The organism is Cupriavidus sp. 86D6 (assembly GCF_057815095.1).
Window position 1 is genome coordinate 110,974 of record NZ_JBYPSB010000009.1, and the last position, 57,671, is coordinate 168,644.

A 57,671-nucleotide genomic window follows, 5' to 3' on the forward strand; every position below is an offset into this window, starting at 1 on the left:
CGGATACCGGACATCCACCTTTCTGACCTGAAAGGTCGATGCTGCATCGCAAAATCCCTGTTTCCCCCTGATGAACACCGGCCCTCGGGCTATCGGCAATGGGTCATGTTGCGCTGCGCCGCAGCATCGAATTGTTGCGCGCAACGGAATGAATGGGCCGATTCGTTGCCTTGACATTGCTCGATACAAAGTCTTACGCTCCCGGGCACGACTAAAAGACGTTCGCATGTAGAACGCTGGTTCGACATGCGGTCATTTCGACTCTCAGGAGACAAGCCTTGAACAAGGTTGCCGGGTTCTTTACGGAACTGATGCGCCGGTATCTGCCGGACCCCTTCGTGTTTGCCATCGGCCTGACGCTGCTCAGCATGGTCATGGCGATGCTGGTGGAGGGGCAGGGCGCCAGCGCCATCATCACCAACTGGGGCAAGGGCTTCTGGAACCTGCTCTCGTTCACCACACAGATGGCCGTGATCCTGGCCATGGGCTACGTGCTGGCCACCGCGCCGCTGGTGGACCGCTTCCTGAACGGCATCGTGGCCCGGGTGGCCACGCCGCGTGGCGCGATCATCGTGGCGACGCTGGTGGGCGGCATCGGCAGCTACCTGAACTGGGGCTTCGGCCTGGTGATCGGCGGCATCATCGCGCGCAAGCTGGCTGTGAAGGTCAAGGGCGTGCATTACCCGCTGATCATTGCCTCGGCCTATAGCGGCTTCACGATGTACGGCCTGGGCCTGTCGGCCAGTATCCCGGTGCTGATCTCCACGCCGGGACACCCGATGGAAAAGCTGATGGGCGTCATCGCGCTCAAGGACACCATTTTTTCGGTGCCGATGCTGCTGACCAGCCTGGCCGTGATCGTCACGCTGCCGCTGCTCAACGCCATGCTGCATCCGCGCGATGCCAGGGACGTGGTCGAGATCCAGGAAGAACCGGAGGCACGGGAACCGGTAGCCGGCGGCCATAGCATGGGCATCGAGAACACGCTGGCCGCGCGCATGAACAACAGCCGCCTGCTGAGCCTGCTGATCGGGCTGTGCGGCATGGCCTATGCGGTGCTGTACTTCATGCAGGGCGGTACGCTGGACCTGAACCTGATCAACTTCCTGATCCTGTTCATCGGCGTGCTGCTGCTGGGCACGCCGGCCAACTACGTGGCCAAGCTCAACGAAGGCATCAAGACGATTTCGGGCATCATCCTGCAATATCCGTTCTACGCGGGCATCATGGCGGTGATGGCGGGCTCGGGGCTGGTGGATACCATCTCGCGCGTGTTCGTCGATATCGCCACGCCGCAGACCCTGCCGTTCTGGGGCCTGGTCAGCAGCTTCGTGATCAACTTCTTTGCCCCGTCCGGCGGCGGCCACTGGGTGATCCAGGGCCCGTTCATGGTCGATGCGGCCAAGGCCATCGGCAGTTCGGTGGCGCAGACGTCAATGTCGGTGATGCTGGGCAACGCGTGGAACGACCTGGTGCAACCGTTCTGGATCCTGCCGGCGCTGGCGCTCTCGAAGCTCAAACTCAAGGACGTGATGGGCTACACCGTGATCATGATGTTCTGGGTCGGTGCCATCTACATCGTGGCGATGCTGGCCTGGGGCATGGCCACCCACTGAAGTCCTTGCGCAGTACGTACAACCTGGAGACCTTGCATGCCGTACCTGATCGAAACCTTCGACAAGCCCAATCACCAGCACGTGCGCCAGGCCAACCGGCCCACGCACCTGGATTACCTGGAAGCCAACAAGCAGCTGCTGCTGGCTTGCGGCGCGAAGCTGAACGACGACGGCAGCGATGGCGGCGGCGGGATCTACATCCTCGACGTCGATACGCGCGAGGCGGCCCAGGCCTTTATCGAGGCCGATCCGTTCCACCAGGCGGACCTGTTTGCCGAGGTCAGGATCGTGCGCTGGCGCAAGGCTTACCTGGACGGCGTGCGCCATCTCTGAGCTGATATCTGAGCCGTTCTCATGAAACGATGGAAGCAACGACCCGAAGGCGCCAACTGGGGCGATTTCGGCGATGACGACCAGCTTGGCCGCCTGAACCTGATCACGGCGGACTGCGTGCGGGCCGCCGCCCAGGAAATCCGCAGCGGCCGTACGTTCTGCCTGTCGCTGCCGCTGGACCTGCCCGGCGGCAACGTGCTGAACCCGCGCCGGCATCCGCCGGTGCTGCGGCCCACGTTCCGCGGCGACGTCGCGTACGTCAACTTCCCGCTGGCCAAGGTGGACCCGCGCGCGCTGGATGTGCTCAGCGACGACCAGGTGCTGCTGTCGATGCAGTACTCCACGCAATGGGATTCGCTGGCGCACGTGGGCGCGTTGTTCGATGCCGACGGCGACGGCGTGGCCGAGCGCGTGTACTACAACGGGTTCCGGCCCAATACCGATATCGTCGGGCCGGTGGACTACGCCGAAGCCGACCACTTCGCGGCGCACGCCTGCGGCCACGATCATAGCCACGCCGAGGCGCTGGGCATCGAGACCTTCGCCACGCACGGCATCCAGGCGCGCGGCGTGCTGGTTGACCTGGCGCACCACTACGGCCGCGAATGCCGCACGGTGGGCTACGACGACCTGATGCGCGTGATCGACGCCGACCGCGTGGAGGTAGGCCGCGGCGACATCCTGGTGCTGCGCACCGGGTTTGCCGAGATGCTCGTGGAAATGGCGGGCCAGCCCGACGCCGCGCTGCTGCACAACAGCTGTTGTGCGCTGGACGGGCGCGACGAGCGCCTGCTGCAGTGGATCACGGACACCGACATCGCCGCGATCGCGGCAGACAACTACGCGGTGGAACGCTATCCGGCGCGGCCGGTGCCCGACAGCGCCGGGCCGGTGCCGATGCTGCCGCTGCATCACCACTGCCTGTTCAAGCTGGGTTTGCCGCTGGGCGAACTCTGGCACCTGCGCGACCTGGCGGCTTATCTGCGTGCCGAGGGCCGCCACCGTTTTTTCCTGTCGGCGCCGCCGTTGCGGCTGCCCGGCGCGATGGGATCTCCTGTGACGCCGGTTGCCACCGTCTGATGCCGCCACGCGCCTGTCACCCCCATTAATCAAGAAGGAGCCGCCATGCTGTTCATGGTCGAAATGACTGTCCGTATCCCCCATTCGCTCGATCCGCAGGTGGCGGACAAGATCAAGGCCGACGAAAAGGCCTACTCGCAGCAACTGCAGCGCGACGGCAAGTGGCGTCACCTGTGGCGCGTGGCTGGCCAGTACGCCAACGTGAGCATCTTCGACGTCAAGGACGCCGACGAGCTGCACGCGATCCTGACGGCGCTGCCGCTGTATCCGTACATGGAAATGAAGGTCACCGCGCTGGCGCAGCACGGTTCGGCCATCGCCCAGAACTGAGCCGGAGCCCGATCATGCCCTTCGCCGAACTGTCCGCCCCGTCCAGCGTCAAGCTCCACTACCAGCTCGATGGCGATGCCAGCCTGCCGGTGCTGGTGCTGTCCAACTCGCTGGGCACCAGCTTCGAGATGTGGCAGCCGCAGATGGCTGCACTGACGAAGCATTTCCGAGTGTTGCGCTACGACACGCGCGGCCATGGCCAGTCGGCCGTGACCGAGGGCCCGTACCGCATCGCCCAGCTGGGCGGCGATGTGATCGCGCTGCTCGATCACCTGGGCCTGCAGCGCGTGCATTTCTGCGGCCTGTCGATGGGCGGCATCACGGGCATGTGGCTGGCGCTGCACCACGCCGACCGCCTGCAGAAGCTGGTGCTCTGCAATACGGCTGCCTATATCGGCCCGCCCGAGAACTGGACCAACCGCGCCGCCGCCGTGGAGCGCGATGGTGTAGCGTCGATCGCCGCCGCCGTGGTCGACAAATGGCTGACCCCCGATTTCGCCGCGCAGCAGCCGGAACTGGTCCAGCACCTGCGCGCCATGCTCGGCGCCACCGATGCGCGTGGCTACGCCGCCAATTGCCTGGCCGTGCGCGATTCCGACCTGCGTGCCGACATTGGCCGCATCACCACGCCCACGCTGGTCATTGCCGGCTCGGGCGATATCCCGACACCGCCCGCCGATGGCCGCTATCTGGCCGATACCATCCCCGGCGCGCAGTACGTCGAACTGTACGCCGCGCACCTTTCCAACCTGCAGCAGGTGGACGGGTTCAACCAGGCGGTGGTGAAGTTTCTTGCCAGCTGACAATCGCCAGGCCGCCATTCGGTTGTAGCATCGCCGCCTGACACAGCTTGTGGACGCGGGAATGGCGAATCGATCGAAAGGGTGGCGAATAGCGATGGCGTTGCTGGGCAGCGTGCTGCTTGGCGATGCCCTGATGCTGGCGCTGCGGGGCGTGATGAATTTTGGCGTGGTCGTGCCGGGCGTGCTCGGACTGGCCGCGCTTGCCCTGGCGGCGCGCTGGCACACGGTGGCGCGCTGGCGCCGCACGTATCCGGGCGCGGCGTGGCTATGGCGCGCCGGCTGGGCAATCCTGATCGTCTGGCTGCTCAGCGTCGCCGTCTTCTTCCGCTTCCTGAGCCATGGCGCCCATGCGCCGACCACGCTCACCGCGCCTGACGCAGCCATGCAGCCGCCGGCGGCCATCCTCGTACTGGGGTCCGGATCGCCCAACTGCGAGGTATCCCCCACGCTGAAGTCTCGCCTCGACACGGGGCTGGCGCTGGCCCGCCAGTGGCCGGCGGTGCCGGTCGTGGTGACCGGCGGCCGCGATTTCGGGGGGCTCGACTGCACCGAAGCCGGCTTGATGGCCGACTATCTGGTGCGCCATGGCCTGGCGCCGCAACGCGTGCTGCGCGAGGACCGCAGCACCAGCACCGAGGAGAACATGCGTTTCTCGCGCCAGGTGCTGGCACAGCATGGCATCGGCGCCGACGCGCCACTGGCGATGGTGACCAGCGACTTTCACCTGCTGCGCGCCGAGCGCATTGCGCGCAAGGCCGGCTTCGGCGCGGTGTCGGGCGTGGCTGCGCCGACGCCGCTGTACGTGCGCTACAACGCCTGGCTGCGCGAATACTTCGCCTATATCAGCGGCTGGGCGCTGGGCGAGTACTGATCAGACCGGGATGCCGAAATGGTCCGCGCGGGCCATCGGCCAGTACTTTTCCCACAGGCTGAAACGCAGGTTGCCGTTGATCAGGTCGCCCGGCTGCAGGAAATCGAACAGCTCGGACATCGGCTTGACCTCGCTGGGCGACAGACGCCGCACGATATGGTGCGGGGTCAGTTCGCCGGGCGAATGCAGCCCGGCCGCCTGCAGCAGTTCCTGCAGCGCATGCACCGTATGACGATGGAAATTGGCCACGCGCTCGGCCTTGTCCGGCACCACGATGGCGCGCTGGCGGACCGGGTCCTGCGTGGCCACGCCCACGGGGCAGCGGTCGGTGTGGCACTTCTGCGCCTGCACGCAACCCAGCGCGAACATGAAGCCGCGGGCCGCATTGCACCAGTCCGCCCCCATCGCCAGCGTGCGGGCAATATCGAACGCGCTGATCAGCTTGCCGCTGGCGCCCACGCGAATCTTGCCGCGCAGGTTGGCGCCGACCAGCGTGTTGTGGACCAGCAGCAGCCCTTCCTGCAGCGGCACGCCGATATGGTCGACAAACTCCAGCGGGGCCGCACCGGTGCCGCCTTCGGCGCCATCGACCACGATGAAATCCGGCAGGATTCCCGATGCCAGCATCGCCTTGACCACGCCAAAGAAATCCCACGGATGGCCGATGCACAGCTTGAAGCCGGTGGGCTTGCCGCCCGACAGGTTACGTAGCCGATCGACGAATTGCAGCAGTTCCAGCGGCGTGGAGAATTCGCTATGGGCGGCGGGCGACACGCAATCGACACCCATCGGCACGCCGCGCGTGGCCGCGATTTCGGGCGTGATCTTGGCGGCTGGCAGCACCCCGCCATGGCCCGGCTTGGCGCCTTGCGACAGCTTGACCTCGATCATCTTGACTTGCGGGTCGGCTGCCTGCCTGGCGAACAGCTCGGGGTCGAAACTGCCATCCGCGCGGCGGCAGCCGAAGTAGCCCGAGCCCAGTTCCCAGATCAGGTCGCCGCCCTCGGCGCGGTGATAGGGCGAAATCGAGCCCTCGCCAGTGTCGTGGGCGAACCCGCCAATCTTGGCGCCGCGGTTGAGCGAGCGGATGGCGTTGGCCGACAGCGCGCCGAAGCTCATCGCAGAAACATTAAAGGCCGAGATGTCGTAGGGCTGGGCGCGGTCGGCCCCCACCGTGACGCGGAAATCGGCCGACGGGATTTTGGTCGGGGCAAGCGAGTGGCTGATCCATTCGTAGCCCGGGCGCTTGACGTCAGATTCGGTGCCGAACGGACGGCTATCCACCTCGTTCTTGGCGCGCTGGTACACCAGGCTGCGCTGGGCGCGCGAGAAGGGCGCCTCGGACGTATCGTCCTCGATGAAGTACTGGCGGATTTCCGGGCGGATGAATTCCAGGAAAAAACGCGCGTGACCCCAGATGGGGTAGTTGCGCAGGATGGCGTGGCGGCGCTGGAGCAGGTCGTGGGCGCCCACCAGGCATAGCGCCAGCGGCAGCGCCACCCACCACCACGACACGGCACGCGTGGCCGCCAGGGCGGTCAGGACGATCAGGCCGCAGGCTGACAGGGCCACGGCCCCATAACGACGCTCGAACATGTGAGGGACTCTTCCGGTTTTTGGCAACCCTGGATGATCCCGCGTATAGGGCGGCAAGTGAAGTGCCGTCACGGGAAACGCTGTTTTGAGAATCGGACAACAAAATGCGATTAACCGCCGAATGATCGCGCTGCACCCGGTGGGTTGGACGGCGGCAAGCGGGACGGACAGCGAGTTAATAACGCCATTAACCGCCAATAAGTGATCGCCAGCGCATTTCGCGGCGCGATGGTGCAGCGCCGCGTTTGCGCCGGCAGGGCGGTGGGATACAGTACCCCGCAGACCGATAAGGAGACAGCGATGGACCTGCGGCAACGCGAGCACATCGAAACCGTGGTGCATGCCACCACCTGGCTGCCCCTGCCTGCCGAATCCGCCGCGCCAATCGGGCACGACGCGATGATCCAGAACTCGTGGCGGCGCTGCGTCCATCAGTACGGCCTGGACCCGTCACGCATGCAAGAGGCGCGGATCGTGGAGCCGTCGTGCCTGCGCGAGCACCAGCAGCGGATCGACGACTTCGCACGCATCGCCCGGCACGGGCTGGAATCGCTATATGGTCACGTCGCCGGCCTTGGGTATGTGGTGCTCCTGACCGATGCCCAGGGGGTGACCGTCGACTATATCGGCGATGCCAATACCGACGCCGCGCTGCGTCACGCGGGCCTCTACCTGGGGTCGGAATGGAGCGAAGCCGGCGCGGGCACCTGTGCCGTCGGAACGGCGTTGGTCACGGGCGAGGCGCTGACCGTCCATCAGGCCGATCACTTCGATGCCACGCATATCCCGCTGACCTGTACCGCCGCGCCGCTGTTCGACACGCAGGGCCGGCTCAACGCGATTCTGGACATCTCGGCGCTGACGTCGCCCGAGGCCAAGGCCAGCCAGGGCCTGGCGCTGCAGATGGTGCGCATCTACGCCGCCCATATCGAAAACGCCAACTTCCTGCGCGTCCATCACCGGGACTGGATCCTGAAGCTCAATGTCGCGCCGGAGTTCGTCGATGTCAGCCCCGAATACCTGCTGGCGCTCGACGCCGCAGGCCGCATTGTCGGCTGCAACAACCGCGCCAGACGCATGCTGGAGGGCGAAAGCCCCGGCACGCCCGTGCTGGGGCAGTCGTTCGAGGCGCTGTTCGATGCCCGGATCGACGATCTGGGGCGCTTTGTCTATTCCCGGCCCAGCGAACAGCGGCTGGTGGCATTGCACCGTAGCGGCGGCCTGCTGTACCTGAGCGTGATGCCGCCCGCGCTGCGCTGGCAGTCGCGACCTGATGCGCAACCCGTGGCGGCACTGCCGGCCGCGCTGGCGGCCCTGAGCGGCGGCGACTCTGCCATGCAACAGCAGCTGCAACGCGCGGCACGGCTGGTCGATGCGCGCATCCACCTGCTGATTCACGGCGAGACCGGCAGCGGCAAGGAATACTTCGCCAAGGCGCTGCACCAGGCCAGCGCGCGTCGGGCCCAGCCATTCGTGGCGTTCAATTGCGCGGCGATTCCCGAAACGCTGATCGAAAGCGAACTGTTCGGCCACCTGCCCAACAGCTTTTCCGGGGCCGGGGCGCGCGGCAAGCGCGGCCTGATCCAGGAGGCCGATGGCGGCACGCTGTTCCTCGACGAGATTGGCGACATGCCGCGCGACCTGCAATCGCGGCTGCTGCGCGTGCTGGCCGAAGGCGAGGTCCTGCCCATCGGCGCCACGCGGCCGGTGCCCGTCAATGTGCGCGTGATCTCGGCCACGCACCACCGGCTGGACCAACTGGTGGAAACCGGCCAGTTCCGCGAGGATCTCTATTACCGCCTGAACGGCGCGCGCTTCGAGCTGCCCCCGCTGCGCGAGCGGCAGGACCTGGACTGGCTGATCGACAAGATGCTGGCCGGCGGCGATGCCGGGCAGCGGGCCGCGCCAGGGCCGCGCAATCCGCGAACCGTGACGCTGGCCGACACCGCGCGCCAGCGGCTGCATGCCCACCGCTGGCCCGGCAATCTGCGCGAGCTGCGCAATGTCATCGAATACGCCTGCGCGATCTGCCACGGTGGCGTGGTCACGCCCGATGACCTGCCCGACGGATTCGGTGCCAGCGCCCCGGCAGGCGCCGCGTTGCGTTCGGCCGATGCGGAAGCCGAGGCCCGGGCGGTGCCGCCCGAAGCTACACCCGAGGCCATGCTGCTGATGCAGTACCTGCGCGCGTCGGGCTGGAACCTGAGCGCGGTGGCGCGGCAGATCGGCATCAGCCGCATGACGCTATACCGGCGCATGGAGCGGTACGGCATCGCGTCGCCCAACCGGCGCGATGGCAGCCAGCCGTGACGACTGTCCAGCCCAGGACACCTGTACTGTGACACCTGTCACACCCTGACCCGGCGCAATGGCGTGCGGCCTCCGGGTTATCCCGTGGGGCCGCACACCATTTCCCGCGATTTCCGCCCCTGGCATCGCCGCCAAGTCCCTGGCACACCCATTGCAAAGACCCTGTCACGACAAGAGCGACAGGAGACAGGACATGGGCGTACCGCTGGTCGGCATCATCGCCAATCCCGTATCGGCGCGCGATATCCGCCGCGTGATCGCCAACGCCAACAGCCTTCAGCTGGCCGACCGCGTCAATATCGTGCTGCGCCTGCTGGCCGCGCTGGCGGCCAGCGGCATCGACCGCGTGATGATGATGCCGGACCGCGAGGGCCTGCGCGTCATGCTGAACCGGCACCTGACGCGCCACCAGGGGCCCGATGCCCGCCTGCCGGCGGTGGACTTCATCGACATGCCGGTGACCGCGCGCGTCGACGATACGCTGCACGCCGCCCGTCATATGGCCGAAGCCGGCGTGTCCGTGATCATCGTGCTGGGTGGCGACGGTACGCACCGCGCCGTGGTGCGCGAATGCGGCGCAGTGCCGATTGCCGGGCTTTCCACCGGCACCAACAACGCCTTCCCCGAAATGCGCGAGCCGACCATCACCGGGCTGGCCGCGGGGCTGTACGCCACCGGGCAGATTCCCGCGGGCCGCGCGCTGGCGTCGAACAAGCGGCTCGATATCGTGATTCGCGATGCCGATGGCGGCTTCCGGCGCGATATTGCCCTGGTCGATGCCGTGATCGCGCACGAGCAGTTCATCGGCGCCCGTGCGCTCTGGCGGGCCGACACGCTGGCCGCCGTCTACGTGGCCTATGCCGATCCGCAGGCAATTGGCCTGTCGGCCATCGCCGGGCTGCTGGAGCCGATTGGGCGGCGTGAGCCGGGCGGCCTGGCCATCGAGCTGGCACCGGCCGGCGAGGGCGCCTTCGATCTGCTGGCGCCGATTGCGCCGGGCCTGCTCTGCACCGTGCCGATTGCCGGCTGGCACCGCATTGCGCACGCGCGGCCGCACCGTGTGCGCCAGCGCGCCGGCATCGTCGCGCTGGACGGCGAACGCGAGCTGGCGTTCGGGCCGCACGACGAGGTAACCGTCACGTTGCACGACCACGCGTTCCGCAGCATCGACGTGGCGGCCTGCATGCGCTACGCCGCGTGCGAGCAGCTGATGCGCAGCGTGCCGGCGCTGACCTGAGCCGGCCCCCCTTCATCCCACCATCACAAGGCAGTACCACCACCAAAGGAGACGACCATGAGCGCCAGCACTTCGCAGTCAGCGCAGCTGCCCCTCGACAAGGAGACATTGCTGACCGTGTACCGCAAGATGCGGACGATCCGCGATTTCGAGGAACGCCTGCATGTGGATTTCGGCCGGGGGGATATTCCCGGCTTCGTGCACCTCTACGCCGGCGAGGAGGCGGCGGGCGTGGGCATTCTTCACCATCTGCACGATGGCGACCGCATCGCCAGTACGCACCGGGGCCACGGCCACTGCATCGCCAAGGGGGTGGACCCGGTGGCGATGATGAAGGAGATCTACGGCAAGAAGGGCGGTTCGTGCAACGGCAAGGGCGGGTCGATGCATATCGCCGACCTGTCCAAGGGGATGATGGGCGCCAACGGCATCCTGGGCGCTGGCGCACCGCTGGTCTGCGGCGCGGCGCTGGCGGCCAAGTTTCGCGGCAAGGGCGAGGTCGGCATCACGTTCTGCGGCGACGGGGCGTCGAACCAGGGCACTTTCCTGGAAAGCCTGAACCTGGCGGCGGTGTGGAACCTGCCGGTGATCTTCGTCATCGAGAACAACGGCTACGCGGAATCGACGTCGCGCGACTATGGCACGGCCGTCGACAGCTATGTCGATCGCGCGGCCGGCTTCGGCATTCCGGGCGTGACCGTGGACGGCACCGACTTCTTTGCCGTGCACGAGGCGGCCGGCGAGGTCATCCGGCGTGCGCGCGAAGGGGGCGGCCCGTCGCTGCTGGAATGCAAGATGGTCCGCTTCTACGGTCACTTCGAGGGCGACGCCCAGACCTATCGCGGCGCGGGCGAGCTGGACGATATCCGGGCCAACAAGGACTGCCTGAAGCTGTTCACGCGGGCCGTGACCCAGGCCGGCGTGGTGACGCGCGACGAGTTCGATGCCATCGACCGCGAGGTGGCCGCGCTGATCGACCACGCCGTGCAGGAGGCCAAGGCGGCGCCGCTGCCGGGGCCCGAAGACCTGCTGACCGATGTCTACGTGAGCTACTAAGCCATTCCAAAACAAAGGAGACAGCATCATGGCCCGCAAACTCAGTATGAAGCTGGCGATCAACGAGGCGATCGACCAGGAAATGACCCGCGATCCGAGTGTGATCATGCTCGGCGAGGATATTGTCGGCGGCGCAGGGGCCGACGGCGAGAAAGACGCCTGGGGCGGTGTGCTCGGCGTGACCAAGGGGCTCTATGCCAGGCACGGCGACCGCCTGCTTGACACGCCGCTGTCCGAATCGGCCTACGTGGGCGCCGCCATCGGCGCCGCTGCCTGTGGCATGCGCCCGATCGCCGAGCTGATGTTCATCGACTTCATGGGCGTCTGCTTCGACCAGATCTTCAACCAGGCCGCCAAGTTCCGCTACATGTTCGGCGGCAAGGCCGAAACGCCGGTGGTGATCCGCGCCATGGTCGGCGCCGGTTTCCGCGCGGCCGCGCAGCACAGCCAGATGCTGACGCCGATCTTCACGCATATCCCGGGGCTGAAGGTGGTGTGCCCTTCCACGCCGTACGACACCAAGGGCTTGCTGATCCAGGCCATCCGCGACAACGACCCCGTGATCTTCTGCGAGCACAAGAACCTGTACGGGCTGGAGGGCGACGTGCCCGAGGGCGCCTACGCGATCCCGTTCGGCGAGGCCAATATCGCGCGCGACGGCAAGGACGTGACCATCGTCAGCTATGGCCTGATGGTGCATCGCGCGCTGGAGGCGGCGGCCACGCTGGCCAGGGACGGCATCGAGGCCGAAGTGATCGACCTGCGCACGCTGTCGCCGCTGGACATGGACACCGTGCTCGAATCGGTGGAAAACACCGGCCGCCTGGTGGTGGTGGACGAAGCCAGCCCGCGCTGCAATATCGCCACCGACATCGCCGCCCAGACCGTGCAGCAGGCGTTTGGCGCGCTCAAGGCCGGCATCGAGATGGTCTGCCCGCCGCATACGCCGGTGCCGTTCTCGCCGACGCTCGAAGACCTGTATATCCCCAGCGCAGCCCGCATCGTGGAAGCCGCGCGCAAGACCATGAAGGGAGGCAAGCACTGATGGCCGCAGCAATCACCCCGATCGTGATGCCCAAGTGGGGCCTGTCGATGAAGGAAGGCACCATCAATGCCTGGCTGGTCGACACCGGCGCAGAGATTACCGTGGGCATGCCGATCCTCGATGTGGAAACCGACAAGATCGCCAACGCCGTGGAAGCCCCCGACGCCGGCACGCTGCGGCGCAAGGTGGCCGAGGCGGGCGACGTGCTGCCTGTGAAGGCGCTGCTTGGCGTACTCGCACCCGATGAGGTCAGCGATGCGGAAATCGACGCGTATGTCGCCAGCTACGAGACGCCGGCCGACGACGAAGATGAAGACGAAGCCGGCCCCGCCTATCAGTTCGTGGAGGTCGACGGCCTGCGCGTCCGCTACGCCCGCAGGGGCCACGGCGCGGAGGCGGTGCTCTTCCTCCACGGCTTTGGCGGAGATCTGGACAACTGGCTGTTCAACCTCGATCCGCTGGCGGACACGTACACCGTGGTGGCGCTGGATCTCCCGGGGCACGGACAGACCACGCCCCGCCTGGCTGGCACGACGCTGGCGGAGATGGCCGGCTTCGTGACCCGCTTTCTTGACGCGCTGGACATCGGCCAGGCGCACCTGGTGGGCCATTCGATGGGCGGCGGCATTGCCGCGCAACTGGCCGTGGACGCCCCGCACCGCGTGCTGTCCGTCGCGCTGGTGTCCCCGGTGGGCTTTGGCGACGAGATCAACAACGGCTACACGGAAGGCTTTGTCAACGCGCAGTCGCGCCGCGACCTGAAGCCGGTCATCGAACTGCTGTTCGCCAACCCCGATCTGGTCAGCCGGCAGATGCTGGACGACCTGCTGCGGTACAAGCGGCTTGACGGCGTGCCCGAGGCACTGGCGGCACTGGGCGCCAGCCTGTTCGCCGATGGCCGCCAGCGCGAGCAACCGGGCCGGCGCCTGGCCGAGGCGGGCAAACGCACGCTGGTGATCTGGGGCGCCCGGGACCAGGTCGTCCCGCCCGCCCACGCGGAAAACGCCCCGGCTGGCGCCACCGTGACGGTGTTCGACGATGCCGGCCACATGAGCCAGATGGAAAAGGCCGGCGAGGTGAACGGGCTGCTGAGAGGGCACCTGGCGGGGTAGGGCGGGGCGGACAACAGCTGGCTTCGCCAGAGATGGTCGCCCCTCTCCCATTTATGGGAGAGGGGCGGGGGAGAGGGCGAGCCTCTCGGGATGCGAGGGTCTCGATTTGGACCGCCGCGCCCTCTCCTCCGACCCCTCTCCCGCGCTGCGGGAGAGGGGAGCAAACCGACAGCAACAACCCGCAGACCGACCTCAAATCACCCCCCCATTGACCCGCAGCGTCTGCCCGTTGACCCACGCCCCGTCTGCACCGGCAAAGAACGCCACGGCGTTGGCGATATCCTCCGGCGTGCCCAGGCGTTCGAGCGGCGCCATCCTTGCCATGCGGTCGATCAGTTCCGGCGACTTGCCGTCGAGGAACAGCTCGGTGGCGGTCGGCCCCGGGGCTACGGAATTGACGGTGATATTGCGGCCGCGCACCTCCTTCATCAGCACGGCGGTCAGGGCTTCCACGGCCGCTTTCGAGGCCGCGTAGACGCCGTAGGTTGGCATCAGCAGGCCCACCAGGCTGGACGACAGATTGATGACACGGCCGCCGTCGCGCAGGCGCCGTGCCGCCTCGCGCAACGTGTTGAACGTGCCCTTTACGTTGATATGCATGACGCTGTCGAACAGCGCGTCGTCGGTCTCGGCCAGCGTGGCGAGCTTCATGATGCCGGCGTTGTTGACCAGCACATCGACGCCACCAAACGCCGCCTCGGCTGCGGCGAACATGCGGGCCACGGCAGCCGGGTCACTGACGTCGGCCTGATGGGTGAGGGCGCGGCCGCCGGCGGCCTCGATGTCCGCGGCCACGGCTTCGGCTTCGCGGGCACTGCCGGCGTAGTTGACGACAATCGTGAGGCCGTCGGCCGCCAGGCGTCGGGCGATGGCGGCGCCGATGCCGCGCGAGGCACCTGTCACGATGGCGACGCGAGTCGGCTGGGAGGGGGTTGAAAGGGCGGCGGTCATGGCTGGGCTCCGGTCGGTCATGGGTGGTGGGCAACCGCGTCTGGCTGCGGTGTCACTGCACTATGCGCGAGAGTCTGGTTTGGATAATCGGTCTAGAATTGCCAGCACTTGTTCTGTCGTGGAAACAATGTGTTCATAAGCGTATTAAAAGGCACAAAAAGGGGCGCGGATGGACCGATTCGACGCAATGCGGCTTTACACACGGGTGGTGGAGCGCCGCAGTTTCACGCTGGCTGCCAGCGACATGGAGGTGCCCCGTTCCACGGTGACCAAGGTGATCGCCGACCTGGAAAAGCGCCTGGGCGTGCGGCTGCTACAGCGCACCACGCGCGTGGTGCGGCCCACGCTGGACGGCGAGGCGTATTACCGCCGATGCCTGCGCATCCTTGACGACATCGAGGACGCCGAGGGCGGCTTCAGCGGCGCCGAGCCGCGCGGCATGCTGCGGATCGAGGTCCAGGGCACGCTGGCTCGCCATTTCCTGATGCCCGGCTTTCCGGATTTCCTGAGCCGCTACCCCGACCTGCAGATCACGATGAGCGAAGGTGACCGCTGGGTCGACCTGGTGCAGGAGGGCGTGGACTGCGTGCTGCGCTACGGCAGGCTGCCCGACAGCGAACTGGTGGCCCGCCAGGTGGCCATGCTGGATCGTTTGACCTGCGCCACGCCCGCCTACCTGGAACGCTTCGGCACGCCGTCCGATCTCGCATCGCTGGCGGGCCACCGGATGGTGGGTATCCGCCAGATGAGCACGGGCAATGTCACGCCGCTGGAGTTCGAGGTTGGCGACGACCTGAAGCGCCTGTCGCTGCCGTGCCCGCTGGCCGTCACCGGCACCGAGAGCTATCTGGCCGGTATCGAACTGGGCCTTGGCATCGCCCAGGTGCCGCGCTTCCATATCGTCGAGCAGCTCCGGCGCGGCTCGCTGGTGGAGATCCTGCGCGACACGCCGCCGCCGTCGCAGCCCGTGTCGCTGCTCTATCCGCGCTCGCGCCAGCTATCGCCCCGTGTGCGGGCGTTCCTGGACTGGGCGGCGGGGGAGTTTGCGCGGAGCCGGTTGCTGGCCTGAACGTTCCGCAGCGCACGCATGCTCAGCCCAACACCGCCCGCACGCTGCTCAACTGATCCAATGTCTCGCGCAGTTCGCGCTCCAGCACGGCGACCAGCTCGGCCGAGGGCATCGAGCGCGCCAGCGGCACGGCCTGGCCGGCCCATTGGGCGGCAAATTCGCTGACGCCCTTGGCCTTTGCCGCCGCGTGCAGCGCCTTGCCGGCGTCGTACGTCACGGGATAGTCGGGGATTGCCGGGGCGCCCGCGGCGGTGCCCAGGCGCGTGAAGCGGCTGGTGAAGCCGCGTGCCGCGCGGCCCGAGATGGCGCGGGTCAGCGTGGTCGGGCGGGTTTCGTCGGCGGTCAGCGCGGCGCGGTAGGCGGCATCGGCGGCCGATTCACTGGTGGCGACAAACGCCGTGCCAAGCTGCGCCGCGGCGGCGCCCAGCGCCAGCACGGCCGCGATGCCGGCGCCGTCCATGATGCCGCCAGCCGCGACGACGGGCAGGTTCGTGCGGGCCACCAGCACGCGGGTCAGCGCGAACGTGCCAAGCCCTTCGTCCTCGGCCTCGGTATCGAAGGCGCCGCGATGGCCGCCGGCCTCGAAGCCCTGCGCGACAATGGCGTCGATACCGGCCGCCTGGATCTGCCGCGCTTCCTGCAGCGACGTGGCGCTGGCCAGCAGCACGATGCCGGCCGCCTTCAGCGCATCGATCCATGCCTGCGCGGGCAGGCCGAAATGGAAGCTCACCACGGCCGGCTTCTCTTCCAGCAGCATCTGGTACATCGCGTCATCGACCACAAAGCTCTTGTAGATCTCGCGCAGCGCGCCGGGCGGCGTGGCGCCGAATTCGGCAAAGGCAGAGCCCAGGTATTTCAGCCAGGCCGATTCGCGCTCGGCGTCGGGCTTGGCCGGCACATGGCAGAACACGTTGATGTTGAAGGGCTTCGATGTCAGCGCGCGGGTTTCGCGAATCACCTTGCGTGCGCCCTCGGCGTCCATGGCGCCCACGCCAAGCGAGCCCAGGCCGCCGGCTTCGGACACGGCCGCCGCCATGGCCGGAGTGCTGACGCCCGCCATCGGCGCCTGAATGATGGGCAGGCGGATGCCCAGGCGCGACAACAGGTTGCGGGACGGGTTCTGACGATTGGCTTCCATGGCGGCGTTCCTTGTCATGCGGGCTGGCTACGGCGCAGTTCCTGCTCGAATGCGGCGTAGGCGGAGGTGGTGAAAGCGGCGCGGCGAATCAGGTACGTATGCACCTTGCGGACCGGCACGGTCTGCAGGGCCCCCGTATTGGCCTGCATCGCCAGCAGCGAGCGCGGCACGATGGCCACGGCGGAGCCTGCCGTGACCTGCGCCAGGATGGCGTGGTACGAGGGGAGTTCGATAACGGTGAGATGGCGGCGCACATCGTCGCCAGCCTGTTCGAGCCAGTCCTCGGCGCACCGGCGATAGGTACAGCCGCGCGAGAACGCGGCCAGCTGGCGCAGCGTCACGTCTTCGGGGCGCCGCACCTTTGGATGGGTCGCCGGCAGCACCAGCACCAGGTCCTCGGTGGTCAGGAACACCCCTTCCAGGCCCGCGCCCATTTCCGATAGGTCGATGTCCCCGGGATTGCCCGTGCCGGGGTGCGCCACGATGGCGCAGTCCAGCCGGCGTTCCAGCACCCCGTCCGCCAGCGCCTGCGAGGTGCCCGTGCTCAGATCCAGTTCGACGTCGGGCCAGGCGGCGTGGAAGCGGCCCAGCGGCCGGGGCAGCAGCGTGGCCGCGGTGCTTTCCATCGACCCCACGCGCAGGCGGCCGCTCGGCGCATCGGCGCGCATGGACTGCCGTGCCTCTTCGGCCAGCGCCAGCAGCTGGTCTGCATAGCCCAGCAGGCGCTGTCCGGCCGGGGTCAGGATCATCTGCTTGTTCGCGCGCTGGAACAGGTCCACGCCGAGGCTTTCCTCCAGCTGCTTCACGCGTGTCGTCACGTTCGACTGCACGCGGTCCAGCGATTTGGCGGCCCGGGTGACGCTCTGTTCGCGCGCTACCGCCCGGAAAATCTCGAGTTCTGCCAGTTCCACACTGTGCGACGACACAATTGTGTCGTTCTCCGTTAGAGAATGAAAGTCTAGTTAGTATTGTGACTGGAGAATGCGTTGTCAAGCGGACGGCGCTGTCCGATTCCGTCATGGTGTGATTTATAGTGATGTATCAACCATTCACCGGGAGACAGCAGCAATGAAGAAGGCAGAACCGCAGGCCGGCGTACCGGCCGCCGAGCTGATCGATGCCAGGATTGCGGAGCTTGGCGCTGGCGCGGCGAGATGCTGGCGCAATTGCGGGCCATCGTCCGGGAAGCCGATCCCGACGGGATCGAGGAGTGGAAATGGAGCGTGCCGGTGTGGTCGCACGACGGCATCCTCTGCACGGGCGAGGTCTACAAGGCCACCGTGAAAATGACGTTCGCCAAGGGCGCGTCGCTGGACGATCCCAAGGGGCTGTTCAATTCGAGCCTGGACGGCAACGTGCGCCGAGCGATCGACTTCCGCGAGGGCGACACCATCAACAAAACCGCCCTGAAGGCCCTGATCCGCGCGGCGGTGGCGCTGAACCAGGCCGCGGCCAAGCCGAAAGCCAGGTCCAGGGCCTGACGCGGCAAGGCCTGGGGCGGCCCGCCCCGGCCGATGTCGGCGTGACACCGACAGCCATTTCCGTTGGCGCGGGGTAGCATAAGTCGCTTCGGCTGGTTGTTGCGCGCCATGCGGTCGTTGGCGCGTGCACAGCCGCGATTTCCTTCTATCCCGCCGGTATGCAACCGTCTTCCCTGCAACGCTTCCTGTTCGGCGCGATCCTTGTTCCGGTCTCGATGGCCGTGGTGTTCGGCATGGATGCGTTCACCCCGCTTGGGGTGGCGGCGTGGCTGTTCTACCTGGTGCCGGTCTGCCTGACCCTGTACGGCAATGACCCGAGGCTGCCGCTGATCGTCGCCGCCGTGGGCACGGTGCTGATCGGCATCGGCTACGCGGTGTCGCCTGCCAGCAGCATCCGGCCGATCTATGCCATCGCGAACCGCGGCGCGGGCGTGGTCGTGCTGTGGTTTCTGGCGGGGGTGGTGTATCGCTACATCCTGTCCCAGGCGGCCATGCAGCGCGTGGCGTGGCTGCAGCAGACGCAGGTGCGGGTGCACCAGGCGGTGCGCAATCCGCAGTCGGCGGGCAATGTGGCCGATGCGCTGGTGCGCGTGCTGGCGCAGGCCTTCCAGGCGCACGTGGGCGTGGTGTACCAGGTGGATGGCGACCAGATGCGCCGCGTGGCCACCTGGGCGCTGGCCAATGCCGACGAGCTGCCCCAGACGCTGACGGCGGGGCAGACGCTGGCCGGCCAGGCGGCGGCGGAAAACCGCGTGATCGCGGTGGGCGGCCTGCCGGCCGACTATCTGCAGGTGTCCTCGGCCCTGGGCCGGACGACGCCCAACGAGATCGTGGCGGCGCCGCTGACGGCCGAAGGCGACGTGGTGGGCGTGGTGGAACTGGGCTTTGTCGCCATGCAGCGCGATACGGCCGACATCGTGGAACTGCTGGAACGCATTGGCGACCCGATCGGCATGACCCTGCGTGCGGCCGCCTACCGGGGCCGCCTGGAAAAGCTGCTCGGCGAAACCCAGCGCCAGAGCGAGGAACTGCAGGTCCAGCAGGAAGAACTGCGCGTATCGAACGAGGAACTGGAAGAGCGCGGCCGCGCGCTGATGGATTCGCAGGCGCGGCTCGAGGCCCAGCAGGCGGAGCTGGAACAGACCAACGTCCAGCTGGAAGAACACGCGCAACGGCTGGAAGGCCAGAAGCGGGAGATGCTGGCCTTCCAGGCCGAACTGGCCGCCAACGCCCGGGCGCTGGAGCGGTCCAACCAGTACAAGAGCGAATTCCTGGCCAATATGTCGCACGAACTGCGCACGCCGCTCAACAGTGCGCTGATCCTGGCCAAGCTGCTGCAGGAGAACAAGGAAGGCACGCTGACCGCCGAGCAGGTGCGCTATGCATCCACCATCCACGCGGCCAACACCGACCTGCTGAACCTGATCAACGATATCCTCGACCTGTCCAAGATCGAGGCCGGCCATTTGGTGATCGAGCATGAAACGGTCGAACTGAAGGCGCTGACCGAGGCGCTGCAGGGCATGTTCGGGCCGATCGCCGAGCAGAAGGGCGTGCCGTTCCGCGTCGAATTCCTGCCCGGCGTGCCCGATGCCATCGTGTCCGACAACCAGCGTCTGCAGCAGGTGCTGAAGAACCTGCTGTCGAATGCGTTCAAGTTCACGGAATCGGGCGCGGTCACGCTGGCGCTGGCCGCGCACGGTGACGACGCGGTGCGCTTCGAGGTGCGCGACACCGGCATCGGCATTCCGAAAGACAAGCAGCAGGTCATTTTCGAGGCGTTCCAGCAGGCCGACGGCACCACCAGCCGCCGCTATGGCGGCACGGGCCTGGGCCTGTCGATCTCGCGCGAGCTGGGCCGCCTGCTGGGCGGCGTGATCTCGGTGGCCAGCGAACCGGGCCAGGGCAGCGTGTTTGCATTGACCGTGCCGCGCCTGCTCGGCGCAGACTCCGCCACGCAGGCTGGCCTGATGACGCAGCCGGCCAGCGCGCCGGCACCGCTGGTGATGGCCCCGCCATCGCGCGCGGTGCCGCCTGCCCCGGCGCCTGCGCAAGAGCCCATGGAGCGCGTGCAGCCGGGCTATCCGGCACCGATTCCCGACGACCGCGACCATCGCACGCGCGGCAACCGGCTGATCCTGGTGGTCGAGGACGATATCGATTTCGCCGGCATTCTCTACGACCTGGCCCACGAGCTCGATTTCGACTGCATCCACGCCACCACGTCGGCGCAGGGCCTCGAACTGGCGCGCCAGCACCAGCCGTGCGGCATCCTGCTGGACGTGGCGCTGCCCGACCAGTCGGGGCTGACGCTGCTCGACTGGCTCAAGCGCGACCCCGCCACGCGGCATATCCCGACGCATCTGGTATCGGTCAGCGATCACGCCGAAGCGGCACTGCACCTGGGCGCGGTGGGCTACACGTTCAAGCCCAGCGAGCGCGACAAGCTGGCGGCGGCGATCCGGGGCCTGGAGGCACGCATGGCGGCGGGCCAGCGCCGGGTGCTGGTGATCGAGGACGACCCGGCGCTGCGCGAGAGCATTCGCGCGCTGCTGAAATCGCTGGAGGCCGAGATCGTGACGACCGACAGCGTGGCAGCGGCCAAGACGGCGCTGGAGGGCACGCCGTTCGACTGTGTGGTGATGGACATGGTATTGCCCGACGGCACCGGCCACGACCTGCTGGCCCATATGGCGCAGCGGGCGCAGGCCAATGCCGGCGCCATGCCGCCCGTGATCATCTATACGGGCCGGCAGCTGTCGGCCGAGGACGAACAGAAGCTGCGCCGGTACTCGAAGTCGATCATCATCAAGGGGGCCCGTTCGCCCGACCGGCTGCTCGACGAAGTGACGCTGTTCCTGCACAGCGTGGAGTCGTCGCTGCCGCCGGAACACCAGCGCATGCTGCGGGCGGCCCGCAACCGCGACGACACGTTCGACGGCCGCAAGCTGCTGCTGGTGGAAGACGACGCGCGCAATATCTTCGCGCTGTCGAAGGTCATCGAACCGCTGGGCGCCACCGTGGAGATCGCCCGCAGCGGGCGCGAGGCCCTTGACCTGCTGAACAGGATGGACGGCATCGACCTGGTGCTGATGGACATCATGATGCCCGAGATGGATGGCATCACGGCCATGCGGCACATCCGCCAGATGCCGCAGTACGCGCGCCTGCCGATCATCGCGCTCACCGCCAAGGCCATGCAGTCCGACCGCGAGGCCTGCCTGCAGGCCGGTGCCAACGACTACATCGCCAAGCCGATCGATGTGGACAAACTGCTTTCGCTGTGTCGCGTATGGCTACACGCAAACTGAAATCCAAGGACGCGGAACCGCTGGCCGACGCCGCGTGGGAAGACGGCACGGTGCTGCTCGACGCCAACTTCGACATCGAGCTGGAGCTGCTGCTGGAGGCCATCTTCCGCAAATACCAGCATGACTTCCGGCGCTATGCGCGGGCGTCGCTACGGCGCCGGCTGGAGCAGGCGTTGCGGGACCTGAACCTGACCACGCTGTCGCAACTGCAGGACCGCATGCTGCGCGATGCCGTGCTGTTCGGCCGGCTGCTGCAGTACCTGACGGTGCAGGTCAGCGAGATGTTCCGCGATCCGTCCTACTTCCGCGCGATTCGCGAGCACGTGGTGCCGGTGCTGCAGACCTATCCGTCGGTCAACGTGTGGGTGGCCGGCTGCAGCAGCGGGGAGGAACTGTGGTCGCTGGCCATCCTGTTCGAGGAAGAGGGCCTGGCGGAGCGCACCGTCTTCTATGCCACCGATATCAACCCCGAGGCCTTGGCCATCGCGCGCGCGGGCGTGTACGACGCCGGCCGGCTGCGCAGCTTCGGCGCCAACTATCTGGCGGCCGGCGGGCGGGCGTCGCTGTCGGACTACTATCACGCCGCCTATGGCAAGGCCAAGTTCAACGGGCAGCTGATCCGCCAGTCGGTGTTTGCGGATCACAGCCTGGCGACCGACAGCGTGTTCCAGGAAGCCCAGCTGATCTCGTGCCGCAATGTGCTGATCTATTTCGACCGGCCGCTGCAGGACCGCGCCATCGGCCTGTTTCGCGATGCGCTGGCGCGGCGCGGGTTCCTGGGGCTGGGCAGCAAGGAAAGCCTGCTGTTCAGCGCCCATGTGCAGGATTTCGAGGCGGTGTCGTCGCGCGAGCGGCTGTACCGCAAGCTCTGAGGCGCCATCATGCAGACCGCGACGCAACCGTGCAGGGGAGTAGTGATCGGTGGCTCGGCCGGCGCGCTGGAGGCACTGAACGCCGTATTGCCGATGCTGCCCGCGCGCTTCATGCCGCCGGTCGTGGTCGTCATGCACCAGCTGGCGTCGAGCCCGAGCCTGCTGCCGGGACTGTTCGCCGTGCGTTGCGCAATGCCCGTGCACGAGGCGGAAGACAAGCTGACGGTCGAGCCGGGCCATCTCTATCTGGCGCCACCGGACTATCACCTGCTGCTGGAACGGGACCCCGACACGCCGGACAGCGTGCGGCTGGCCCTGTCGGTGGCGCCGCCCGTGCGGTTTTCGCGGCCGTCGATCGACGTGCTGTTCGAGTCGGCCGCCGTCGCGTGGCGGGAGGGCGCGCTGGGCGTGCTGCTGTCGGGCGCCAACGACGATGGTGCGCGCGGCCTGGCCGTGATTCGCGCGGCGGGCGGCCGCACCTGGGTGCAGTCGCCGGAATCGGCCATGGTGGAGACCATGCCGCAAGAGGCGATCGCGCGCGGCGCGGCCGACCACATACTGACCCTGGAAGCGATCGGCCACGGGTTGGCCCGCCTGACTGAATGACGCCTACCATGCAAGCTCCCGTGAAGATCCTCGCCGTCGACGACATTGCGGCCAACCTGACCGCGCTGGACGCCGTACTGGCCAAGCCGGGTATAGAGATCGTCCATGCCAATTCCGGCGCGCAGGCGCTGGAACTGCTGCTCGACCACGAATTCGGGCTGGCCATCCTGGACGTGCACATGCCCGAGATGGACGGCTTCGAACTGGCCGAACTGATGCGCGGCAGCAAGCGCACGAGCCAGATCCCGATCCTGTTCCTGACGGCCGCCGGGCATGACAGCCAGCGCGCGTTTCGCGGCTATGCGTCGGGCGCGGTGGATTTCCTGTTCAAGCCCGTGGATGCGCGTGTGCTGTCGGCCAAGGTCGATGTGTTTGTGCAACTGGCCCAGCAAAAGCAGCTACTGGCCGAGCAGCTGGAAACCGCCCAGCAGCTGCTGAAGACCAATGAAATGCTGATGGCCGTGCTGGCGCACGATCTGCGCACGCCGCTATCGGCCATCATCGCCTCGGCGTCGTTCCTGGGCCGCTTCGGGGGCGAGGAAAAGCTGAAGCCGGCCACGGACCGGATTGCCCGCAGCAGCCAGCGCATGGCGCGCATGGTGGACCAGCTGCTGCATGTGGCGCGCCTGCATGGCGGACGGGTCAGCCTGATGCCGCAGGCGGCGGATCTGGGCGCGATCTGCGCAGCCATCGTCGATGAATGCCAGGCGTCGCGCGGCGAGCTGCAGCTGGTGCTGGAGCAACTCGGCGATACCCGGGCCACGATCGATCCCGACCTGATTGCCCAGGTGGTGCAGAACCTGGTGGGCAATGCGCTGCAGCACGGCGATGCCGGCACGCCGGTGACCGTGCGCGTGGACGGCACGGCCCCGGACCGCGTGACGGTGGCGGTGTCCAACGGCGGCACCATCGATGCCCGCGTGCTGCCGCATATCTTCGACGCCTTCCATTCGGGGATGGGCGCGACGGTCGCCGCCACTGGCGGCAGCCATTCCGAAGGGCTGGGGCTCGGGCTCTATATCGCCCGCGAGCTGGCCATGCTGCACGGCGGCACCGTGGTGGCCGAATCGTCGCCCGAGCTTCGCACCACGGTATTTACCGTGACGCTGCCACGGGAATGCTGCCAGGCGCAGCGCGCCATCCAGCCCTGACGCCGCCGGATTCGAACCCCGGGCCGGGACCCGCCGTGGCATCCAATCGCGATGCCACTGACCGCATCTGTCGGCGCAGGCCGCCTGCCAGTCAGCGGCTCCAGGGCGCCGCCCCGGCAGCCAGCCCGTAACGCGCCAGCGCTTGGGCGTGCAGCGCGGCGTCGATGGCATGCAGCGCGCTGGCGACGATATGGTGCCGGTCGATCTCGAAGAAGCGCCGCAGCGCGCCGCGTGTGTCGCTGCGGCCGAAGCCGTCGGTGCCCAGGGCGATATAGCGGGCCGGCACGTACGGCGCGATCAGCTGGGCGTAGGCGCGCACGTAATCGGTGGCGGCAATGACCGGAACCGTGCCGGCCAGGCAGCGCGCGACATGGCTGGTGATGTCGGCAGGGTCCGCGCCGGTGCCGAACATCTGCTGGCGTTCGCATTCGCGCGCATCGCGGGCCAGTTCCGGAAAGCTCGTGACGCTCCAGATTTCGCTGGCAATGTTCCAGTCCTGCGCCAGCAGGTCGGCGGCGGCGATGACCTCGCGCAGGATGGGGCCCGATCCCAGCAGCCGCACGCGCGCGGCGCCGTCGCCGCGCGTGCCGAAGCGGTACATGCCGCGCACCACGTCGGCGTGTGCCGAGGCGGGCAGGGGCGGATGCGCGTAGTTCTCGTTGTTGACTGTGATGTAGTAGAACTCGTCGCGCTGCTGCTCCAGCATCGCGCGTGCGCCGTGGTCGATGATGATTGCGGCCTCGCCAATAAATGCCGGGTCATAGGCGCGGCAGTTCGGCACCGTGGCGGCTACCAGCTGGCTGCTGCCGTCCTGGTGCTGCAGGCCCTCGCCGGAAAGCGTGGTGCGGCCGGCCGTGGCACCGATCAGGAAACCGCGGGCGCGTTGGTCGGCGGCGGCCCAGATCATGTCGCCCACGCGCTGAAAGCCGAACATCGAGTAGTAGATATAGAACGGCAGCATCGGCTCGCCGCTGACGCTGTACGACGTGGCCGCCGCCGTCCACGACGCCATCGCACCGGCCTCGGTAATGCCTTCCTCCAGTAGCTGGCCGTCGCGGCTTTCCTTGTAGTAGAGCATCGAGCCGGCGTCCTCCGGCTCGTAGAGCTGGCCCTGCGGCGCGTAGATGCCGATCTGCCGGAACAGGTTGGCCATGCCGAAGGTGCGCGCTTCATCGGCCACGATCGGCACGATGCGCGGGCCGAGCGTGCGGTCCTTTATCAGGTTGGTGAACAGACGCACCACGCCCGTGGTGGTCGATACCTCGCGCCCGTCCGGCGTCAGGGCGAAGCCGGCGCAGCTGTCGAGCGGCGGCACCGGCAAGGCCGGCGCGGTGGCGGTGCGCCGGGGCAGGTGCCCGCCCAGAGCAGCCCGACGCTCGCGCAGGTACGCCATTTCGGGGCTGTTGTCGGCTGGCTTGTAGAACTGCATCGATTCCAGCGCGGCGTCGTCGATGGGCAGCGCAAAACGGTGGCGAAACGCGCGCAGCGCTTCGATGTCGAGCTTCTTCTGCTGGTGGGCGGTCATGCGCGATTCGCCGGCATTGCCCATGCCGTAGCCCTTCTTGGTCTTGGCCAGGATCACGGTAGGCTGGCCGGGATGATGGGCGGCGGCATGATAGGCCGCATGCAGCTTGCGCACGTCGTGGCCGCCACGACGCAGGCCGTCGATGTCGGCCGCGCTCATGCCCGCCACCAGCGCCTTCAGTTCCGGGTCCTGGTGGAAGAAGTGCGACAGGTTGTAGTCGCCGTCCTTGGCGCCCAGGTTCTGGTACTCGCCGTCGACCATGGCCGCAAAACGCTTGAGCAGCGCGTGCCTGGTATCGCGGGCAAACAGGGCGTCCCATTCCGAGCCCCATATCACCTTGATGACGTTCCAGCCCGCGCCGCTGAACAGGGATTCCAGCTCGTTGATGACCTGGCCGTTGCCACGCACCGGGCCATCGAGCCGTTGCAGGTTGCAGTTGATCACGAACGTCAGGTTGTCCAGGCCTTCGCGGGCGGCCAGCGACAAGGCGGCCAGCGATTCGGGCTCGTCCATCTCGCCATCGCCAAACACGCCCCAGACGCGCCGGCCGGCCGTGGCGGCAATGCCGCGATGCGCAAGGTAGCGCAGGAATCGCGCCTGGTAGATGGCGCTGATCGGGCCGATGCCCATCGAGCCGGTGGGAAACTGCCAGAAATCGGGCATCAGCCACGGATGCGGGTACGAGCACAGGCCGCCGCCATCGACTTCCTGCCGGTAGCGGCTCAGCTGCGCCTCGGAAAGGCGGCCCTCCAGGAACGCACGCGCATAGACGCCGGGGGCCGAATGCGGCTGGAAGAAGACCAGATCGCCCTTGCGCTCCGGCGTATCGGCGCGAAAGAAATGCTGGAAGCCCACTTCGAAGATCTCGGCGGCCGACGCGTAGCTGGCCAGGTGGCCGCCCAGTTCGCCGTACGCCTTGTTGGCGCGGACCACCATCGCCAGCGCATTCCAGCGCAGGATGGCCGTCAGCCGCTGTTCGATGGCCAGGTTGCCGGGGTAGGGCGGCTGCGCCTGCGGCGCAATGGTGTTCTGGTAGGCGGAGTAGGGGTGCGGGCGTGTGTCCAGGCCCAGATGGGCGGCATGCTCGCCAAGCCGTTCCAGCAGGAAGCCCGCGCGCCGGGGCCCCGCCGCCGACACGATGCCGCTCAGGGCGTCCATCCATTCCTGTGTTTCCAGCGGATCGATATCGCCATCGATCTGCAGTGGCTGAAGTGGTTCGGCGCGGCCCATGATCGGTCTCCGGATGCGAATGCCCTTGTGGTGACATCGATTTTAGGGGCCGGACCGGAACAGAACCTCCCGGATTGCGCGGTGCAAACGGAGCGCGACGGCATGATGTGCTGCCATCCCGACCATCTCCAACATAATCATCTGGGGAATGGAAAAGTGGCAGGCCAGGCGGCCAAGGGATGGGTATCCGTCGAAGATTGCGATTGCGTTCGTCATGACGGCGACCTATAGTTATCCGTCCGGCTAACTATTTAGGAGACGCAACAATGAAGCTCACCGTACAAACCACCGTCGCCGCCCCGATCGACAACGTGTGGCGCGCCTACACCACGCCCGAGGACATCAAGCAGTGGAATGCTGCGTCCGATGACTGGCACACCACGGCCGCGTCGGTCGATCTGCGCGTTGGCGGCGCGTTCTCGTCGCGGATGGAGGCCAAGGACGGCAGCATGGGCTTTGATTTCGCGGGCACCTACACCGAGATCGTGCCGAACCGGCGCATCGTGTACGCCTTTGGCGACCGGAACGCCGAGGTCGATTTTGCCGATAGCCCGCAAGGCGTGACGGTGCGCGTGAGCTTCGACCCGGAGTCGGAATACCCGGTGGAACAACAGCAACAGGGCTGGCAGAGCATTCTCGACAATTTCAAACGGTACGTCGAAGCCAGGTAGTCGGCGGCCTCCGGTCCGGTCCGATGCGCGTAGAAGCATGGTGTGCGCCCCCGTGTCGCCGGACCGGCTGCGCGATCTGTATCCGCTTGTATCGCCGTGGCCAGGCGATACATGACGATCCAAAAAGGTGCATGGATCGACATTTAACGCGAGCATTCCGTTTCTAGACTGCGATGGTTCATTCACGCCCGCTACGGTTTCCTGCCGTCAGGAAACAGGCGGCGCCAACCAGGAGAACCATTGATGTCGCATGCTCTGACCCAAGATTTCCCGACGGCTCGCCGGACCGTTGCCGCCGCGGCCACACTGGCGGCCATCGCTTTCGCCGGATACCTGCAGCCCGCCAGCGCCGCGGACGCTGCCCCCAAGGCGAAGGCCGCCGCCACCCAGGCCAACGCCGACGAAAGCATCCGCCCTTTCCACGTACACGTGCCGCAGGCCCAGCTGGACGACCTGCGCCGCCGCATCGCGGCCACGCGCTGGCCAGACAAGGAAACCGTCAGCGACGATTCCCAGGGCATCCAGACCGCCCGTGTGCAGGAACTGGTCAAGTATTGGGGCACCCAGTACGACTGGCGCAAGGCCGAGGCGCAGCTCAATGCGCTGCCACAGTTCGTGACGAAGATCGATGGGCTGGACATCCATTTCATCCACGTGAAGTCGCGCCATCCGAACGCGCTGCCGCTGATCCTGACGCACGGCTGGCCGGGCTCGGTGTTCGAGTTCACAAAGACCATCGGGCCGCTGACCGACCCCACCGCGTATGGTGGCCGCGCCGAAGATGCGTTCGACGTGATCATTCCGTCGATTCCCGGCTACGGGTTCTCCGCGCGGCCTGCTGAACTGGGCTGGGGCCCGGATCGCACGGCGCGTGCCTGGGACACCCTGATGAAGCGGCTGGGCTATACGCACTACGTGTCGCAAGGCGGTGACCATGGATCGGTCATTTCCGACGCGCTCGCCCGCCAGGCGCCGCCGGGACTCAAGGCCATCCACCTGAACATGCCCGCCACGGTGCCGGGCCCGCTGATGAAGTCGATCCTGGCCGGCGAGGCGGGGCCCTCCGAGCTGACCGATCCGGAGCGCAAGGCCTACCAGTCCCTGAGCCGCTTCTTCGGCCGCAATGCCGCCTATGGCGCGATGATGGTGACGCGTCCGCAAACCATCGGCTATTCGCTGTCGGACTCCCCTGTGGGCCTGGCGTCGTTCACGTACGAGAAGATCACCGAATGGAGCGACAGTGGCGGCGTGCCCGAGCGCGTGCTGTCGCGCGATGCCATCCTGAACGACATCACGCTCTACTGGCTGACCAATACCGGCGCATCGTCGTCGCGCTTCTACTGGGAGAACAACAACAACAACTTCAGCGCCGAGACGCAGAAGACGCGCGATATCAAGGTGCCGGTGGCCATCAGCGTGTTCCCGCACGAGATCTACCAGGCGCCGGAAAGCTGGAGCAAGCAGGCATACCCGTCGCTGTACTACTACCACGCGGTGGCCAAGGGTGGTCATTTCGCGGCGTGGGAACAGCCGCAGCTGTTTGCGGAGGAACTGCGGGCGGCGTTCAGATCGGTGCGGTAAAGCGATCTGGCGCCGGGCTTGACCCGCTTTTGGCCCGGCCTTCTGGCCGGGCTTCCTTGGCCGCGTGGCCTAGCGGCGCTGGGCCAGCCAGATGCCGGCGCCAATGCAGACCAGGCCGGCGGCGTGATACCAATGCGGGGAATCGCCCAGCAGCACGGTCGACAGCACGGCGGCAAACAGCGGTGTCAGCGTGATGAAGAACACCGGCAGCTGGGCACCGGCGCGCGCAATGGCGCGATCCCACGCAAAGTACGCCAGCAACGACGGCACGGTGCCCACATAGAGCAGGATCCAGCCGACCTTGCTGCTCCATTGCAACGGCTGGCTCAGGGTGCCGACCTCCCACGCGGCCAACGGGATGCTCGCGATCACGCCGGCTACGATCTGCGCGAACAGCAACACCTGCAGCGGCAGATCCGGTCGATGTTTGCGCAGCAGCCAGGTATAGACGCTCCAGGCAATCGTTGCAGCCAGCATGAACAGATCGCCCGCGACGAATGCCATCTGGGCCAGCCGGGCCGGCTCGCCACGCATCAATACGAACGACACGCCCACCAGGCACAGCAGGGCGCCTGCCACGTGCCACGTCCGCAGTCGTTCCCGGAAGAAGCAGGCCCCGATAATCAGCAGGAAGAGCGGCGTCGATGCGCCGATCAGCGTGACGTTGATTGGCGTGGAGGTGGTCAGCGCCAGGTACTGGAACGCGTTGTAGCTGGCGATCGACAGTACGCCCATGGCGACCAGCATGCCCGTGTGCCGCCACAGCGCCGCCCGATGGGCAACCACGCCTGGCCACGCGTAGGGCGCCAGCAGCAGGCCCGCGATAAGCCAGCGCACAAGATTCAGCGTGATCGGCGGCACGCTGCCCGCTGCCAGTCGCCCGACAATCGCATTCCCGGCCCAGGCCAGTGGCGGAAACGTCAGCAGGAACAGCGTGGTGGAATCGATGCGGGTTGTTTTCATGGGAGTACTGGCGCGGCGGCACGATGCGGGCCGCGTTGCCAGCCGGGCAGGCGATGGATCTTGTTGGGTGGGGAGCGTGTGCTGCGATGGCCGCCGGGCGATTGTACCGGCTGGCGGTACCTCGGCGCATCGACACGTTGGCGCGAAGGAGGGCGGGGACGTCGCTGGCGGGTCCGGCCGAACCTACACAGGGCTTCGGCTCAGATCGTCGCGGATGGGCATGGCGTCAAGGACGATGCCCTGCGCGGTGTGGGGCGCGCCGTCCGGAAATCGGGCGCGCCGCCATGGATGTGGCTACGACTTCTTCTGATTCGCCGTGGCGCGCGCGGCGGCAATCGCCGTATCACGTTCCTTGGCTGCCGCAGCCTTTGCCTCGTTGTAGACCTTCTTCGCCTCGGCGACCTTGGTGTCGTATGTCTTGCGTGCGGCGGCGATTTCCTGCCGCATATGGACAATCTCGTCGCTGGGTGGCTGGGCTTTGGCCCCGCTTGCCGATTGCGCCATGGCGGGCAAGGCGGACAGGGCAAGGATGGCGCTGGTCAGAATGACGATGGGCTTCATGCTTGGGCTCCAGGGTAAGGTCTGCTCACGGTAGTCCGATCAAGCCGCGTGTTCCATTGGACCAAGGTCCTATGATCGCCGGGCCGGGGTTGCCCGCTCGTCAAGACAATCAGGGCGCGCCTTGCCTGCATCGCTGGCGTTTCCCGTGGACATCTGCCAAGATTGCGGCCCCCTGACCACCGCCGCCGACAACGCATCGCTTCACCATGGCTTCCAACAAGGCACATCACGCCACCGGATGGGCGGCGGCCGTTATCGCCGTTGCCGTCATTGCCAGGCACGGCGGGGACGGGTGGTATTGGGCGGGCGTGCTCGGTTTCGTGGCCGCGTTGTGCGGCAGCACCGCGCCCGACTGGCTGGAAGTGGCCTGGTGGTCAAGGTCGCGGCGCCTTTGGATTACCCACCGGTCCTGGACGCACTGGGGCGTCGCATGGGTCGGTCTTCTGGTGTGGTCCTGGCACGCGCTGGGCACACATGCGCTGGCTGCGCCGGCATTTGGCTTCGCATGCGGCGGTGTCATGCACCTGCTGGCCGACTGGCCAAATCCGCTGGGCGTGCCGTGGATCGCCGGGCGCCATTCGCTGAACTGGTGGAAAAGCGGGCGCTGCGACCTGTTTGTCGTCGCGGCCTCATGGCTGATCGCCTTTCTTGTTTCCGATGATCTGTGGTTTTACGGGCAGCATAGCGTGGCGCTGCTCCACCATTTGCGCACGGCGACGATGCGCTTTTGACGGCGTTTGGGTTCCGGACAAGGCGCATGGCATGATCACGGCTTTCTTGGAGGAACTACGATAATGCTGGTCGACGTCTCCAGCTTCACCCCGTGGGCTTCGCTTGCGGGCGGCGTCATGATTGGTATCGCCGCCACGGTCCTGCTGCTTTTTAACGGCCGCATCGCCGGCATCAGCGGGATATTGGGCGGCTTGCTCGGATTGCCGCGCAAAGACATGGCGTGGCGCGTCGCTTTTCTCATGGGGCTGATTGGCGCACCGGTTATGGCGGCGGCATTTGGTCTGCCGGCAATGTCCCGTATCGATGCAGGCTGGCCCGAAATTATGGTGGCCGGCTTTCTGGTCGGACTGGGCACGCGCTACGCCAGTGGGTGCACCAGCGGACATGGCGTTTGCGGAATGTCTCGCGGCTCGGTCCGGTCCATCGTGGCGACTTTGACCTTTATGGCGGCCGGATTTCTGACAGTCTTCGTGCAGCGGCACATTTTGGGAGCCTGAGCATGCCATTCCTGTTTGCGCTGCTGGCCGGCCTGGTATTCGGCATCGGGCTGATCGTGTCCGGCATGGCCAATCCGGCCAAGGTGCTTGGCTTTCTCGATCTGGCTGGTTCCTGGGACCCTTCACTGGCGTTCGTCATGATCGGCGCCATCGCGCTGACCTTGCTCGGCGTATTTGTCGCCCGGCGCCGCGGACGAACGTTTCTGGGGTTGCCGCTGCAGTGGCCGGCGAATACCGGCGTCACGGCGCGGCTGGTGCTGGGCAGTGCGTGCTTTGGTATCGGCTGGGGGCTGGCAGGATTTTGTCCGGGCCCGGCACTGGTTGCGCTGGGTGCGGGGTATCCCAAGGCCGTCGGTTTTGTCGCGGCCATGCTGGCCGGCATGGGGGTATTCGAGGTTGTGGAGCGGGCTCGCGCGCGAAGGTAGCGGTGCGCGAAATATCCGTGCATCACGAAACCGAATATTCTGAATAATCAGAATCTGTTTGATATTCCCGTGTCGCGGGTGGATAGCGAAAATATCTGCAGTTGGGAATGGATGTGCGTAAGTGACAAGAAGATGTTTATCTGACGTTTAAAAACGATTCACTTCACCTGGTGATCTGCCAATCTTATTCTCCACGAAGCCCCAATATCCGTGCGGCGAGTGATGGAATTCTGGACAGAAACCAAAATGAAAATCCTGCGTGATTCCCGTCGCCGCGCAATGCGGCGGAGCCTGCTTTTCGCAGCGATGGCCGGCGATGCAATATCGCTGGGTCTACCGGGAACTGCGGCGGCGGCTCAGCTCATCGTCAATGGCGTTACGCCGGTCACGGCGAACAACACCACATACGCCAGCGCCACCAGTTCGGGCCGTGACAGTTCCGCGATCTACGTGACGGGGACGGGACGCCTGACCGGCACGAATCTGACCGCGACAACCAATACATCGAGCGCATCGGCGATTGCCGCGGACACTGGCGGAATTGCTACGCTATCTGGTGGATTGCTGGGATCTAGCTTTCCAGGCGCGCTTTCCTATACGGTGTTGGCGCGCGCAACCGGTTCATCGATCACGCTCAACGACGTCGCGGTGATCAGCACGGCCTCGTCGGCCGTAGTCGGCAACAATGCCGGCCGCATCGCGGTGAATGGGGGCAGCGTGACACTGAACCGCGTCAGCGGCTCCGATCCCGCGATGGCCGTGCTGGCGCAAGGCGGCGCGACGATTACCACGCAGGACACGAACATTGCTGTCACCGGCGACCAGCTGCGCGGTGCTTCATCGCTGAGTTCAACGGTGAACCTGACCGGCGGCACGGTGGCGGTGAATGGCGCCAACTCGTTCGGCCTGTATGCAGACAGATTGAGTGCCGGTGGCCCTACCGGCGACGTGCTGACCGCCAGCGGTGTCAGGATCACCACGGCCGGCGCAGGCTCGACGGCCGTCCAGGTGCTGACCGGCGCCGGCGTCACGCTGCGCGACATGGATATCGCCACGACGGGCGCCGACGCCATTGGCATCCACGCGGGCCTTGGCGCGGCCGTCAATGTCAATGGCACGCTGAAGATATCGACCCAGGGTGACCGCGCGTACGGCGCCGACGCGGGCGGGTTGTTGAACGGCAAGCCGTCGACCCTGACCCTGGGCATCACAGGCACGATCGATACCGCTGGCGTCCAGGCGCACGGCCTGCTGGCCCGTGAGGGCGGTGTGGTGTCCCTGAACGGCGGCAGCGTCACCACGCGCGGCGCCGATGCCGCTGCCATCGCCGCGCGGGCTTCGACTGTCAGCGTCACGGGGGCCAGCCTGGCGAGCAATGCGGGCGTCGGGGCGCTGGTCGTGGGAAACAGCACGGTCGGACTCACAAATACCGCGCTCACGGCGGCGCAGCACGGTGTCAGCATCGTGGCGCAATCGGGACTGATTGCCGCGCTGCCGCCGGAAGTGCCCGACGGTGCGACGACGGCCGTGACGGCGGAGCCGCCCGCGGCGCCGGCTTCCAATGTCGTGACCGTCCAGGGCGGCAGCATTCGCGCAGGCGGCGACCTGTTTCGTGTCGAGGGGACGTCGGCCAGTATCACGCTGTCCGGAGGCGTGCAGGCCAGCACCGGCAGCGGCCTGTTGCTGAACGCGCTGAGATCGGGCACGAGCGGCAGCCGGGTCAGCTTCGTCATGGATGGCACCAGCCTGACCGGCGACATCACCGCCGACGCCGCGAGCGTCGTCACGGCCAACCTGCAGAACAGCGCGGTGCTGACCGGCAAGATCGATCCAGTCAGCGTGACCATCGACGGCACCAGCCGCTGGAACATGACCGCAAATTCCCAGCTCACCAACCTTGGCATGGCAAGCGGCGCGCTGGTGCAGTTTCAGCCGCCCGCTGGCGGCGCGTTCAAGACGCTGACCATCCAGGGGGCGCTGAGCGGCAACGGCACCATTGGACTGAATACGGTGCTGGCTGGCGATGGCGCCGCCAGCGACAGGATCGTGATCAACGGCGGCACCGCGGCAGGCACCACTGGCCTGCGGATTGCCAACGCGGGTGGCGCTGGCGCTGTGACCACCGCCAATGGCATACAGGTGGTGGACGCCGTGAACGGGGGCACCACCGCCGCGACCGCCTTCGCGCTGGACGGCCGTGCCGTGGCTGGCGCCTACGAATACCGCCTGTTCCGTGGCGCGGCCGACGGGTCGAGTGCCGATGCGTGGTATCTGCGTTCGGAGCAGACATCGCCCAATCCGCCCACGCCACCGGACCCGCCCGCGCCGCCTGGCCCGCCGACGCCGCTTTACCGGCCGGAAGTTTCAGCCTATCTGGCCAATCAGCACCTTGCAGGCCAGATGTTCGTCCATAGCCTGCACGATCGGCTCGGTGAGCCGCAGTATGTGGAAGGGCAGGGCTTCGATCCCGGCCAGGACAAGCCGCGTGCTGGATGGCTGCGGGTGGTGGGTAACTGGCAGGGCAGCAAAAGCGCCAATGGCATCTTCAAGGCCAGCACCAACTCCTTCCTGATGCACGGGGGCGCCGAGCTTGCAAAATGGCAGGTCTTCAGTGGCGCCGACCGCGCTCACGTCGGGCTGATGGGCAGCTACGGCTATGCCAACACCAACGCGACGGCCCAGGGCAATCCGTTCAGCGCCAAGGGAACCGTCGAAGGGTGGGGCGTGGGCGGCTACGGCACCTGGTACCAGAACGACGAACACAAGCTTGGCGCCTATGTCGACACGTGGTTCCAGTACGGCTGGTTCACCAACCACGTCGATGGCCAGCAATTGCCATCGGTGCGGTACAACGCCCAGGGCTGGGCGGTCTCCGGCGAAACGGGCTACGCCATGCCGTTGCGCAACGACTGGGTGATCGAGCCGCAAGGCCAGGTCGTCTATGTCGGCTATAGCGAATCGGACATCACCGAGCCCGGCGGCACGCGCGTGACGGGCGCCAACTCCCACGGCTGGATCACACGCCTCGGCGCCCGCCTGCATCGCACGTTCCTGCGCCCGGACGACCGCAAGCTTCAACCATATCTGACGCTGAACTGGTGGCATACCAGTGTGACCAGCAGCATATCGTTCAACGACTTGCCATTGGGCAGCATGTACCCGTCGAATCGCTACGAGGTCAAGCTCGGCCTCAATGCCGATCTGGGCAAACGCTGGACGGGCTGGACCAACGTGTCAGGTGCGTGGGGTGCACAGAGCTTTTACCAGTATGCGGTACGGGTAGGGATCAAGTATGCGTGGTAAGGCAAGTCTGGCCCCGATGTCGGCCAACCATCAGTTTGTGGTGGTGACGACCACATTTCCGCGCCGGCCCAGGACACTGACCATGACGCTTCGGGCGGCACGCTTGAGCAGAACATCTGCCGATTCGCTGCCAAGCGTCAGTCCATACAGCGCCACTTCGTCCATGAAATCGGGAAGACGCGGATGACGAAACTTGATCTCGCCGGCGGCCAGGTCGAAATCGAGTCCCAGGCAGGACTGCAACAACGACAGCGGCGTCGCGGCGGCCCAGGCTTGTGGACTGCATGCCACCGGATATAGGGTCGGCCCGCGATTGCGCCGACGCGCGAAACCACAAAAGAGCTCGGGCAACCGGCGCAGGTCAATATGCGTCGCGGCCGAAAATAGACCGTCGAAGATGCCCAGGGCCGCGTCATGTATGCCGTAGCGCGCGAACCCGGCGGCGACGATAGCGTTGTCGTGGGGCCATACCGATCCATTGTGGTAGCTCATGGGGTTGTAGCGCGTCTCTGTCGCGGCGACGGTGCGCACACCCCAGCCGGAGAACGACGCGCTTCCCATCAGTGCGGCCGCAACGGTCTCGGCGCGTTCCGGCAAGGCAATGCCGGTGTATAGCGCGTGGCCCGCGTTGGAGCTCTGCACGCGGCAAGGCTGCTTGTCACCATCGAGCGCCAGTGCGTAGGTGCCCAGTTCGGGATCGAAGAACGCCTGGTCGAATCTCGCGCGCAGATCGTGTGCTTTCGCCTCCAGCGCCGCGGCGCGCTCGCCATGCCCCAGGCGGCGCGCGATGCCGGCGGCGGCCTTCCACGCCCCATAGACATACGCCTGGACTTCCACAAGGGCAATGGGCCCTTGTGCGAGCGTGCCGTCTTTGTGAAAGATCGAATCGCGGCTGTCCTTCCACCCTTGATTCAGCAGCCCATCGGACGAATACCGGCCGTACTCCACAAAGCCGTCGCCGTCCCGGTCGCCGTAGTCTTCGATCCACTGAAGCGCCGCTTCAATATGCGGCCAAAGCTCCCTTATCGTTGCCTGATCGTGGGTGCGGTCCATATAGGCACCGGCCAGCATGACGAACAGCGGCGTGGAATCGATACTGCCGTAGTAGCGCCGGAACGGCACTTCACCGAGATTGGCCATTTCGCCCTGGCGGCTTTCATGCAGGATCTTCCCGGGCTCCGCATCGGCCGCCGGGTCCAGGGTTGTGGCTTGGTTTGCGGCCAGATAGCACAGCACACCGCGAGAAATGGCGGGGTCCAGCCAGAGTGTTTCCAGTGCCGTGATCAGTGCGTCGCGGCCGAAGAAGGTGCTGAACCAGGGAATGCCGGCATACGGATACGGGCCGTATGACGTGCGGGTGCTCAGCATATAGAGGTCGGAAATGCTGCGGCCCGTCGCCTCGTTGAATATGTCATTCGATGTGACGATGCGTGCCGCACGGCTGGATAGCGTCTGCAGGGAACGACGCGCGGCGCGCAATGCCGTCGGAAACGCCCGACGCGGCGAACTGTCGTCCTGCCGGGTGCTGTCGCAGCAGATTTCGATATACAGCAACTGGGTTTTCAGCGGGGGCAACTCCAGATCGAACACGGCCTCGTTCTCGCTCAGGCGCGTGGGAGGCGGGTCGAAGCGAAGGTGTGTGGTGCGCTCGTATCCGTCCAGACCGGTGTAGGCCAGCGTTGCCCCATTCGTGCACATTTCCGTTGCCTGCATCTTGCCTCGCCTGACGCGGCGGGCGCCTCGCACCTCGAACAGGTCGGCGAAGTCCGCGGCAAAGGCCAATTCGATCGCAATCCGCCGGGGTCGTTCGTCATAGTTTCTCAGGGCCAGACGTTCATAACATGTGCCGTCCCACAGGAATCTTGATCGACGCAAATGGATCAGATCGTGCGCCATCGCGAGCCGTCCATCGGCATCGAAGAGATCAGGATTCGTCAGATCGCAGGTGAGTGCGGCATTGTCGTCGCGCAGCACGGAACTGAGCAGTATCGGACACCAGCCGCCAAAGGTAAGGTGGAAGTGGGAGAGGTGACGGGTGTCCCGGTAGTACAGGCCGTCCGATCCGCCTCCGCCCGAAACGGCATCGCCGCGCTGGTCGAATACCGCAAAGATGTCGCCATGCTTGAGCGTACGCGTGTGGCCTTCCCGCAGAGAGCGTGAGGCCGCGACGATGATCGGTGCGGCAGGGGCGGCGTCAGGAGTCTGATTGCCGGCGTCTTCCGGAGTATCTAGCATCGTTCGCCCTCCAAGATCAGGCCGCCAGGCCAGCGATTGCAGGTGAGGCCGGGAACGCCACCTGCCTGGCAGGTTCCGAGGCGTATCTGGTGCCGTTATAGAGCGCAATGTAATCGTGCGCCATGCGCGTCGCGCTGAATCGCCGGACGAACCTGCGGCGGACACCAGCGCGATCGATATCGCCGATGTGGCGGACAGCATCCACCGCTGCATCCATGGAATCGACGATGAAGCCCGTCACGCCATCCTCCACCACTTCCGGCACCGAACCGCAACGGAACGCGATGACCGGCGTGCCGCATGCCATGGATTCGATCATGGCCAAGCCGAAAGGCTCCGGCCAATCGATGGGAAACAGCAATGCGCTGGCGTCACCCAGAAACCGGGCTTTCTCGCGTTCCCCAATCTCGCCCAGGTATTCGACGTTCCGGTGGCGCCTGATCAACGGTGCGATCGTGGTGTCCCAATAAGCGCGGTCAACCGCGTCAACCTTTGCGGCGATCTTGAGCGCCATGCCCGAGCGTACTGCAATCTCGATGGCGCGGTCCGGGCGTTTTTCCGGGGAAATCCGGCCCAGGAAAGCAAGGTAGCTTCCGCGTGCTATGGAATGAAATGCCAGCAAGCCTTCCGGTAACCCATGATAGACATTCCCGGCCCAAGAGACCGGCGGCATGGGCAGGCGCTGGGCCAGCGAGATGGACACTAGCGGCACATCGGAGAACGTCTCGTAGAACGGCTTCAGGTCAGGCAGATCTAGCCGGCCGTGAAGCGTGGTGACGGTGCGCTGGGATATGCGCCGAATGAGCGGGAAATGCAGCATCTCGGTGTGGAAGTGCAGCACGTCGAATTCATCTGCCCGCCGGCACACCTCGTCGAGCATCATGATGTGATACGGCAACGGGTCCCTGACGGCGGGGTTGGATCGAAGGGCCTGGTCAACACAACTGACCAGGCGGGCGGGTGTCGAGGAATCGCCACAGGCGAACAGGGTGACGTCGTGACCCTGACGGACAAGTTCATCGGTGAGGTAGGCGACGACTCGCTCGGTGCCACCGTACTGCTTGGGAGGGCAACATTCGTGCAGGGGGGCGATTTGTGCAATTCTCATTTCCGATGCGTCTCCCCATGCCTGCCGTCCAACTCACTGGGGTAAGGTCAGCAAACGGCATGCCGGCCCTGACCGCGACACGTCCCGGCCACACGCACCTCCAAAAAAGCAATCCCGACCAAGACAGAACTTCCTGTTTTGTAAAGCTGCCGAGACTCGCCATACGCGGAGCCATTTGCCTCACGAAGAACGTCCGGTTGTCGGGTGTGGATCGCCAGTCATGCAGGACGCCGGCACCTGGCTACCGGGCGAACCGGTAATCGTGCGTGGGGTAAAGCTGCCAGTCGCCATTGCCGCACAACTCCAGCACCTCGTTGTGATACGGCAGCAGGGTGGGGCGGTGACTGACGCTGACGATCGTGGTGGGGCCGGCGACCAGCTGGCTGTAGAGGCGGGTCTCATTGCCGATGTCCAGCGCGCTGGTCGCTTCGTCAAGCAAGGCATAGCGGGGACGCGCCAGCAGCAGCCGGGCGAATGCCAGGCGTTGCTGCTCGCCGAGCGACAGGACCTTGCCCCAATCCAGTTCCGCATCGAGCCCGCCGAACCGTTGCACCATGTCGGGCAGGTTGACCATATCGAGCAGCTTCAGAAGCTCGACGTCCGGTATGTGCCGCCCCGCGCAGGCGGGATAGAGCAACTGACAGCGAAGGTTGCCGACCGCCATGTAGGGACGCTGCGGCACGATCACCATCTGGTCCGCCTCAGGGCGCACGATTCGGCCGCTGCCGCAATTCCACAGGCCGCTAATGGCGCGCAATATCGAACTCTTGCCACCGCCGCTGGGCCCCACGATGAGCAGGTTCCTGCCTGGCGCCACCGTTACGGTGAGGTCATTGAGCAAGGTGCGCTGGTAGTCGGGCGTATGCAGCGTCAGGTGCTCCAGCGACAGCGTGTTGCCCCGACGATGCTCGATGTGGCTGCCAGGTTTGCGGCGAACGATGCGCGTGGAGGCCAGCGAAGAGGCGAAAGTGGTCAGCCGGTCCACCCCCGCGAGGAACCGGCTCAGGCTCTCGAAGTTATCGACGATGACCGTCAGTGCCGCCAGCACGGCCGCGAAGGCACCGGCGGCCTGGATCGCACTGCCAACTTCGAGTTCGCCATCCAGTACGCGATGAGCGACGATAACGCTGGGCAGCATCAGGGTCAGGAACGCATAGGCATACTGGAACAGGTAGAGATTCAGCTCCCAGCGGATCAGCTTGTTGAAATTGGCGAACACATGCTGAAACCGGCTGCGCACATGATCGGATTCGTGCTGCTCGCCGCGATGGAAAGTAATCGATTCGGCATGCTCGCGCACACGGATCAGGCTGAAGCGGAAGTCGGCCTCGCACTTGAGCTGGTAGAAGTTCAGCCCGATCAGCACCTTGCCGAAGCAGAGCACCGAGACCACCGTGCCACAGATGGCATAGAGCACCAGGAACGCCACCAACTCGCGCGATATCGACCACAGTACCTTGCTGAACCCGATCAGCTGCAGCACCGCGCCCAGCATCAAGAGCAGAAAGTACAGCGACTGCTGCGTGAAGGTGCTGATGTCCTCTGATATACGCTGATCCGGGTTATCGATGGCCGTATTTGCATTCAGCGTATAGAAGGCGCAGCCGCCGAAATACTTGTCCAGATAGTGGTGCGTCATCCACGCTCGCCACTGGATGAACAGCTTGTGCCGGGTGTAGTAGTAAAAGGCATAGACAGGCACGGCGGCAATCAGGACGTAGACGAAGACCTTGATGGCGTCCCAGAACCGGTCGGCGTCCTTGGCAGCGAGCGCGGAGGCAAACTCCCCCGTTTGCCGGTTGAAAAGCACATTGGTCCACGTCTGGCCAAACAACAGGCACACCAGCATCGCCAGCAACGCCCAAGCCTTCCACTTTTCCCGTGACAGCCAGTATGGCTTGGCGATGCTAAAGAAACGCTTCCACAGATTGCCCTCGCGTGTAGACATAGCCATTTCGTCCCACAACGCCTATGGGAAGGGCTGGCGCGCCTCTACATAGGCCGTTAGCAACCGGGTGGACGCATTTCGCGTGCCTGGGAAGATCAGGCTTGCGAGGTGTTTTGAATGGGGGTCAACGGTCCGCGATGCGTCATATTGCCGCCTGCGCCGTCAAGCTTCGCCCGGGTAACGGCCTACGCGCACGCTTGCAAATCCTACTGCAGTAGGGTGAGGCTCCCCCAACCGAGGGGAGGAGACCAGCACCGAAAATTTGGGGCGAATGCCACCGCATCCTGCTTAACGGCATTCCCGGGGATTCCTTGAGCCTTGCCGATTGCTCTCAAACGCTCACATCCAAAGGGATTGGCCCTCCTACATTCGCGGGTCTATACCCCCTAGCGAGTTCGTAGGGCGCACGGGCCTTGATCCGGGTAGGCCGATGAGCGCAATGCTCAGGCGTTGCGTCCCGCCTACATCCAAGATCCTTACGCCCGCAAGAGGTATTTGCCAGTAAGTCCAAATTTGATAATTTCGCGCCCTATGAAGAAGTAGGGGGGCGGCGCTGCAAGCGACCACGCTCCCTACGCATCAAAAAATAGAAGGGAGCGGTTCGTTGTTTCGATTTCGGGTTCTACGGGGTGCGCCTGCGCCGCAGGCGCATTGTTCGCGCGCGTGGCGCACTGTTACGGCATTGGCGTTCGCCGCGCTGGCCATGCGCGTCCAAGGGGCAGGTGTTGTGGCGGACGGCAGCACGGCCACCACCGTCAACGTGGGGACTGGCGGCCGCATCACGGTTGGCGTGGCGGGCGCCGTAGGTGGCGTCTCTACCAACAGCTATCGCGAGTTCAACGTGCCACGCGCGGGCGTGGACCTGGACAACGCGACGGCCCGAGCCCGCACGATCCTGAACCAGGTGACGGGCACCAATCCGTCGCTGCTCGAAGGTCCGCTCAGCGTGCTGGGTCCGCGTGCCAATGTCGTGATCGCCAATCCGAACGGCATCAGTGTCAACGGCATGGTGGTGCAGAACATCGGCAACCTGGCCCTGACCACCGGCCAGGTGTCGTTCAACGACTTCACGGTCAACGGGCAGTTGCAGCGCAATCTGGTTTTGACCACAAACCAGGGGTTGATCGACATCGGGCCTGGCGGCCTGTCCGGCACGCTGCTCAATCTCGAACTGATCGCCAAGCAATTGCGGGTCGCTGGCAAGGTCGAGAACTACTACACCGACGCCAATTCGCGCGTACGCGCCGTGGTCGGTGACAGCCATGCGGAAATCGATGCCAGCGTTTCGCCGGGCGACAACCTGACACCGTGGATCTCCTATACGGCCGGTACTGGCGCGACGTCCAAGCAGATGGCGCTCGATATCACCGCAGCAGGCAGCCTGATTGGCGGTCGCGTGGAGTTGATCGTGACCGACCAGGGCGCGGGCGTTCGCAACGCTGGCGCGGCTTACGCCACTGCTGGGGATTTCGTGATCTCCGGCAGTGGAGACCTGGAGCTCGGCTCGGGCAAGATCACCGCCAACCGCGACGTGCTGATCGGAAGCGGCGGGCTGCAAGGCACGGGCACGATCGCGGCCGGACGTCACATGCAGGTCTTGTCCGACCGCATCAGCATGGCCGACAGCGCCCTGACGGCTGGCACGGCGACAACGGGTGACATCGTAATCGGCGCATCGGGCCAGGCGCACAGCCGAACGGTGTCCCTGACTGACACGGTGCTGAACGCCAGTGGTGGCGTGGGGGTGTTCGACGCTGGCGCTGGCGTGGCGCTTTCGGGGGTGCAGCTTAGCGCCAACGGCAATGTGTTGATGGAAGGCAAGGGCGTAGGCGGACTCGTCGTCAGCGCCGGGCGTACGCGCACATCGCTGACGTCGCTCCGAGGCACAGTGTCGATCGCCGCGACGGACCTGCAACTCAACGGGGCCGATATCGACGGCGTCGGCGGTGCCTCGGCCAAAGCCAGCAACATTGCGCTGCAAGACGCTGTCTTCGCTTCCTCGGGCGGCGCGGTGACCGCAGACGTTGCCGGGGCGTGGCGACAGCAGGACAGCGACGTACTCGCGGCCACCGACGTCACGCTCCACAGCGGATCCATGGTGCTGGCATCGGCCGGCCGCCAGTCCACCATCGTCGCCAATGGCGGGGGCGTAGTGGTCAATGTCGACAGTGACCTCGTCAATACCGGTGCCCTGGTCCAGGGCCAGCGCCGGGGTACGTTGCCGGGTGCCGAAGGGGCGGTCACCGTGCGTACGGGCGGCTTGCTCTGGAACGATTCGACACCCCAATACCTGGGCATCCTGTTCGGCACAGCCGACGACGTTGTCGTGCGTGCCGGCGGCGACATCGTCAACCGGCATGCGCGGATGCTGTCCAACGCCCGGCTCGATGTCGCCGCGACCGGCGACTTGATCAATGAGATCACCAAGCAGCCAGGTGCGAATGGCGAGCAGGCCGTTGTTGATGCCGAATCCGCCCGTCGGTGGCTGGTGCTGACCAAACGCCGCAGCACGTTCGATATTGACTATGGCGCCGCCGACCGTCCCGGCCAGATTGCCTATCTGCTGTCCGACACCGGCACCTCGCTCAGCGGCCGCAATGTGATCAACACCGGGGGCGAGATCTATGCCAACAACGGCGCGATCACGATCCATGCCGCCGATACGTTCCGCACGCAAGGGGTGACCACGGGATCGGCACACTATTCGCGGACCTGCATGATCGTGTGCCGTACCTCGGCATCGTCCGATACCGCAGTAACGGGCGGTCTGCTGTCCGCTGGTGGCAGCATAGACATCACCGCAGGCAAGCTGGCCGAGAACCTTGGCGGGCGCGTGCTGGCCATTGGCGACCTGACGGTCAATTCGCCAGTGACCTACGCTTCGGGTGTGACAGGCTACACAGCCATCGCGCGTGATCGGGGCTTCAAGGTGTTCTTCGGCGATACCTGGGCGCGCCTTTACGCGATGGACGTAGGCGGTAGCTGGATGGCAACGGGCCGCACCCGCATTGGCGGCGATGCCGTCGTGTCGGGAGGCAGCTTCGATGGCGATGTGTCGGTCGCCGGTGCCACCACCATATCCCGTCCTCGCCAGCAGACACCGGTTTCCGTGGAAAGCCATCTTGGCCTGACGTCGTGGATGTGGCGATGACATCCACGACGCGACGAAACCATCTTCGCGCCGCCGCATGCTGGCTCGTGGCCGCTGCCGGATCGGCGATGGCGCAGGTGCCGCCAGTTGGACTCGTGCCGCCCGAAGACCCGGCCCAGCGACTGCTGCGCGAGCAGCGCCAGCGCGAACTGCAGCGCGAGGCGACGCAACCGCCCGCCCAGATCGAAAACCGCGTGCCCACGGCGCCGGACGTGCGCGTCGAGGATGTTGAAGAGACGGCCACCACGTTTGCCATCGACCGTATCGAGGTGGTGGGTAACACCGTACTGTCTGACGCAGACGTCGAAGCCATTACGGCCCCGTTTGCTGGCCGCCAGCTTGGTGCCAATCGCATCAACCTGCTGCTGCGCCGGTTCACCGAGGCGTTTGTCGCGCGCGGCTATATCACCACGCGCGCCTACCTGGGCGAGCAGAACCTGGCCAGTGGTGTCCTGCGCGTGACCGTGGTGCCGGGGCGGGTGGAGTCGTTCCAGCTCAACGGCAAGACCCTACGCCCTGGCCCGCTGCCGCTCTTCGATACGGTGGCAGGCGGATGGATCACCGACGCGGGCACGGTATGGCAGTTTCCGGCGACGGGCGACACCTTGCGGCTGGCGGATCTAGAGCAGGGCGTCGATCAACTCAACCGTCTGCGCCGCAATCGGGCCGAGATGCAGATCCTGCCGGGCCAGACGCCCGGCGGATCGGTCGTGGCACTGGCCAACCAGCCCGGCGACCGCTTCCGCTTCAATGCGGGCGTCGACAACTACGGTAGTCGCGTGACCGGCATTTCCCGCACGCGATTGGGTATCGATGCCGACAATGCGCTCGGTCTGCAGGAATCGCTCGGCGTCAGCTACGTTGGCACGACAGATACCAATGCGGCCGTGGCGTCGGTGGCCGTGCCGTTTGGCTACAACACGTTCAGCTATACGGCGTCGTTGTCCGAGTACCAGAACACCATTGGCGATACGGCGCTGCTCTATGGCCGCACGTTGGGCCATACGTTTGGCTGGAATCGCGTCATTACGCGCAACCAGCACGGGCGACAGGCGTTGGACCTGACGCTGACCTGGCGCAAGACCGAGCGTGAGATCAACAACCTCGAACTGGATCCGCAACGGCTGACAGTACTGCGAGCCGCGTGGAATGGGCTCTGGCGCTTTGCTGCCAACGGCCAGCAAGGCTATGTCACGGCAGAAGCCGGCTATTCGCGTGGATTGTCGGCATTCCACGCCACGCCAGACCCATCCGACATCCGCCATGACGAGGCCCACGCGCAGTTCAACAAGCTCGACGCCAATACCACGCTGCAATTGCCGCTCCCGGTCATCGCGGAGCGCGTGCAACTGGCCTGGCGGGCGCAACTGGTGGGGCAGTGGACCGACGTTGCGTTGTTTGGCTCCGAGCAGATCTACGCGGGGGGGATGAGCACCGTGCGCGGCTTTCGGGAAGGAGTGATTGCGGGAGACCGGGGGGCGTACCTGCGCAATGAGGTCGCATGGGCCAACGCGCCGGCGATTGCGGGCATCCGCATGGAGCCCTATGTCTTTCTCGATGGCGGCGAAACCCAGTACGTGGCCACCCACCGATGGCAAGCCGTGGTGGGGGCGGGCGCAGGCATCCGCCTGTCAGCCCAGTGGGCCAAACAAACTTTCACGAGCGAACTGCTGGTGGGCGGGCCGCTGGCGCAGCCCGCCAATCTCGGGCCGAAGCGCGGTGTCGTGCTGGCCACCTTGAACTGGATCTACTAGAAATTGGGAGCACAAGCCATGCAAGGCAACTTTACTCGTCTCGCTCTGGGTGCCGTCATCGCACTGGGGCTTCAGTGCGCGCACGCTGCCACGGTCAATGGCGTGGCAATCGCCGATACGGCTATCACCGACACCCTGCAGGCGGCGGGCCTGCCCGATTCTCCGCAGGCGCGCGAGGCGATCAAGCAGCAGTTGATTGCCAAAGAACTGTTCCGGCAGGAGGCCGCCAAGGACAAGGCGCTGGAGCAGCGCCCTGACGTGCAGGCATCGCTGCGTGACGCGCGGAATCAGGTGCTGATGCAGGCTTGGCTCAAGGACCATATCAAGCCCGCGCCGGTGACCGATGCAGAAGTCCGGGCGCGCTACGACGCCATTGTGGCCACGCTGGGCGGCCAGGAATACAAGGCCCGGGTCATCGAAGTGGCCGACGATGCCGCGGCCAGCGCTGCGCTGGCACGTATCAAGGCCGGCGAGGACTTCGCGAAGGTGGCGCAGGACATCAGCCTCGCCCCGTCAAAAACCGCTGGCGGTGCGATGGAATGGATCAGCTTCAAGGTGCCGGTGCAGGAGGGCAAGACCCAGAACCTGCCGCTGCCGATTGCGCAGGCAATTGCATCGCTGCCGCCGGGTGCCATTACGCCCGCGCCGGTCTCGCTGGGCGAACGCCGCTATCTGGTCAAGGTCGATGCCGTCCGCCCGACGCAGATCCCTGCGTTCGAGACGGCGGCGCCCGGCATCCGGCAGGCGCTGCAGGCGCAGGCGCTGGAGCGCGCCACGCTTGCCTTGGTCACGAGCCTGCTGACCAAGGCAAAGATCACCCAGTAATTCGCGCCGCATTTGCTACGCCCGATTCGCCGGCGGCGTTTCACGCTGCCGTTCCAAGTTTTTTGTCTGACGCTGTTCAGCCCTACCATGCAACGCGACCGCTCGGCCACGCTGTACCCCGTTTCCTCGACCTCCGCTGACGTTCCCACGGACGTGCCGGCCGACCTGTCGCTGGCCGACCGTGGCCGCCGCAGCCTGGCGGCGCGTGCCCTGGCGGCATGTCTGGCCACGACGCTGTGGATAGGGCCGATGTCGATCACGTTGCAGCAGTCCAGGCAGGCGGCAGGTGTACTAGGTGCGGGCGCAACGCCTGTGGATGCCTTCGCCACGCATGTCGGCGCAGTGCGGCAGGGACTGCTGCGCTGGGCAATGGACCAGGTTCCGGTGGTATTGCGCTTCGGCCCCGCCGAGGCCATGGCCGTACCAGTGACGGATCCGGCTGCGCCGATCCGCTTCACGCCGACGATCTCTGCCACGACCGGCCCGGGCGCACCGCAAGGTGGCGTGCCTGTCGTAGGCATCACCGCGCCGAATGCCCAGGGCATCTCGCTGAACCAGTACCGCTCGTTCGTCGTCGATCCGATTGGGCTGATCCTGAACAACAGCGCCACCGGCGGTGGCGCGTTCCTGGGCGGCCAGGTGGCGGCCAATGGCAACCTCGCAACGTCGGGGCCGGCGCGTTTGATTGTCAACCAGGTGACCAGCAATGCGCCGGCGCAGATCAACGGCATGGTCGAGGTGTTCGGCGCCCAGGCCGGCGTGGTGGTAGCGGCACCGGGCGGTGTCTATACCAACGGCGCGGGCTTCACCAACACGTCGCAGGTGACACTGACGACCGGCACGCCGCAGTGGCTTTCGGCCACAGGCGCCGCCACAAGCTTCGATGCTGCCGCGTCGGCGGGATTCCTGGTGCAGGGCGGCCGCATCCAGATCGGCAACCCGACGCCGGGGTCGGCCAGCACCGGCATCGAAGGCACGGTCGGCAATATCAATCTGATCGGCGAGTCGATCGGCATCGATGCGGCGCTGAACGCCGGCCGCCAGATCAACCTGGTGGCGGGGCGCCAACTGGTAAAGCCAGATGGCGACGGGTTCACGACGACGCCCACCGGCGTCAACAATGCCGCCACGAACACCTCGGCCACGAACGGCCTAGCCATCGATGCCACGGCGTTCGGGGCGATGAATGCCGGGCAGATCCGCATCGTCAGCACGGCCGTAGGTGTGGGGGTGCGCGCCGATGGCAACCTTGCTGCATCGGCGGGCAATCTGACCATCGATGCGTCGGGCAACGTGAAGGTGGGCAGCACCTACGCGAAGCAGGCGGCGGCGCTGAACGCGGCCGGTACGCTGGAGGCATCCGGCAACGGCCGCGCCGAGGCGGGCTATACGGTCAACGCGGCTGGCGACGTGACCCTGGGCGGCACGCTGGAGGCGGGGCGCGGCATCGCCGTGACGTCGGGCGGCGTCATTCGTGGTGTGGGTGGCGTCAAGGCACAGGATGCCGTAGCGCTCGACGCAGCGACCAATGTGGATGTGGGCGGAGCCATCAACGGCGCCAGCATTGTCGTCAAGGCGGCGGGGCAGGACGGGCAGGGCGATATCCGCCTGGGCGGCGACGTAACGTCGCCGGGCACTATCGCGCTGCAGGCAGCGCGGGACACTGTCATCGACGGTAGCGCCGTGTCGGCCGGCGACCTCAACCTGGCTACACAGCGCAATCTGACGATTCGCGGCGCTGCGGGTAGTACCACGGGCAATGTGTCGCTGACCGGCGTAGACGGTAGCGTCACCACGGCGGGCAATGTTGTGTCGCCTGGCACGCTCACCGTGCAAGCGGGTACCGATGTCAGCCTGGGTGGCCAGGTGGTGGCCACGGGCCGGCTCGACGTCGCGGCCCGGACTGGCAGCATTAGCACCAGCGGGCAGATCGGCAGCAATGCCGGCATCGTGCTGAAGGCGGCGCAGGATGTAACGGTGGGCGGCCAGGCGCAAAGCGCGGGCGATACGGCCATCACCGCCACACGCGGCAACGTTGTCGTCAACGGGGCACTGACGAGCGACGGCAATATCGCTATCGCGGCCGGCGGCAGCGCGAACGTTTCCGGCAAGTTGTCGAGCGGCGGCAACGCCAGCGTGTCGGCTGCAACGGGTTCGGCCACGATCAGTGGGTCGCTGACGAGCCTGGGCAATGCCAATGTCACGGCCGCGCAGGATGCGACGCTATCTGGCAGCACGCTGGTGGGCGGGAGTCTCGGTGCGTCGGCAGGCCGGACGCTCAAGGTGGGCGACCTCACCTGGATCGGCAAGGATGCCACGCTGCGCGGTGGCGACGTCTCGATAGGCGCGCCGCCGGGCCAGCAGAACGCTGTCAGCGGTACGCTGGACGTCGCCGCCACGCGTGGCCTGACGCTGACCGGCGACACCACGGCGACCAACGTGACGCTGAGCGGCGCGACCGTCATCAACGCGGGTGGAACAGCGGCAGTGCAACAGATGCAGGTCTCGGGCGGCACGGTGACCAACACCGGGACGCTGGCCGGCAGTGCCGTCACGCTGAACGTGGGGAACCTGACCAACCGTGGCGTACTGGGTGGGCAGAACGTCAACGCGACCATTGGCAACGCCTTCGACAATGCGGCGGGGCTGCTGTCCGGTGCCCAGACGCTCACGGTGTCGGCCGGTGCACTGGTGAACAACTCGGGCGGCACGCTGTTTGCCGGCGACCTCAGCGGCCAGAATCCGCTGAGCGGCAATCTGGCGTTTACCGTGCTTGGTGGCAACGGCAGCTTCAATAACGTCGGCGGTCAGGTGCTGGCGGGTAACAACCTGACACTCAACGCGCCGAACCAGGTTTTCGACCCATCGGCCATGGCCACGGGAAAGCTCGATGCCAATGGCACGCTAACACTGGGCGCACTGGCGATCAGCAACACCGGCACGTGGACGGTGCCGGGCGGCAGCGTCGTACTCAACGCCAGCCAGGGCATCAGCAACAGCGGCACGATCCAGAAGGCGGGCGACCTGTCGCTGGCTACTGGCGGTGCCCTGACCAACACCGGGCAGATTATCGGCGGCGCTAATGTTTCGCTGTCCTCCGGCAACCTGACCAATACGGGCACGCTGCACGCCAATGGCGACCTTGCGCTGGACGGCAACGTCACGAACCGCGGTGTGGCGGAGGCGCTGGGCAATATCGCCATCACGGGTGGCAACTTCGACAATACCGGCGCCAAGATCCAGGCCAACGGCAACCTCAAGATCGACATCGGCGGCACGGTTACCAACGTGGCCGGCGTGGTCGGCGCCAACGGCGATATGCATATCGCGGCGGGGGCCGTGGTCAACGACCGTGCAGGGCCGGTGGATGGGGGGAGTACGACCGGCAAGGTCAGCAACGAGGCGCTGATCAACTCGGCGGTGATCGGCAGCTACGCGCCGTGGGAGCAGTCTGGCTGCGATTCATGCTCATGGATGCCTACGGCGGGCACGCCCACCAACCTGAAGCTGAGCGATATCCGTCGCACTCCCGACGGCACTGCATTGGCGCCGGAGGTCGGCTACTACCCCTATACGTCGGGTGGAGATGCCGGCATCTCATGGATTCCGATGTGGCAACTGGTCGATGCCAACAGTCCGTACCCGGCCAATGCCGTGGGCACGGCGATCGCGTTGCCGACCGTAGACCGCACCATCATCAAGCAGGCGGACGGCGTTGCTGGCCAAATCATCGCTGGGGGCAATCTCGATATCGTCGCGTCGACCTTGTCCAACAAGGGCGGCATCATTTCAGCCGCACGCAATGTCGCGCTCAACGTCGGAAACTTCGACAATGGCCGATCGGCGACGCTGATGGACAACGTGACAGACGTCGTCAACCAGGCCGAATTCAATGCGCTCCTAGCCACGCTCAACCGGCTGGCACAGACAGTTCCGTTTTCTGGGCTCAAGGGAGACAACCAGCAACTGCTGTTTGGCGTCATCATACCGCCATGCATGGGTGACAGTTGTGGCATGCCACCCATCACCGGCGCACCGGTCAACATTGGTCGCGACGTCAACAACGCTGCTGTGGCGGCGCCGACGCAGTCGTCGACAACTTACCAGCTCGGCAAGGCAGGGCAGATCACCTCGGGCGGCAACCTGACCTTGACCGGATCGGGCGACCTGACCAACGCTGGGGATATCGCCGCTGCTGGCAACGTCAAGATCAAGACCCCGGGTACCTTCACCAACAAGGGGGTGTACGACGTCAGTGTTTCGACGAAGGTCGGCTGTGTGCCAGGTGGCGACTGTCCGGACGATAGCAATCCCACCGTGCAGTCGGTGGCTTGGCAACAGACGCCTTCCACCATTGCAGCTGGCAATTCGCTGACCATCAACGCAGGCGGCGTGCAGAACCTGAATGCCACGCTGGCCGCGCAGGGCAATGTGGACCTCACGACCGGCGGCACGGTAACCAACCGGGCCGGTGCGATCCAGTCGATTTCTGGCGATGTCTCGATCACGGCGGCGGCGCTTATCAACCAGTCCGTCGATCCCGTCAAGCTGAACAAGAGCTATGGCGGCCAGAATCCTGCGTATGCCGGTGGCTGCAATCCGGGCGGTACCTATGGCAACAGCCAGTGCCGCGCCACCGAGGACGCTGCTGCCGGTCCGGCAGCGGTAATCTCTGGCGCCCGGAACGTCACGATCCAGACCGGGTCGCTCAATAACAATGGCGCGCTGATCAGCGGCGGCCGCAATGTCAACGTGCAGGCCAGCGGCGGGGTGGACAACACCGCCATCGCGCTCAATGCCGACTGGATCGGTCGCTGGCAGGAAGACCGCAGCGGCGGCGACCGCTGGCACGATACCGGCGGCCGTTCGGTGCTGGGCAGCATCGCGTCCGGCATCCAGGCGGGCAATGCGCTGACCGTCAATTCTGGTGGCCAGATCGTCAACACCGGTAATCTGCTGGGCCAGGCTGTCGACCTGACCGGTGCGTCCATGGTCAACGGCATTACCAGCCCGAACCAGCCCACGCCGCCCATCGCCCCGCCGCAGCAGGTCATCCCGCTCGGTCTGTCGCCGGTGCCGGCCGGATCGCTGCCGCCTACGGCGACAGTCGCGCCGGACCCTACCGAGCCGTGGCAGTTCACGCCAGTGGTGGTAGCCACGCCGACCGCGCCAACGGCAACGACACCGCCTGCCGTCGACTGGCACTTCAATGCCAAGCCGGACGGCACGCCGGTGACCGCCCCCACCACGTCGAACGACCGTGCGCAGTACGTCAACCCGAACCCGGCTACCGGGGTGCTGGCTGGCGTGACGCCGGACAGCCTGCTGGCGCAATTGCCGCCAGAACTGCGCCCAGGCAACGTGACGTTCTACTACGACCCATATACCGAAGGGCAGAAACTACAGCATGCCGCGCTGGCGCAGACGGGGCAGGAAAGCTTCATCAGCGGCCTGTCGTGGGATAGCCAGAACAACCTGTCGGTGACCGATCAGGAAAAACTGGCGCTCTACAAGAATGCCGCGGACTACGCGAAGGAACACAATCTCGCGCTGGGCCAGGCATTGAGTGTCGACCAGGTGAAGGCGCTGGACGCGCCGATGCTGTGGTACGTCGAGCAGGCGGTACCCGATCCCCGATGCACGCTCGCAAGCACGATCTGCCCGAGCGTCAATGCGCTCGTGCCGCAGGTCTATCTGCCTGAGGGCTATGCACAGGCGCTGGCGGTGCCTACGGGTGGCACGATCAGCGGCGAGAACATCAAGCTGACCGTCGACGGCCAGCTTCGCAACACCGGTCAGGTCATCGCGCGCGACACGCTGACGGTCAAGGCTGAGAGCATCGACCTGAGCCCGAACGTGGTGTCCATCGGCACCAACGCGTACAAGGCCCAGGGCGGCTGGAACGTGGTGACCGGCACCGTGGTGCAGCCCGGCGGCTTCCTGTCGGCGATGCACATGGACATCGAAGCCGACAGCATCCGCGCCATCAACGACGCCTTCCGCGTGACCCGCGCCGACGGCTCGGTCGACCCTGACGCCAGCGCAGCGCTGGTGGCGCAGCTCAAGGAAAGCCTGGGGCTGAACTACACCGAAGGCACGGTCGCCGACGACATCCATACGCGGTTTATCAAGGAGAAGAAGGGCTTCGGCATCATCGGCCAGATTGTGGCGATGGTGGCGGCGGTGGCGGCGTCCATCGTGACGGCCGGCGCTGCTGCCGCCGCGATGGGTGTCGCCTTGGCCAGTATGACCCTCGGTCAGGCAATGGTCGTGGCGGCATTGTCCAGCATGGCCGGCAGCCTCGCGAGCCAGATTGTCTCCGGGCAAGGCCTCAATTTCGGCAAGATTGCCCAGGCTGGCCTGATCGGTGCGGTTACCGCCGGGTTGACCAACGGCATCACGTTTGACGGCAACAGCTTTGGCTTGAGCGAGTGGGGGAAATCGCTGGAGGGAACTAAGACTCTGGCGAACCTCGCAGGCAGCAATACGGCCGGAGGCGTGCTACAGGCGGCGAAGGACGGCGCCACAGGCACCATTTACCAGCAGGCCATCGGTATGGTCGGTACCGGCCTGATCAGCGCCGGAGTCAATACCGCCTTCAACGGCGGCAGCTTTGGGCAGGCGTTCCTGAATAACCTTGTGGCGCAAACAGCCGCTCTGGGCGCTAACGCGATTGGTAACTCCACAGATCCGCTAACGCTGCAGAATGTTGCCGCCCACGCTGCGCTGGGTTGTGCTGCACAAAGTGCGATGGGAGCTGACTGCGCTAGTGGTGCCATTGGCGGGGCCACTAGCGCAGTAGTGGCGCCGTTGGTGCGTGACGGGCTGTACGACGGCAGCCAGACCGTGACAACGACGGCGAATGGCGACGGGACGGTGACCACGACGACGAGCTACGATAACCGGGCGTACAACGCGGCGACGGCGGCCATCGCGATGTTGGCGGGTGGGGCACTGGCAGGTGCACTCGGACGGGACGCGAGCGCGGCGGCCGGCGCGGCGCAGAACGAGGCGCTCAATAACTCGACCAGTGCCAAGACACTTACCCAGTCGATGGCTGATTGGTTGCAACAGAACTACGGCAACATGGGCGGCGACTTGGCTCGCTGGTATCGCCAGTTCGTGGGCATGATGCCGGGACAGACGCCACCGACGGAGGCGAATCCGTTGGTGGATGCGACAAACGGAGGCAATCCGCCGGCGACGGGCGGAGCCGTAGTGACGCCGCCGCTGATGGCTTGCGGCCCAAGTGGTCAGTGTGTGTTGACCCCGCCGGTTGCGTCACCGGGGGCACCTGGTAATGCAATACTCTCCAGCGGAAACGGCGATAGCGAAAGTGGATCGGCGGGCGGCTCCGGCAACAGCACGAGCGGTCTACCAACGACGGACGCTGTTTCCGTAACCGGGAACCGTTCGATCGATAAGGCTCAAAGCTATGAGAACGCTGTCCAAGGGATGTACAACAATACTCCCTTCGCGGAGCGGCAATATACGGCTGTTGTAAATGGTCAGCGGGTTAACGGTATTGCTGACGATGTGGCGATTCTTGACGGAAGGCTCACTGCCGTCGAAGCGAAATACGTAGATGATTGGGCCACGTCGCTGCGTAACCCAAACAGCCCCAATGGGATGACTCCCTGGGCTCGCGTCGAACAGCAAAACATGGTTTCCCAAGCGCAAAAATACGCGGCGGGCTTCGATGGTGGCGTGGTGTACCATACCAACAGCCCGCAGCTTGCCGCTTACTATAGTCAGGTGTTCAGCAACTCGGGGGTCAAGAACTTCAAGTTCGTGATCACGCCGACCAAGTGATAGGAAGAAAGTTATGACCAGCCAGTTGGAGCGGCTAGAGCAGATTCTAGGAGGAAAGCTTGAGAGGCAAGATGCACGGGTGATTCCGGGCACTGTCGCTGTAGAGGGCACGGAGTTTGTGTACTTCGCTGACGATGGTAAGAACAAGTTCCGAAAGCAGTTTAGAAACCTTACGGAGTTCACCAACCCGCCGAATGCTAAGCACGGTGGAGTTAACGAGCGAGGTTGTAAGATCACCTTGTCTTGTGGTCAGCTGTTTCATGCAATTGGCTACCATGGCGATCTTGAGGGCTGGCGGAAGGACATAGAAGCTGGCGCACAGGCGTTGCACCTTCTGCTGGCCCGGATAGAAGGCGATACGTTCGTGGTCTCGGACGGCCGCTTGTGTCCGCTGAGCGAGTGCAAGATCGAGTTCGATTGACGCTGGCAGGTGACCACTGCGGAAAGTGGGCAGCATCGGTCGGGCCGGCTGTCGCGCCCCAATGCGCGCGTGGTTGAGTTTCAACGTACGCACCCAATCACAGAGCTGTGGGGAACTGCGCTGCCAGCGTCGAGCGACTCGATGAGCCTGGATACATCACGTCATCTTTTCTACGCTCGTGTCGCCACCTGACGCCGCGACAAACCGAGTTTCTCGGCCGCGCCAGACCGTCAGGCCGTGGTCGACCACGGCCTGAATCACCTTGAGTCGATCGAGTTCTCGCATCGTCATCGTGATGGTCTCGGGCTTGCGCATCGCGGCCTCCGGTTCGGATAGACGGAAAGCCACCAGCATGCCAGTCCTGGCAAGGGGGTACGACATTTCTATTTGGCCTAAGTACGACAAGTCTAATTGGCCCTGACATACCTTCCAGAAATAATACATATTATGTTAAATAAAATATAGCCTCCCACTGTGCTGCAGATGCCGCGAGCCCGCCAACATCGCCATATCGCGCCCAATCACCCACCCGAATCCTCATACCCCTCGATCACCACGATATCCGCCTGCGAGTACGGTGCGCGCAGCGCGATCAGTGCCTGGTATTCCGGTGATCGGTAGCATTCCAGCGCGCGGGCATAGCTTTCGAATTCGATGACGACGATGCGGGAGCGTGGCGAGCCCTCGACCACCGTTTTTTCGCCATTCCTGACCAGGAACCGGGCGCCGTATTTGTCGAAGACGGCCTTGTTGCCGGTGATGTAGCCCTGATAGCCGGTGGCATCGGCGATGTCGACGGCGGCCACCCAGTAGCCCTTTTTCATCTCGGCTCCCTCGTTTCAGTAAATTTGAATGACTCTGACTGCACAGGCGCCTTTGTGCGGGCCAGCAAATCACTATAGTTCGGCACATGGGACGCGCAAGGCGTGATTGGGTCCGTCCGGATGGTTTGAACAAGGAGTTGGCATGGCCACAAACGGTAGCGCAGGCAACGCAGGCAACGCAGGCAACGCAGCCAGCGGGGGCAAGCTGGATATTGGGGCGTTCGCCTTCGTGGCCGGCTATACGGACGTGATCGGGTTTATCGCGCTGGCGGGGCTGTTCACCGCGCATGTGACCGGCAATCTGATCATGATTGGGGTGGAGTCGGTGGGTAGCACCGAGGGGTTGTTCCTGAAGGTGGTGGCGCTACCGGTCTTCGTTGGCGCGGTCGCCCTGGCGCGGTTGACCGAGAAGCGCCTGATCCAGCGCGGTCGCGGCCCGGTGGTGCCGCTCATTGCCGCCGAGATCGTGCTGCTGGCAGCGTTTGCCGGGGTTGGCCTGCGGATGCACGCCCTGGGCGCCGGCACGGACTCGACTCTGGCGATGCTTGCCGGCTTGCTGGCCGTGGCGGCCATGGCGATCCAGAACGCATTGTCGCGCACGTCGCTGGCGGATCTTGGTCCGACCACCATCATGACCGGCAACAGCACGCAGGTAATTATCGATCTGGTGGACCTCCCTTCTGCGTCGCCAGAGGCACGGGGCCCGATTCGCGCCAGGCTGGGAAAGATGGTCCCCAGCGTACTGTCCTTCGCAGTTGGAGCAATCCTGGGCGCGCTGGCCTACACGCGGTTCGGCTATGCCGCCGTGGCGCTGCCCATCGTCGTGCTTTTGGTGACCTGCATCCGGCGCGCCCAATCGCAGACGGCGGTGCAGGCCCGGTGATCCGTTCCAACCTGGCGATCGCCGCCTGGCAGACTTACCTTTGCGAAAAAAGCCGTGTATAAGTCGGTTTCATTTGATCTGGAATCAAGAATGAAAACGACCATCGACGAATTGCTGGCCTTCGCGGCTGTCGTGGACACCGGCTCGATCACCGCCGCTGCGGAACACCTGGGGTTGACCGTGTCAGCCACCAGCCGGACGCTGAGCCGGCTTGAAGAGAAGCTCCAGACCACCCTGCTGCGCCGCACGACGCGCCGGCTCGAACTGACCGAGGAAGGTGCCGCCTTCCTGCAGCATGCGCGCGCCATCCTGTCGATGATGGACGAGGCCGAAGAGCAGATGGCGGCCCGGCGCATGCGTCCGTTCGGTCGGCTGCGCGTGGACGCGGCCACGCCTTTCATGCTGCATGTGATCGTGCCCCTGGTGGAAGGCTTTCGCTTGCGCTATCCCGAGGTGGAACTGGAGTTGAACTCCAACGAGGGCATCACCGACCTGATCGAAAAGCGGACCGATGTGGCCTTCCGCATCGGCGCGCTGAAAGACTCCACGCTGCATGCGCGTCCCATCGGCACAAGCCGCATCCGGGTGCTTGCCAGCCCGGATTATCTGCAGCGCCACGGGACGCCGACCAAGGTAGAGCAGCTGGCCGGCCATGTGCTGCTGGGCTTCAGCCAGCCCGATTCGCTCAACGACTGGCCGCTGCGCGACAACGACGGCGATACCGTCCATATCAAGCCGACCATCGCCTCATCGAGCGGCGAGACGCTGCGCAGCCTAGCGCTGGCGGGCCAGGGCATCGTCTGTCTGTCCGATTTCATGACGCGCGCCGACCGTCGGGCCGGGCGCCTGGTGCCGCTGTTCGCCCGGCAGACGCTCGACGTGCGTCAGTCCATCAACGCGGTCTACTACCGCAACACCGCCCTTGCCTCGCGCATTACCTGCTTTGTCGATCATGTGGTGGGCGTGCTGGGCAGCAAGCCGTTCGACGAACAGGCCTGAGAGTTCGATGCCCGTCAGCCTGTACTCCCCTGCGCATGGGACGCCCATTCTGCCATTCTGATTTGGCATTTTTCAGCCGCCACTTTAAATTTTCTTTGTCCCTTGGACAATCCCGATTCTGCGCTGCTATATTGGCGTGACCATTTTCCGGGCCGTCCATGCCATCCTGCCCATGGTACGTTTGCCAGGCCTGCGACGCCTGCCTCCGCTCGCTGTATTGGCCGTCCCGCTGCAGGGTTGCGCGGGTGCGCCTGC

The 57,671-nt window shown here is 65.6% G+C and carries 41 protein-coding genes and 3 pseudogenes (1 of these 44 running past the window's edge); 32 read left to right on the forward strand and 12 right to left on the reverse strand.

The genetic code is table 11. The annotated features are described in order from the left end of the window. Positions 1-278: 278 nt before the first annotated feature. From AC3G88_RS20050 to AC3G88_RS20075, 6 genes are all read left to right on the forward strand, one after another. Entirely contained in the window at positions 279-1,616 is a 1,338-nt protein-coding gene (locus AC3G88_RS20050) for a short-chain fatty acid transporter (RefSeq protein WP_488773245.1), read from the forward strand. A gap of 36 nt (positions 1,617-1,652) precedes the next feature. Then, positions 1,653-1,949 carry a YciI family protein gene (locus tag AC3G88_RS20055; protein ID WP_488773244.1) on the forward strand — a complete coding sequence of 99 codons (297 nt, stop codon included), beginning with the start codon at positions 1,653-1,655 and terminating at the stop codon, positions 1,947-1,949. A 21-nt stretch (positions 1,950-1,970) separates the two neighbouring features. Then, positions 1,971-3,029, forward strand: a complete 1,059-nt coding sequence (locus tag AC3G88_RS20060; RefSeq protein ID WP_488773243.1) for a cyclase family protein — start codon at positions 1,971-1,973, stop codon at positions 3,027-3,029. A gap of 45 nt (positions 3,030-3,074) precedes the next feature. Then, positions 3,075-3,359, forward strand: coding sequence for a muconolactone Delta-isomerase (gene catC, locus AC3G88_RS20065; protein WP_488773242.1), 285 nt, complete (start codon positions 3,075-3,077; stop codon positions 3,357-3,359). A gap of 14 nt (positions 3,360-3,373) precedes the next feature. Then, entirely contained in the window at positions 3,374-4,162 is a 789-nt protein-coding gene (pcaD, locus tag AC3G88_RS20070) for a 3-oxoadipate enol-lactonase (RefSeq protein WP_488773241.1), read from the forward strand. A 94-nt stretch (positions 4,163-4,256) separates the two neighbouring features. Then, positions 4,257-5,033 carry a YdcF family protein gene (locus AC3G88_RS20075; protein WP_488773240.1) on the forward strand — a complete coding sequence of 259 codons (777 nt, stop codon included), beginning with the start codon at positions 4,257-4,259 and terminating at the stop codon, positions 5,031-5,033. Here AC3G88_RS20075 and AC3G88_RS20080 read toward each other — a convergent pair whose 3' ends face one another. Beyond that, the gene (locus tag AC3G88_RS20080; RefSeq protein ID WP_488773239.1) at positions 5,034-6,629 is read right to left on the reverse strand and encodes an FMN-binding glutamate synthase family protein; all 1,596 of its coding nucleotides are present in this window, start codon (positions 6,627-6,629) and stop codon (positions 5,034-5,036) included. Between the two features lie 300 nt (positions 6,630-6,929). Between AC3G88_RS20080 and AC3G88_RS20085 the strand changes: the two genes are divergently transcribed. From AC3G88_RS20085 to AC3G88_RS20105, 5 genes are all read left to right on the forward strand, one after another. After that, positions 6,930-8,939, forward strand: a complete 2,010-nt coding sequence (locus AC3G88_RS20085) for a sigma-54-dependent Fis family transcriptional regulator (protein ID WP_488773238.1) — start codon at positions 6,930-6,932, stop codon at positions 8,937-8,939. 193 nt (positions 8,940-9,132) lie between these two features. Next, the gene (locus AC3G88_RS20090; RefSeq protein ID WP_488773237.1) at positions 9,133-10,176 is read left to right on the forward strand and encodes an ATP-NAD kinase family protein; all 1,044 of its coding nucleotides are present in this window, start codon (positions 9,133-9,135) and stop codon (positions 10,174-10,176) included. Positions 10,177-10,233: 57 nt separating this feature from the next. Beyond that, positions 10,234-11,232 (forward strand): thiamine pyrophosphate-dependent dehydrogenase E1 component subunit alpha, encoded by a 999-nt coding sequence (locus AC3G88_RS20095; RefSeq protein WP_488773236.1) that lies wholly within the window; start codon positions 10,234-10,236, stop codon positions 11,230-11,232. Positions 11,233-11,260: 28 nt separating this feature from the next. Continuing rightward, the gene (locus AC3G88_RS20100) at positions 11,261-12,277 is read left to right on the forward strand and encodes an alpha-ketoacid dehydrogenase subunit beta (protein ID WP_153947901.1); all 1,017 of its coding nucleotides are present in this window, start codon (positions 11,261-11,263) and stop codon (positions 12,275-12,277) included. Beyond that, a complete protein-coding gene (locus AC3G88_RS20105; RefSeq protein WP_488773235.1) occupies positions 12,277-13,389 on the forward strand; it encodes an acetoin dehydrogenase dihydrolipoyllysine-residue acetyltransferase subunit in 1,113 nt (370 codons plus the stop codon). Before AC3G88_RS20100 ends, AC3G88_RS20105 begins: the two co-directional genes overlap by 1 nt. A 192-nt stretch (positions 13,390-13,581) precedes the next feature. Here the strand turns inward: AC3G88_RS20105 and AC3G88_RS20110 are convergent, their stop codons facing one another. Next, positions 13,582-14,340, reverse strand: coding sequence for an SDR family oxidoreductase (locus AC3G88_RS20110; protein ID WP_488773234.1), 759 nt, complete (start codon positions 14,338-14,340; stop codon positions 13,582-13,584). 169 nt (positions 14,341-14,509) lie between these two features. On the opposite strand from AC3G88_RS20110, the gene AC3G88_RS20115 reads away from it, so the two are divergent. After that, a complete protein-coding gene (locus AC3G88_RS20115) occupies positions 14,510-15,409 on the forward strand; it encodes a LysR family transcriptional regulator (protein ID WP_488773233.1) in 900 nt (299 codons plus the stop codon). A gap of 22 nt (positions 15,410-15,431) precedes the next feature. Here the strand turns inward: AC3G88_RS20115 and AC3G88_RS20120 are convergent, their stop codons facing one another. Next, positions 15,432-16,547 (reverse strand): NAD(P)H-dependent flavin oxidoreductase, encoded by a 1,116-nt coding sequence (locus AC3G88_RS20120; RefSeq protein WP_488773232.1) that lies wholly within the window; start codon positions 16,545-16,547, stop codon positions 15,432-15,434. A 14-nt stretch (positions 16,548-16,561) separates the two neighbouring features. Continuing rightward, complete coding sequence (locus tag AC3G88_RS20125; protein ID WP_488773332.1) at positions 16,562-17,458, reverse strand: LysR substrate-binding domain-containing protein; 897 nt, start codon at positions 17,456-17,458, stop codon at positions 16,562-16,564. Between the two features lie 157 nt (positions 17,459-17,615). On the opposite strand from AC3G88_RS20125, the pseudogene AC3G88_RS20130 reads away from it, so the two are divergent. The 5 genes and pseudogenes from AC3G88_RS20130 to AC3G88_RS20150 all read left to right on the forward strand — a co-directional run bounded on the left by AC3G88_RS20130 (position 17,616) and on the right by AC3G88_RS20150 (position 23,968). Continuing rightward, positions 17,616-18,028, forward strand: a pseudogene (locus tag AC3G88_RS20130) (DUF1801 domain-containing protein). 158 nt (positions 18,029-18,186) lie between these two features. Further along, positions 18,187-21,339 carry a response regulator gene (locus tag AC3G88_RS20135; protein ID WP_488773230.1) on the forward strand — a complete coding sequence of 1,051 codons (3,153 nt, stop codon included), beginning with the start codon at positions 18,187-18,189 and terminating at the stop codon, positions 21,337-21,339. Beyond that, entirely contained in the window at positions 21,321-22,211 is an 891-nt protein-coding gene (locus AC3G88_RS20140) for a CheR family methyltransferase (protein ID WP_488773229.1), read from the forward strand. Before AC3G88_RS20135 ends, AC3G88_RS20140 begins: the two co-directional genes overlap by 19 nt. A 9-nt stretch (positions 22,212-22,220) precedes the next feature. Next, the gene (locus AC3G88_RS20145) at positions 22,221-22,817 is read left to right on the forward strand and encodes a chemotaxis protein CheB (protein WP_153947886.1); all 597 of its coding nucleotides are present in this window, start codon (positions 22,221-22,223) and stop codon (positions 22,815-22,817) included. Between the two features lie 8 nt (positions 22,818-22,825). After that, on the forward strand, positions 22,826-23,968 hold the full coding sequence (locus AC3G88_RS20150) for a hybrid sensor histidine kinase/response regulator (protein ID WP_488773228.1): 1,143 nt from the start codon (positions 22,826-22,828) through the stop codon (positions 23,966-23,968). A 91-nt stretch (positions 23,969-24,059) separates the two neighbouring features. Here AC3G88_RS20150 and mdeB read toward each other — a convergent pair whose 3' ends face one another. Beyond that, positions 24,060-26,723 carry an alpha-ketoglutarate dehydrogenase gene (gene mdeB, locus AC3G88_RS20155; protein WP_488893802.1) on the reverse strand — a complete coding sequence of 888 codons (2,664 nt, stop codon included), beginning with the start codon at positions 26,721-26,723 and terminating at the stop codon, positions 24,060-24,062. 266 nt (positions 26,724-26,989) lie between these two features. Here mdeB and AC3G88_RS20160 point away from each other — a divergent pair, with 266 nt between their 5' ends. Then, a complete protein-coding gene (locus tag AC3G88_RS20160; RefSeq protein WP_487522079.1) occupies positions 26,990-27,394 on the forward strand; it encodes an SRPBCC family protein in 405 nt (134 codons plus the stop codon). Between the two features lie 243 nt (positions 27,395-27,637). Next, the gene (locus AC3G88_RS20165) at positions 27,638-28,975 is read left to right on the forward strand and encodes an epoxide hydrolase family protein (protein WP_488773226.1); all 1,338 of its coding nucleotides are present in this window, start codon (positions 27,638-27,640) and stop codon (positions 28,973-28,975) included. Between the two features lie 69 nt (positions 28,976-29,044). Here the strand turns inward: AC3G88_RS20165 and AC3G88_RS20170 are convergent, their stop codons facing one another. Both AC3G88_RS20170 and AC3G88_RS20175 read right to left on the reverse strand, forming a co-directional pair. After that, the gene (locus tag AC3G88_RS20170; RefSeq protein ID WP_488773225.1) at positions 29,045-29,938 is read right to left on the reverse strand and encodes a DMT family transporter; all 894 of its coding nucleotides are present in this window, start codon (positions 29,936-29,938) and stop codon (positions 29,045-29,047) included. Between the two features lie 294 nt (positions 29,939-30,232). Further along, the gene (locus AC3G88_RS20175; RefSeq protein ID WP_487522076.1) at positions 30,233-30,499 is read right to left on the reverse strand and encodes a hypothetical protein; all 267 of its coding nucleotides are present in this window, start codon (positions 30,497-30,499) and stop codon (positions 30,233-30,235) included. Positions 30,500-30,705: 206 nt separating this feature from the next. On the opposite strand from AC3G88_RS20175, the gene AC3G88_RS20180 reads away from it, so the two are divergent. The 4 genes from AC3G88_RS20180 (at position 30,706) to AC3G88_RS20195 (ending at position 35,456) form a co-directional block, all read left to right on the forward strand. After that, positions 30,706-31,230, forward strand: a complete 525-nt coding sequence (locus tag AC3G88_RS20180; RefSeq protein ID WP_488773224.1) for a metal-dependent hydrolase — start codon at positions 30,706-30,708, stop codon at positions 31,228-31,230. Between the two features lie 63 nt (positions 31,231-31,293). Beyond that, positions 31,294-31,728: a YeeE/YedE family protein gene (locus tag AC3G88_RS20185; RefSeq protein ID WP_488773223.1), complete on the forward strand. Its 435-nt coding sequence runs from the start codon at positions 31,294-31,296 to the stop codon at positions 31,726-31,728. Between the two features lie 2 nt (positions 31,729-31,730). Beyond that, on the forward strand, positions 31,731-32,153 hold the full coding sequence (locus tag AC3G88_RS20190; RefSeq protein ID WP_488773222.1) for a DUF6691 family protein: 423 nt from the start codon (positions 31,731-31,733) through the stop codon (positions 32,151-32,153). Positions 32,154-32,756: 603 nt separating this feature from the next. Beyond that, positions 32,757-35,456: an autotransporter family protein gene (locus AC3G88_RS20195; protein WP_488893803.1), complete on the forward strand. Its 2,700-nt coding sequence runs from the start codon at positions 32,757-32,759 to the stop codon at positions 35,454-35,456. 30 nt (positions 35,457-35,486) lie between these two features. On the opposite strand, the gene AC3G88_RS20200 is transcribed toward AC3G88_RS20195, so the two are convergent. The 3 genes from AC3G88_RS20200 to AC3G88_RS20210 form a co-directional block, all read right to left on the reverse strand. Continuing rightward, positions 35,487-37,691: an amylo-alpha-1,6-glucosidase gene (locus AC3G88_RS20200; protein ID WP_488773220.1), complete on the reverse strand. Its 2,205-nt coding sequence runs from the start codon at positions 37,689-37,691 to the stop codon at positions 35,487-35,489. A 16-nt stretch (positions 37,692-37,707) separates the two neighbouring features. Continuing rightward, on the reverse strand, positions 37,708-38,799 hold the full coding sequence (locus tag AC3G88_RS20205; protein ID WP_488773219.1) for a glycosyltransferase family 4 protein: 1,092 nt from the start codon (positions 38,797-38,799) through the stop codon (positions 37,708-37,710). Positions 38,800-39,040: 241 nt separating this feature from the next. After that, positions 39,041-40,753 carry an ABC transporter ATP-binding protein/permease gene (locus tag AC3G88_RS20210; protein WP_488773331.1) on the reverse strand — a complete coding sequence of 571 codons (1,713 nt, stop codon included), beginning with the start codon at positions 40,751-40,753 and terminating at the stop codon, positions 39,041-39,043. A 697-nt stretch (positions 40,754-41,450) separates the two neighbouring features. Here AC3G88_RS20210 and AC3G88_RS20215 point away from each other — a divergent pair. The 6 genes and pseudogenes from AC3G88_RS20215 to AC3G88_RS20240 form a co-directional block, all read left to right on the forward strand. Further along, positions 41,451-43,898 (forward strand): two-partner secretion domain-containing protein, encoded by a 2,448-nt coding sequence (locus tag AC3G88_RS20215; RefSeq protein WP_488773218.1) that lies wholly within the window; start codon positions 41,451-41,453, stop codon positions 43,896-43,898. After that, a complete protein-coding gene (locus AC3G88_RS20220) occupies positions 43,895-45,652 on the forward strand; it encodes a ShlB/FhaC/HecB family hemolysin secretion/activation protein (RefSeq protein WP_488773217.1) in 1,758 nt (585 codons plus the stop codon). Before AC3G88_RS20215 ends, AC3G88_RS20220 begins: the two co-directional genes overlap by 4 nt. Before the next feature lie 18 nt (positions 45,653-45,670). Continuing rightward, positions 45,671-46,477, forward strand: coding sequence for a peptidyl-prolyl cis-trans isomerase (locus AC3G88_RS20225; protein ID WP_488773216.1), 807 nt, complete (start codon positions 45,671-45,673; stop codon positions 46,475-46,477). Between the two features lie 87 nt (positions 46,478-46,564). Continuing rightward, a complete protein-coding gene (locus tag AC3G88_RS20230) occupies positions 46,565-54,289 on the forward strand; it encodes a two-partner secretion domain-containing protein (protein WP_488893804.1) in 7,725 nt (2,574 codons plus the stop codon). 13 nt (positions 54,290-54,302) lie between these two features. Then, the gene (locus tag AC3G88_RS20235; RefSeq protein WP_488773214.1) at positions 54,303-54,710 is read left to right on the forward strand and encodes a hypothetical protein; all 408 of its coding nucleotides are present in this window, start codon (positions 54,303-54,305) and stop codon (positions 54,708-54,710) included. Between the two features lie 39 nt (positions 54,711-54,749). Next, positions 54,750-54,890, forward strand: a pseudogene (locus AC3G88_RS20240) (Tn3 family transposase); the annotation flags it as partial. A gap of 5 nt (positions 54,891-54,895) precedes the next feature. Here the strand turns inward: AC3G88_RS20240 and AC3G88_RS20245 are convergent. Beyond that, positions 54,896-55,025, reverse strand: a pseudogene (locus tag AC3G88_RS20245) (helix-turn-helix domain-containing protein); the annotation flags it as partial. 206 nt (positions 55,026-55,231) lie between these two features. Next, positions 55,232-55,534 (reverse strand): DUF1330 domain-containing protein, encoded by a 303-nt coding sequence (locus AC3G88_RS20250; RefSeq protein ID WP_153950409.1) that lies wholly within the window; start codon positions 55,532-55,534, stop codon positions 55,232-55,234. A gap of 142 nt (positions 55,535-55,676) precedes the next feature. On the opposite strand from AC3G88_RS20250, the gene AC3G88_RS20255 reads away from it, so the two are divergent. The 3 genes from AC3G88_RS20255 to AC3G88_RS20265 all read left to right on the forward strand — a co-directional run. Then, complete coding sequence (locus AC3G88_RS20255; RefSeq protein WP_488773213.1) at positions 55,677-56,417, forward strand: YoaK family protein; 741 nt, start codon at positions 55,677-55,679, stop codon at positions 56,415-56,417. A gap of 90 nt (positions 56,418-56,507) precedes the next feature. Beyond that, positions 56,508-57,416 (forward strand): LysR substrate-binding domain-containing protein, encoded by a 909-nt coding sequence (locus AC3G88_RS20260; protein ID WP_488773212.1) that lies wholly within the window; start codon positions 56,508-56,510, stop codon positions 57,414-57,416. A gap of 172 nt (positions 57,417-57,588) precedes the next feature. Continuing rightward, positions 57,589-57,671 carry the start of a hypothetical protein gene (locus AC3G88_RS20265; protein WP_488773330.1) on the forward strand. 199 nt of this gene lie beyond the right edge of the window, so the window shows 83 of its 282 coding nt (coding positions 1-83); the start codon lies at positions 57,589-57,591; its stop codon lies off the right edge, out of view.

Coding starts and splice junctions, on each gene's coding strand:
- AC3G88_RS20055 (WP_488773244.1), top strand. CDS start 1,653: ATGCCGTACCTGATCGAAACCTTCGACAAGCCCAATCACCAGCACGTG.
- AC3G88_RS20060 (WP_488773243.1), top strand. CDS start 1,971: ATGAAACGATGGAAGCAACGACCCGAAGGCGCCAACTGGGGCGATTTC.
- catC (WP_488773242.1), top strand. CDS start 3,075: ATGCTGTTCATGGTCGAAATGACTGTCCGTATCCCCCATTCGCTCGAT.
- pcaD (WP_488773241.1), top strand. CDS start 3,374: ATGCCCTTCGCCGAACTGTCCGCCCCGTCCAGCGTCAAGCTCCACTAC.
- AC3G88_RS20075 (WP_488773240.1), top strand. CDS start 4,257: ATGGCGTTGCTGGGCAGCGTGCTGCTTGGCGATGCCCTGATGCTGGCG.
- AC3G88_RS20080 (WP_488773239.1), bottom strand. CDS start 6,629: ATGTTCGAGCGTCGTTATGGGGCCGTGGCCCTGTCAGCCTGCGGCCTG.
- AC3G88_RS20085 (WP_488773238.1), top strand. CDS start 6,930: ATGGACCTGCGGCAACGCGAGCACATCGAAACCGTGGTGCATGCCACC.
- AC3G88_RS20090 (WP_488773237.1), top strand. CDS start 9,133: ATGGGCGTACCGCTGGTCGGCATCATCGCCAATCCCGTATCGGCGCGC.
- AC3G88_RS20095 (WP_488773236.1), top strand. CDS start 10,234: ATGAGCGCCAGCACTTCGCAGTCAGCGCAGCTGCCCCTCGACAAGGAG.
- AC3G88_RS20100 (WP_153947901.1), top strand. CDS start 11,261: ATGGCCCGCAAACTCAGTATGAAGCTGGCGATCAACGAGGCGATCGAC.
- AC3G88_RS20105 (WP_488773235.1), top strand. CDS start 12,277: ATGGCCGCAGCAATCACCCCGATCGTGATGCCCAAGTGGGGCCTGTCG.
- AC3G88_RS20110 (WP_488773234.1), bottom strand. CDS start 14,340: ATGACCGCCGCCCTTTCAACCCCCTCCCAGCCGACTCGCGTCGCCATC.
- AC3G88_RS20115 (WP_488773233.1), top strand. CDS start 14,510: ATGGACCGATTCGACGCAATGCGGCTTTACACACGGGTGGTGGAGCGC.
- AC3G88_RS20120 (WP_488773232.1), bottom strand. CDS start 16,547: ATGGAAGCCAATCGTCAGAACCCGTCCCGCAACCTGTTGTCGCGCCTG.
- AC3G88_RS20135 (WP_488773230.1), top strand. CDS start 18,187: ATGCAACCGTCTTCCCTGCAACGCTTCCTGTTCGGCGCGATCCTTGTT.
- AC3G88_RS20140 (WP_488773229.1), top strand. CDS start 21,321: ATGGCTACACGCAAACTGAAATCCAAGGACGCGGAACCGCTGGCCGAC.
- AC3G88_RS20145 (WP_153947886.1), top strand. CDS start 22,221: ATGCAGACCGCGACGCAACCGTGCAGGGGAGTAGTGATCGGTGGCTCG.
- AC3G88_RS20150 (WP_488773228.1), top strand. CDS start 22,826: ATGCAAGCTCCCGTGAAGATCCTCGCCGTCGACGACATTGCGGCCAAC.
- mdeB (WP_488893802.1), bottom strand. CDS start 26,723: ATGGGCCGCGCCGAACCACTTCAGCCACTGCAGATCGATGGCGATATC.
- AC3G88_RS20160 (WP_487522079.1), top strand. CDS start 26,990: ATGAAGCTCACCGTACAAACCACCGTCGCCGCCCCGATCGACAACGTG.
- AC3G88_RS20165 (WP_488773226.1), top strand. CDS start 27,638: ATGTCGCATGCTCTGACCCAAGATTTCCCGACGGCTCGCCGGACCGTT.
- AC3G88_RS20170 (WP_488773225.1), bottom strand. CDS start 29,938: ATGAAAACAACCCGCATCGATTCCACCACGCTGTTCCTGCTGACGTTT.
- AC3G88_RS20175 (WP_487522076.1), bottom strand. CDS start 30,499: ATGAAGCCCATCGTCATTCTGACCAGCGCCATCCTTGCCCTGTCCGCC.
- AC3G88_RS20180 (WP_488773224.1), top strand. CDS start 30,706: ATGGCTTCCAACAAGGCACATCACGCCACCGGATGGGCGGCGGCCGTT.
- AC3G88_RS20185 (WP_488773223.1), top strand. CDS start 31,294: ATGCTGGTCGACGTCTCCAGCTTCACCCCGTGGGCTTCGCTTGCGGGC.
- AC3G88_RS20190 (WP_488773222.1), top strand. CDS start 31,731: ATGCCATTCCTGTTTGCGCTGCTGGCCGGCCTGGTATTCGGCATCGGG.
- AC3G88_RS20200 (WP_488773220.1), bottom strand. CDS start 37,691: ATGCTAGATACTCCGGAAGACGCCGGCAATCAGACTCCTGACGCCGCC.
- AC3G88_RS20205 (WP_488773219.1), bottom strand. CDS start 38,799: ATGAGAATTGCACAAATCGCCCCCCTGCACGAATGTTGCCCTCCCAAG.
- AC3G88_RS20210 (WP_488773331.1), bottom strand. CDS start 40,753: ATGGCTATGTCTACACGCGAGGGCAATCTGTGGAAGCGTTTCTTTAGC.
- AC3G88_RS20215 (WP_488773218.1), top strand. CDS start 41,451: ATGCGCGTCCAAGGGGCAGGTGTTGTGGCGGACGGCAGCACGGCCACC.
- AC3G88_RS20220 (WP_488773217.1), top strand. CDS start 43,895: ATGACATCCACGACGCGACGAAACCATCTTCGCGCCGCCGCATGCTGG.
- AC3G88_RS20225 (WP_488773216.1), top strand. CDS start 45,671: ATGCAAGGCAACTTTACTCGTCTCGCTCTGGGTGCCGTCATCGCACTG.
- AC3G88_RS20230 (WP_488893804.1), top strand. CDS start 46,565: ATGCAACGCGACCGCTCGGCCACGCTGTACCCCGTTTCCTCGACCTCC.
- AC3G88_RS20235 (WP_488773214.1), top strand. CDS start 54,303: ATGACCAGCCAGTTGGAGCGGCTAGAGCAGATTCTAGGAGGAAAGCTT.
- AC3G88_RS20250 (WP_153950409.1), bottom strand. CDS start 55,534: ATGAAAAAGGGCTACTGGGTGGCCGCCGTCGACATCGCCGATGCCACC.
- AC3G88_RS20255 (WP_488773213.1), top strand. CDS start 55,677: ATGGCCACAAACGGTAGCGCAGGCAACGCAGGCAACGCAGGCAACGCA.
- AC3G88_RS20260 (WP_488773212.1), top strand. CDS start 56,508: ATGAAAACGACCATCGACGAATTGCTGGCCTTCGCGGCTGTCGTGGAC.